The following is a 54697-nucleotide window of genomic DNA, read 5'->3' on the forward strand; positions in this document are numbered from 1 at the left end:
ACCAGAGCGCCGACAGCGCCTTTGGCAGCGACGTCATTCAGGTAGTCATGGCCATCGAAACTCGGGCCGGCCAAGGCGACAAACAGTTGCCCGGGCTTGATCGTCCGGCTGTCGATGCTGACGCCATCAAAGCTGCAATCAGCCGACAGCACACGGGCCGACAAGGCCTGGGTCAGTTCGCTGAATTTAAGCGGCTTAAGCATGAGCCACCTCCCACGCGGTCAGGGCATGATCAGCCTCGACCAGATCGGAGAAGGCGTGGCGTTCGCCGTTGATTTCCTGATAGTCCTCGTGACCTTTACCGGCCAGCACCACCACGTCGTCAGCACTTGCGCCGGCGATCAATTGGGCGATGGCTGCACCGCGACCGGCGACGAACGTCGCCTTGGACGCATCTTTAAAGCCGACACGAATGTCATCGAAAATCTGGCTTGGGTCTTCGCTGCGCGGGTTGTCGTCAGTGACGAGCACACCGTCGGCCAGGCGCTCGACGATTTCCGCCATCAGCGGGCGCTTGCCGCGATCGCGGTCACCGCCACAGCCGAACAGGCACAGCAATTTACCCTTGGCGTGGGGGCGCAGGGCCTGCAGGATTTTTTCCAGGGCGTCCGGCGTGTGGGCGTAATCGACCACCACCAGCGGCTGGGTGCCGCCGCCGAGGCGTTGCATGCGACCGGCCGGGCCTTCCAGCTTCGGCAACACCCGCAGGATTTCGTCGAGGGCGTAATCCAGGCCAAGCAAGGCACCGACGGCGGCCAATACGTTGCTCAGGTTGAAACGCCCGAGCAAGGTGCTGCGCAAATGGTGCTCGCCCTGTGGCGTAACCAGCGTGGCGCGCACGCCTTCGTCATCAAAGGTGGCTTCACGGCAATACAGGTAGGCGCTGGAGTCTTCCAGGCTGTAGCTGATCAGGCGACCGTCGCCTTGGGCGGCGGCCAGTTGGCGACCGAATTCGTCGTCCAGGTTGACCACCCGGCACTTCAGGTCATTCCAGGCAAACAGCCGGGCCTTGGTGGCGGCGTAGGCCTCCATGGTCCCGTGGTAATCCAGGTGATCGCGGGACAGGTTGGTCATCACCGCCACGTCGAACGCCAGGGCAGTCACGCGCCCCTGGTCCAGACCGTGGGACGAGACTTCCATGGCAACCGCCTTGGCACCGGCCTTTTTCAGGTCGGCCAGGGTCGCTTGCACGGCAATCGGGTTAGGCGTGGTGTGCAGCCCGCTTTGCAGCGCGCCGTAGAAACCGGTGCCCAGGGTGCCGACGATGCCGCAATGCTGACCCAGCAGGTCAAGCGCCTGGGCAACCAATTGGGTCACGCTGGTCTTGCCGTTGGTACCGGTCACGCCCACCAGGTTCAGGGTGCGGCTCGGGTCGCCATAAAAGCGCCCGGCGATGTCCGACAATTGCGCAGCCAGGCCCTTGACCGGAATCAAAGGCACGTCGGTGATCGGCAGCACGGTGGCGCCTTCCACTTCATAGGCTACTGCCGCAGCGCCGCGTTGCAGCGCGTCGGCGATATGGTCACGGCCGTCGAACTTGCCACCCGGCACTGCCAGGAACAGGTCGCCGGCACGCACATTACGGCTGTCCAGGGTCAACTCGCGAATCAGCAGATCGCGGCCGGCGTGGGCAAAAATCTTGTTCAGGCTCAGAGACATCAGCCGCGCCCTCCATTGGCTTTTACAGCAGCGGCCGGCGGGCCGGCGTTCGCTTGTTGGGTAGCCGGCAGGTTGTCCGGCGTGATGTTCATCAGGCGCAACGTCCCGGACATCACCTTGCTGAACACCGGCGCCGATACCAGGCCACCGAAGTAACCGGCTTTGCTCGGCTCATCGATCACCACGACGATGGCGTAGCGCGGATCGCTCATCGGGCCGAAGCCTGCGAACAGCGAGCGGTAGGAGTTTTCGGCGTAGCCCTTGGTACCCACGGCGGTTTTACGCGCGGTACCGGACTTGCCTGCCACGTGATACGCCGGCACCTGGGCACGGAACACGCCACGTGGTGCTTCGATCACTTGTTGCAGCATGCCTTGCATGGTCTTGGCGACGTTTTCCGGGATCACCTGGGTCGCAGGCGGCGCCTCGTCCAGGTGGATCAGGCTCAGCGGCACCATGCGGCCGTTGTTGGCCAGCACCGAGAAGGCGTGGGCCAGCTGGATGGCTGTCACCGACAGGCCATAACCATAGGAAAGCGTGGCGGTTTCGGCCTTTTTCCAGTCACGGTAGTTCGGCAGGTTGCCCACACGTTCGCCCGGGAAGTCCAGGCCGGTGGGTTGCCCCAGGCCGACTTTCTGCGCGAGGTGGTAGATGGCTTCGCCGCCGATATCGAAGGCGACTTTACTCATGCCCACGTTACTGGAGTTGATCAGGATACCTGTCAAATCCAGCACCGGACCTTCGGTGCGCGACACGTCACGAATGGTGTATTTGCCCAGCTGCAATGTGCCCGGGTAAACCTCGACCTTATCGGCCGGTTTCCAGCGCCCGGTTTCCAGGGCGGCACTCATGGAAATGGCTTTCATGGTCGAACCCGGCTCGAACACGTCGATCATGGCGCGGTTGCGCATCATCGCCGGCTGCAGGTTGCGACGGTTATTCGGGTTGTAGGTCGGCTGGTTGACCATGGCGAGAATCTCGCCGGTCTTCACGTCCATGATCACCAGGCTGCCGGCTTTCGCACCGTTCTCGATGATCGCGTTACGCAGCTCACGGTTGGCCAGGTATTGCAGGCGCAGGTCAATCGACAACGCCAAGGGCTTACCGGCCTTGGCGTTTTTGGTGACCTGGACATCCTTGATCAGTCTGCCGCGCCGATCCTTGATGACCTGTCGCTTGCCGGGAACCCCGGCCAGCCATTCGTCGTAGGCGAGTTCCACGCCTTCGCGACCGTGATCATCAATGTCGGTGAAACCCACCATATGGGCAGTGGTTTCGCCGGCCGGGTAGAAACGCCGAAATTCCTCGATGCCGTAGACACCGGGGACTTTAAGGTCGAGTACTTGCTGGCCTTGTTCGGGGGTGAGCCCGCGAACCAGGTAGATGAATTCTTTATTGGCCTGGGCTTCGAGGCGTTCGCTCAGGGCTTTCGGGTCCTGGCCCAAGGCAGCAGCGAGTTCCGGCCATTTGTCTTTGGCGGTCTGCATTTCCTTGGCGTTGGCCCACAGGGTGGTCACCGGCGTACTGACGGCCAGGGGCTCGCCGTTACGGTCGGTGATCAGGCCGCGGTGTGCAGGAATCGGGATATGCCGCAGGCTACGGGCATCGCCCTGGCCGATCAGGAAGTCACGGTCCACCACTTGCAGGTCGATAATCCGCCAGGCAATCGCGCCCACCATCAGTGCCAGCAACCCCAGCACTACGCGGAAACGCCACGGGTAGAGTGCGCCCTCGAGTTTCATCATGGCGCCACCATGCGAACTTCTGCAGCGCCCGGGATGTGCATCTTCAGTTGTTCAGTGGCCAGCACTTCGATGCGGCTGTGGGCCGTCCAGGTACTTTGCTCGAGGATCAACCGGCCCCACTCCGCCTGCGCCTTGTCGCGCACGCTCAATTCCCCGTACAGGGTATTGAGCAGTTGACGGTTGTAGTGGGCGCTGTAGGACACCGCAATCGCGGACACCAGCACGCCAACAAATAGCAGCAACATAAAGAAGCTGCCGCCCGGGAGGGGCTTGGCGAAAAGCTTGCTCACCGCAACTTCTCCGCAACGCGCATGACAGCGCTACGGGCACGTGGGTTGGCCTTGAGTTCGGCTTCGGAAGCGAACTGCGCTTTGCCATGGATTTTGATTTTCGGCACAAAAGCTTCGTAACGCACCGGCAGGTTGCGCGGCAGGTTGTCGGACTCGCCCTTGACCAGGCGACGCATGAACAATTTGACGATACGGTCTTCCAGGGAGTGGAAGCTGATCACCACCAGGCGACCGCCCACTTCCAGAGCTTCCAGGGCGGCTTCGAGGCCGGCTTCCAGGTCGCCCAATTCGTTGTTGACGTGAATACGCAGGCCCTGGAACGCACGGGTTGCCGGGTTCTTGCCCTTTTCCCATGCAGGGTTGGCGACTTTCAGCACCTCAGCCAGGTCGGCCGTGCGCTCGAACGGCTGGATTTCCCGGCGTTCGACCACGGCACGCGCCATGCGGCCAGCGAAGCGCTCTTCGCCGTATTCCTTGAACACACGGGTGATTTCTTCGTGGGGAGCGGTAGCGATGAACTGCGCGGCGCTGATGCCACGGCTTGGGTCCATGCGCATGTCCAGCGGGCCGTCGTTCATGAAACTGAAGCCACGCTCAGGGTCGTCCAGCTGTGGGGAAGACACGCCCAGGTCCAGCAGAACCCCGGCCACCTTGCCCGCCATGCCACGTTCGGCGACTTCTGCACCGAGCTCGGCAAAGCTGCGCTGCACAACGACAAAGCGGCCGTCTTCGGCCGCTAGCGCTTGCCCGGTGGCAATCGCTTGAGGGTCTTTGTCGAACCCGAGGAGCTTACCGTCCGGACCCAGCTGGCTGAGGATCAGCCGACTGTGCCCGCCCCTGCCGAAGGTGCCATCCAAATAGCAGCCATCCGCGCGTACGGCGAGAGCCTCAACGGCTTCGTCAAGCAGTACGGTGATGTGGTTAAAGCCGCTATCAATAGTCACAGGATCAAATCACGCAGTTCATCAGGCATGGCGCCCGGTTGTTGAATAGCAGCCAGGTCAGCTGCAGAAACAGCATCCCAGGCATCTTCGTCCCACAATTGGAACTTGTTCAGTTGGCCTACCAGCATCGCGCGCTTGTCCAATTTGGCGTATTCGCGCAGACGCGGTGGAACCAGGAAACGACCACTGCCATCGAGTTCGAGGTCGACGGCATTACCAATCAGCAAGCGTTGCAGGCGGCGGTTCTCTTCACGCAGTGAAGGCAGTGCACGCAACTTGGTTTCAATCAGCTCCCACTCATCGAGCGGGTACACACATAAACAGGGATCAACGGCATCGATGGTGATGATTAATTGCCCGGAACTTCGCGAAATGAGCTCGTCACGATACCGGCTCGGCATGGCGAGACGGCCTTTTGCATCGAGACTGATAGCGTTAGCTCCGCGAAACACAGATGCGTTTCTCCAAATTTTAGCGTTTTACGTTCAAAAAACCCACTTTGTGCCACTTTCCGCCACTTGCGCACACTATAGGAATGCGCCCACCACACCGTCAAGGCGCGGATTCAAGGAAAAGCCTTACAGAACGGAGATTTAGGAAGGTAAAGGGAGGAGAAACGAGAGTTTGACGGCGATTTTGACTCAACAACACCAAATAGCTCAAAGAGCTAAGGCTTAAAGTTAAAGTAATTTATTAAGAGTAAGATTTTTTCGGTATTACGAAGACGCATCTGCTGACGATTCAGCAGGGAGGGATTCTCGCGTTACTACCAGGTTCCTGCCCGAGATTCGGACAGAAGGAAAAAAGGTGGAGAGTCGATCTGTAAGCCGGGTTCTGTCTTGAACAGTCATTCGTCTACGATGGCCATCACTGGACATCTTTAGCAACCTACCCGGTCCCAGCGCGGGCCACGCCTTGGGACCCTATTTGGTCTTGCTCCAAGTGGGGTTTACCTAGCCACGAACTGTTGCCAGTCGTGCGGTGCGCTCTTACCGCACCTTTTCACCCTTACCGGTACCGAAGTACTTAGGCGGTTATTTTCTGTGGCACTTTCCGTAGGCTCACGCCTCCCAGGCATTACCTGGCACTTCGCCCTATGGAGCCCGGACTTTCCTCCCCCCTCTAATTTTCATAGAAGGCAGCGACTGTCCAATCGACTCTCCGCCGCGCAGGTTAACGGCACGGCGGCGTTAGAACAAGTATTAAAAGACACTAATGCCATCATGTTCAGACGGAGTGCAGGCTGGAACCCGGAACTATTCGCCCTTTTGTTTATCCAGCGCCACTTGATACAGGACGTTCTTGCGTACGCCGGTTATTTCCGCGGCCAATGCAGCGGCGCGCTTCAATGGCATCTCCTTGAGCAGCAGGTCAAGAATGCGCATTGCCTCGCTGCCCACGGCATCTTCGCTTTCCGGCGCCGACCAGCCGGCTACCAGCACCACGCACTCGCCGCGCTGCTGATTGCTGTCGCCCTCGACAAATTCGCGCAGTTCCTGCAGCGGCAAGCCCTTGAGGGTTTCGAAGGTCTTGGTGATTTCCCGCGCCAGCAGTGCCAGGCGATCGCCGCCGAACACCAGCTCCATATCCTGCAGGCACTCAAGGATGCGGTGCGGGGCTTCGTAGAAGATCAGCGTGCGTGGCTCTTCCTTTACCAGTTCCAGGCGCGCCCGGCGCCCGACGGCCTTGGCAGGCAGGAAGCCTTCGAAGATAAACCGGTCCGACGGCAAGCCGGCAGCAGACAATGCAGCAATCAGCGCGCACGCTCCCGGAACAGGCACTACATTGATACCAGCCGCCCGCGCCTGGCGAACCAGATGATAGCCAGGGTCGGAAATCAGCGGCGTACCCGCATCCGAGATCAACGCCACGTCATCACCCGCCAACAAACGAGTGATAAAACGACTGCCTTCTTCACGCTCGTTGTGTTCGTGACAGGCGGCCAAGGGGGTCGGAATACCGAAATGCTGCATCAACCGCTGGGAGTGCCGAGTGTCTTCAGCCGCGATCAGTTTTACGTCGCGCAACACTTTCAGCGCACGCGCACTGATGTCGTCCAGGTTGCCAATGGGCGTCGCCACGACAAAAAGCGAGCCTGCAGTGGAATTCAAAGGACCTGGAGCAGTCAAAACGCACACCTCGATGGTTGGCAAAAGCCACATTGTAGCGCGTAGACGCCTTGAATATATGCCCTCGGGGCGGGTTCGATTTCAGCCGCGTATTGGGTCCTGCAACATTTACACGACCTAAATAGACGGTTTCACGCCAGTAACATCGCGCCCCGGCCAGTGCTTGGGTACAATTCCACGCTAATTTGATCGGTATCAGGAACACTTACATGATCGCTTGCCTGCGGCTGTTCTCTGCCCTCTGCCTCGCTGCCCTGTTGGCGGCTTGCGCCAGCTCGCCCTCGTCCAGCCTTGGCGACCTCCCCCGGACTCCGGATGCCAGCATCGAGCAACTGCTCGAACAGGCGACTTCGGCCAAGACTCCGGAAAAAGCCGCGCTGTTGCGCTTGAGTGCGGCTGACCTGGCGTTTCACCAAAACAATCCGGGACGCTCGGCGCAGATTCTTGCCCAGGTGCCACTGGACGTCCTGAAACCGGCGGCGCAGGTATTTGCCAGCACCCTGTCGGCTGAACTGGCGATGGCCCGCAACCAGCCCAAGGCAGCGTTGACGGCCTTGAATCACCCGAGCCTGCAAAGCCTCAAGGAACTGCCGCCTGAACAGCAGATCCGCACGGGCACCGTGCATGCCCGCGCCTATGAGGCCGACGGCCAGACCCTGGCCGCCGCCCGCGAGCGCGTCGCCATGGCCCCGCTGCTGACGGGCGATGCCTACAACAGCAACCACGAAGCCATCTGGGCACTGATTGCCGCCTTGCCTGCCGATCAGCTGCAAGCCAGCGGCAACCCGACGCTGGACGGCTGGATCAGCCTGGCCCAGGCAGTCAAGGGCGCCGGCACTCTGGAGCAACAGCAGGCGGCCATCGACACCTGGCGCGCCCAGAACCCTGGCCACCCGGCAGCCTCGCAATTGCCGCAGCCGCTGACCAAGCTCAAGGAACTGGCCAGCCAGCCGCTGAACAAGATCGCCCTGCTGCTGCCGCAGGAAGGTCCGCTGGCCGGCGTTGCCAAGGCGCTGCGCGAAGGCTTCATGGCCGCGCACTACCAGGCTGAACAAGCCGGGCAGAAGCCGCCGGTGATCGAGTTCTACGACAGCTCGCGCCTGACCTCCATCGACGACTTCTACGCCAAGGCCCAGGCCGCCGGCGTGCAACTGGTGGTCGGCCCGCTGGAGAAACCGCTGGTCAAGCAACTCAGCGCACGCCCGCAATTGCCGATCACCACCCTGGCCCTGAACTACAGCGAAGCCGAGCAGAACCCGGCGCAACTGTTCCAGTTTGGCCTGGCCGCTGAAGACGAAGCCCGTGAAGTGTCCCGTCGTGCTCGCGCCGATGGCCTGCACCGCGCCGCCGCCATGGTGCCGAAAGGCGAATGGGGCGAGCGCGTCTACAAGGCATTCCGTCAGGATTGGGAAGCCAATGGCGGCACCGTGGTGGGCGTCGAGTACGTTGACCAGCCGGTAGCCCTGGCCCAGCAGATTGCCGACCTGTTCCAGCTGCGCAAGAGCGAAGGCCGCGCCAAGAGCCTGCAAAGCACGGTAGGTTCGGACGTTTCCGCCCAGCCATCGCGCCGCCAGGACATCGAGTTCATCTTCCTGGCCGTGACTCCGCAACTGGCCCAGCAGATCAAGCCGACCCTGAACTTCCAATACGCTGGCGACGTGCCGGTGTATGCGACGTCCCACGTGTTCAGCGCCAGTGGCGACAAGAACCAGTACCTGGACATGACCAACGTGATGTTCTGCGAAACCCCTTGGCTGCTGAACACCACCGACCCGCTGCGCAACCAGGTCGCTGCCCAATGGCCACAAGCCAACGGCAGCCTTGGCCGTCTTTATGCGATGGGTGTGGATGCCTACCGCCTGGCGCCGCGCCTGGGGCAGCTCAAGGCACTGCCGGACACTCGTGTCGACGGCCTGTCGGGCAACCTGGGCGTCAGCGCCAGCCAGCGTGTCGACCGCCAGATGCCATGGGCGAAGTTCGTCGGTGGCGAGATCCAGCGCCTGCCTGATACCCCGCGCTGATGCCCGAGCGGTCAAGCGCACAAAGCGGCAAGGACGCCGAACTTCAAGCTCTCGAGTACCTGCAACAACAAGGTCTGCGCCTTCTGGCGCAGAACTGGTTATGCAAACGCGGCGAGCTTGATCTGGTCATGCTTGACGGCGATACAGTAGTATTTGTCGAAGTCCGCTACAGAAAACACGCACAATGGGGTGGCGCGCTCGCCAGTATCGACGGGCGCAAGCGCCAGAAGTTGATACTCGCCGCGCAGTTTTTCCTGCTCAAGGAGCGTCGCTGGGCCGATCATCCCTGCCGTTTCGATGTGGTTGCCATAGAAAGCACTCCCCGGGGAACAGCCGATCTGAACTGGCTGCAAGATGCCTTTGACAGCTGATTCGCCGGACATCTACACCGCACACTTTTGCTCTTTGCTTTGCGGGCTGCACATTCCTGTGCCAAACAGCCGCGCTACTTAAGGTCACACAGATGGACATGCAATCCCGAATTCGCCAGCTTTTCCAGGCCAGTATCGATACCAAGCAACAGGCGATGGACGTACTTGCACCGCACATCGAGCAAGCCAGTCAGGTCATGGTCAACGCCTTGCTCAACGAAGGCAAAATGCTTTCGTGCGGCAACGGCGGTTCGGCCGGCGATGCCCAGCATTTCTCCTCCGAGCTGCTCAACCGCTTCGAGCGTGAGCGCCCGAGCCTGCCGGCCATCGCCCTGACCACCGACACCTCGACGATCACCTCGATCGCCAACGACTACAGCTACAACGAAATCTTCTCCAAACAGATCCGCGCCCTTGGCCAGCCGGGGGACGTCCTGCTGGCGATCTCCACCAGCGGTAACTCGGCGAATATTATTCAAGCGATCCAGGCCGCACATGATCGTGAAATGATTGTCGTAGCATTGACCGGACGCGACGGCGGCGGCATGGCCTCGCTGCTGTTGCCCGAAGACGTGGAAATCCGCGTCCCGGCCAATGTCACCGCACGTATCCAGGAAGTCCACCTGCTGGCGATCCACTGCCTGTGCGATCTGATCGACAGCCAACTGTTCGGGAGTGAAGAATGACCGTTAAACGCCTTAGCCTATTGGCAATCACGCTGTGCCTAGGCATCAGCGGCTGCAGCTCGGTAATCGAAGCGAGCCGCGACACGCCCATCCAGGACGATAAAGGCACCCGCACTTTCGGCAGCAAAATCGATGACTCACTGATCGAGACCAAGGTTTCCGTCAACGTGTCCAAGGCCGCTCCAGACCTGGGCAACGGCGCGTCGCGCATCGTGGTCGTCAGCTTCAACGGCGTGGTGCTGCTCACCGGCCAAACCCCGCGCGCCGACTTGAAGGCCCAGGCTGAACAAGCTGCCGCCACTGTGCAGCGGGTCAAGAAGGTTCACAACGAACTGCAGGTGATGGACCCGATCACCCTGCTGGCAATCAGCAACGACGCCCTGCTGACCACCAAGATCAAGACCCAGATGCTTACCGACAGCGCCATTCCCGGCTCTCGGATCAAGATCGTCACCGACAACGGTATCGTCTACATGATGGGCCTGCTGACCCAGGCAGAAGCCACCCGCGCCGCCAACCTGGTACAAAGTGTGTCCGGCGTACAGAAGATCGTGAAGCTGTTCGAATACATCGACTGATTTATCGTCAGCCACAAAAAAGGGCGCCGTGCATGGATTGCACGGCGCCCTTTTTATTGACTACAGGTTACTGGTACTGCTGGTACGGGTTGCCCTGGAACTGGTTGTTCTGCTGCGGCGCCTGTTGCTGCTGGGCGGCAGGCTGACCGTACTGCTGGCCCGGGATCGGGCCCAGGTTGACCTCCACACGACGGTTCTGGGCACGGCCATTGACGTCGGCGTTGCTGGCGATCGGGTTATCCGGGCCGGCACCGCGGGCACTCAGGTTGGTCGGGCTGACACCTTGGGAGGTCAGGTAATTGGCCACGCTCTGCGCACGACGCTGGGACAGGTCCATGTTGAGCTGACGGCTGCCGGTGCTGTCGGTGTAGCCAACGATCTGGATGGTGTTCTGGTTGAACTGCTTCAGCGAGTTCGCCAGGTTGTTCAGCGGCGTGTAGAAGCTGCTGGAGATCGCATCCGAGTTGGTGGCGAAGGTGATGTTACCCGGCATGATCAGCTTGATCTGGTCGCCCTGGCGCTGCACTTCGACACCGGTGTTGGCCATGCTGGCACGCAGTTTCTTTTCCTGCTGGTCGGCGTAGTAACCGTAGCCCGCACCACCGATACCGGCGACGGCAGCGCCGATCAGCGCACCCTTGCCGCGGTTGTTGTGGTCGATGGCTGCACCCGCCAACGCACCAGCCAGGGCGCCCAGGCCACCATACTTGGCGGTGTTGCTCACACCGGAAGAGCCACCACCCTGTGCCTGGCTGCCGTCATAAGGATTAGGTGAAGCGCAGCCCGACAACAGGGCTACGGCAGTAGCAACAACAAGCAGACGACGAGAAGTGAACATGAAGGAAGCTCCTACTTTTGCATTCGGTGATGCAGAGGACATTGGCATTGGACCTGTGCCGAGCTTGGAACACGACAAACGGTAAAAATTCCATCTCCACACAAGCCCGGCCACACTCAAACCCTAGCAGAGACTTCCTGAACGGTAATTGTCATTTTCTCTATATGTTTCGTCTGATAGTCGCCACTTGGTATCCGAAAAACTACCCACATTTTTCTTCACGCGCGGACAAACGGATTCTCACGCATTTCATCTCCCAGACGCGTGTCCGGACCGTGCCCTGTCACCACCACCGCCGCCTCATCCAGGGTGTAGAGCCGTTGCTTGATCGAGCGCACGATGGTCGCCTGGTCACCGCCCCACAAATCCGTACGGCCCACGCCCCGCCGAAACAGGGTGTCGCCGGCAATCAGCAACTTCGCATCGGCGAACCAGAAACTCATCGAGCCGGGTGTGTGTCCAGGTGTATGCAAGGCAACCCCGCAACCACAGGCCAGCTCTTCTTCATCCTCCAGCCAACGATCCGGCGACGGCACTGGCGTGTAAGGCACGCGGAACATCTGGCACTGCATTTCCAGGTTGTCCCACAGAAACTGGTCTTCCTTGTGCAGGTGCAGGGTAGCGCCGGTTTTTTCCTTCAACTGCCCGGAGGCCAGGAAGTGATCGAGATGGGCGTGGGTGTGAATAATGCTGACCACTTTCAGGCCCAGCGCATCGAGGCGCGCCAGGATCAGCTCATGGTTGCCGCCCGGGTCGACGACGATGGCTTTTTTGGTGACGGGGTCGCCGATGATCGTGCAGTTGCACTGCAACGGGCCTACCGGGAACGTTTCGCGGATCAGCGTGGGAGACTGAATATTCATGGGTATTCCTGCAAATTCAAAGGCACACTCTTTTGTACTGCATTCTGGCGCACAGTATGTTCGACCCTGCACCCGATCCGAAAGCGCTCGCGAGCGCACGGCTGTCAAACCCGGCAACTGCTAAGCTACTCTGGCGCCAGTCATACAACGCGCAACGTATAGCGCATGGAGTGGGACTTATGGCGACCCTCAGCCCATTGATCATCTGCGAACACTGCGATTGCGTGTACGAAAAAGTCGCGCTCGCCAAACATCAGAAGACCCTTTGCACCCGCTGCGCAGGCGTACTCCAGCGTTATAACGGGCTGTCGGTGGAACAACGCCTGGCCCTGACCCTGACCGCCACCGTGCTGTGGATTTTCGCCAACTTCTACCCGGTGATGAGCATCAGCCTGCAAGGCCTGAAAAGCAGCGCCACGTTATGGGATTCGGTGGTCGCACTGGCCCAGGGCCCGATCACCTTCATCGCGCTGGTGGCGGCGATTTCCATCATCATCGCGCCGGTGTTCCAGTTGCTGCTGTTGATCTGGGTGCTGGGCTTTGCGATGAAGGGCCAACGCTCGCCGGCGTTCAAGCTGTGCATGCGCTGGCTCGAAGCGCTTCGGCCCTGGAGCATGCTCGAAGTCTGCCTGCTGGGCGCCATGGTGGCGGTGTTCAAACTCGCCGGCATGCTGGATGTTTTGCCCGGCACCGGCCTGTTTGCCCTGGCCGCCCTCAGCCTGTTGCTGATCCGCATTGCCGGGCGTGATATTCGCGACCTGTGGGACATTTTATGAGCCGTCCACCGACCGCCAGCGAGCTGAACCTGTGCCTGTGCCACAGCTGCGGCCAGGCTTGCGACGTCAGCACCGCGCCCGACGAATGCGAGCGTTGCGGCGCGCCGCTGCACCGGCGCAAGGTCCATTCGCTGACCCGTACCTGGGCCTATATGCTGACGGCGCTGGCGTTTTACGTGCCCGCCAACTTACTGCCGGTGATGAACACCTCGATGCTCGGCTCGGGCGCCGACAGCACCATCATGAGCGGCGTGCTGGAGTTCTGGCAGCACGGCGCCTGGGACATCGCCCTGATCATTTTCATCGCCAGCATCGCGGTGCCGGGTATCAAGTTCGTCGCATTGACGTTGCTGCTGGTCACCGTGCAGCGCAATAACCAGTGGGCGCGCAAGGAGCGCTCGAAGCTGTTTCGCTTCGTCGAAGTGATTGGCTACTGGTCGATGCTGGATGTGATCGTGGTGGCCTTGGTGGCCGCCCTGGTGCGGTTCCAGGCCCTGGGCACCATCGAGCCGCGCCTGGGCATTCTGTTCTTTGGCCTGGTGGTGGTTTTCACCATGCTCTCGGCAATGAGTTTCGACCCGCGCCTGATCTGGGAAAACCCACACAACGAGGAGATGCCGGATGGCGTCGCAAACCACTGACAAACCGCAGCCTGCGGGCTCGCCTGCGATCAAGACGCGGCGCTTCAGCGTCTCGCTGGTGTGGATCGTGCCGATTGTCGCGGTGCTGGTGGGCATTTCGCTGGTGGTGCACAGCATCCTTCAGCAAGGGCCGAGCATTACCATTACCTTCAAGACCGGCAGCGGCCTGACCGCCAACAAGACCGACGTGAAATACCGCAACGTGGTGATCGGCCAGGTGACTGATGTGGAGTTGAGCGACGATCAGAAAAGCGTCAACGCCACGATCAAACTGTCCAAGCAGGCTGAAAGCTTCACCCGTGAAGACTCGCAGTTCTGGGTGGTGCGCCCACGTATCGGCGCCGGCGGCGTTTCCGGTATCGACACGCTGCTCTCAGGGGATTATATCGGCGCCGATATCGGCCAGTCCGATACCCGCGCCAACCGGTTCACCGGCCTGGAAAACCCGCCGCCCATTACCTATGGCGAACCGGGCAGGCGCTTCACGCTGCACACCCAGGATCTGGGTTCGCTGGATATCGGCTCCCCCGTGTACTACCGCAAGATTCCCGTTGGCCAGGTGGTGGCCTATGCTCTGGACGCTGACGGCAAGGGCGTGAACATCGACGTGTTCGTGCATGCACCCAATGACGCCTACGTCACCGAGAACACCCGGTTCTGGAACGCCAGCGGGATTGATGTGAGTGTCGGCGCCAACGGGTTTGCGCTGAAAACCGAATCCTTGTCGTCCATGCTGGTGGGCGGCATCGCCTTCCTCGCCCCGCCCTACAGCCCCAACGACAAGCCGGCCGACGAAGAACACTCCTATGAACTGTTCGCCGACCAGCAAACCGCGCTGGCCCCGCCCAATGGCAAGGCGCAATACCTGAACCTGCGGTTCGACCAGGCCTTGCGCGGGCTTACGGTGGGTGCGCCAGTGGAGTTCCTGGGTATCGAATTCGGCAAAGTGGTGTCGATCAACCTGGATTTCGACGAGAAAAAACGCAGCTTCCCGGTCAACGTCGGCATCGTGATCTACCCGCAGCGCCTCGGCGAAGCCAACACCAAAATGCTCACGGTCTTGAAGCATGACCCCAACGACGAAGCCGGCGGTGTGCGCCTGATAGGCAGCTTCATCGAACACGGCCTGCGCGCCCAGGCCCGCAGCGGCAACCTGCTCACTGGCCAGCTCTATATCGCCCTGGACTTCTTCCCCAAGGCCGACAAAGTCGTGTTTGACCCGAACCTGCGCCCCGTCAGTATTCCGACCATCCCCGGCAACCTGGAACAATTGCAGGAAAAACTCGAAGGCATCGTCAACAAGATCAACCAGCTGCCGATCGAGCGAATTGCCGGCAACCTCGACGGCAGCCTGGTGGAACTGCGCAAGGGTCTCGGCCAGTTCAACGCCAAGACACTGCCGGGGGTGCAAAACACGCTGGCCGACGTGAGTAAAACCCTGCAATCCGCCAGTTCGACCCTGGCCGAGGATTCGCCGCAACGGGAACAGTTGACCCAGACCCTGGACGAACTGAGCCGCATGTCGCGCTCCCTGCGAGAGCTGTCGGACTACCTGGCACGCCATCCCGAATCGCTGATTCGCGGTCGCCCCGACAACGCCGCGCCCTCCGACCTGCAAGGGCCACCGCGCAAATGACCACAGGAGCAACCACCATGGCTTTGCCGCTGAAGATCACGCTGCTCACCGGGTTGCTGCTGCTGACGGCGTGCCGCAGTGAGCCCATTCAATTTCATACCCTGACGCCGGTGCAGCGCAGCAATGCGTCATTGGCCGCGGGGGGCGAGATCCGGATTGAAAGCATCACGGTCCCGCCACAGGTCGACCGGCCACAGATTGTCATCCGCCAGGGTGACAGCGGCGTGGCCATTCTCGAGACGCAATGGTGGGCTGCCAGCCTGGTGGATGAGTTGCGCAGCGCGCTGGTGGATCAACTCGCCAGCAGCCGGAAAAACCTGGCGGTGCGCATTGAGGTCCAGCGCTTTGACTCGATCCCCGGGCAGTACGCCCTGCTCGACGTCAAATGGCGGCTTCGCCAGACGGGCACGGACGAACGCACGCCGCTGACGTGTCGCACGGTGGTGCAGTCGCCATCCGGCCCGACCATTGACGACCTGGTGATCGCGCAGCAAAACAACGTCAAGCGGTTTGCCGCGCTGCTCAGCCAGGCCGCCGACAAGTCATCGAGTGAGTGCCCCGCCGTGCGGTAAACATTGATCCAGGGGATCGAGCCATGCGCACATTCTGGAAGTGGTATCAGCAACTGCTGGAGAATGACTTCAGCACCCAGGTCTTCGACAATGTGAAGAACCTGCTGGTATGCGCGCTGTTGTTTGCTGCGGGCACCAACGCACTGGCCGGGAAACATGAGCTGTTCCTCGGCATCCTGGCGTCAAGCGTGGCCGGGTGGGGCTTGATCGTGGTCTCAAGCTTGCTGATGGTGCTGAATGTGAGCGATGGCATCCGCCGGCTCGCCAAGCTGCGTTATCACCTGGTCCTTCAGCTGCTGCTTATCCTGATCTATGTGCTGGTGGCAGCCCGCGTGGTGGAAATCGTCTGGGGCTTTCGATCCCATTGATCCAGGTTTCTACCCCAGCAATCCCATCTCCTGCGCCCGCGCCACCGCCTGTGTGCGCCGCTCCACCCCGAGCTTGCTGTTGATATGGCTGGCGTGGGTTTTCACGGTGTGCAGGGAGATAAACAGCTGATTGCTGATCTCCTGGTTTGAACAACCCTGTGCGATCAGGTGCAGCACCGCCAGTTCACGGGTGCTCAGGGTCTCCAGTGTGTGTGGGGTTTCAACTACTGCAACATCCGGCAAGAGTGCCAGCAGACCCTGGTTCATCAGTCCATGGGGATCCCGAGACAGCTGCTCCCGCGTCCACTCGGGATAGCGTTCCAACAGGCGCTGGAAAGGTTGCATCGCGCCACCGGCAGCCGCTTCAAGCGCGCGGGCAAACACCGGGCGGGCCTGGGCTTCCTGGCCACCGTCCAGCAGTAACAGTGCCTGCTGGGTCAGCGCCATCAGGCTGATCATCTGCCGGCCGCTGTTATGGGCCTGGCGTGCCAGTTCATCGAGCCGTTGCAGTGAAGCCGCCGGCTGATGACGGATGGCGTCGAGTGCCGCCTGTTGCAACTCGATATGTTGCGGCAGGTGCGGGTGGAACTCCGGTGCGGCAGCGGCCTGTTCACCGTTGTAGGTTTGCCCCAGCCGCGTCAGCCAGGCATCGGCCAGGTCGGTGCGGCCCTGAGCCAGCCAAAGCTCGCATTTGACCAGGGTGATCATCGCCAGATAGAAAATCGGCGGCACGTCCCAGATATGCATCAAGCGCTCGGCCTCGGCCAATTCGGCAAAGGCCACGGAGAAGTCGCCACGGCGACCTTCGAAGCTGGCGATCACACAGTGGCCGATCAACACGCTGATATCCCGACAGGCTCGCGCCTCCGTCAATCCGGCACGCAGCCGAGCGAGCCCGGCTTCAGGCTGGCAGCGCATCAGCAGCAAATAGCCTTCGTACAACGCCAGGCGCGCGCGCACTGCGTACAGCCGTTGCGGCGCCAGGCCTTGCAAACGTTGCAGGCCCTGGCGCACTTCATCCAGTGACCGCAGGATCTCGCCACGGGCCTGCAGTACACGCGCTCGGTCGTAATGGGCCAGCGCTTCAAACAATGGATTGCCGACCCGCTGCGCCAACTCCAGGGATTCGCGGTTCAGGCCGCGGGCGCGCCACAGGTCGGCGTCGACAATGGCCAGGTTGGACAGGGTCGACAGGCACATCAACCGCTGGCCATAGCGTTTGTGCGGCAGGCTTTCCAGAGCCTCGCTGCAATACGACTGGGTCAGCTCACGATCACCACGGCCCCGGGCAATAATCCCGCTGAGGGCCAGCCATTGCGCCAGCATCGACTTTTGCGCGGTGGCCGACGGGGCCGGTAAAAAACGGCTGAGGTGGCTGGCCAGTTCCTGCGCCGCATCCAGCTGGCAGGCCAGGCCCAACGCCCAGCTGTAGAGCACGATCAGGCGTGGCGTACTCATCAGCAAACTGTCGGGCAAGTCCATTTTCCAGCGCAGCAGCATGCCGACATTCTGCTCCGCCAGCAGTTGCTCTTCGGACAGGTTCTGCACCAGGTTTGCCGCCACATCCAGGTGACCCGCACGCAGCGCCTGCTCCACTGCCTCGTCGATCAAGCCCTGGGCATTGAACCAGCGGCAGGCCCGCAGGTGCAGGCTGGCTGCCGGCAACACGGCATTGCTCGCGCGCCGGGTGCGCAGCAGGTCGGAAAACAGATGGTGATAACGGTACCAATGGCCCTGCTCGTCCAGCGGCACCAGGAATACCTGGTGGGCTTGCAGGTAGCGCAGGATTTCCGTGCTGTCGTGGGCCTCGCGCACGGCGTCGCACAGCTCGCTGCAAAAGCGCTCCTGGGACGCGGTGTCGTAGAGGAACGCCTGGACTTCCGAGGGCAGGCAGTCGATGACTTCTTCGAGCAGGTAATCGCGGATCAGCCCTTCCCCGCCGTGCAAACCCTGGGGCAGCGTACCTTCGCTGCCGGCCTCGGAAGCCGCCAGCAGCCAGAAACGCAGGCCGGCCACCCAGCCTTCGCTGCGCCGGATCAGGTTATCCAGGGCTTCACCACGCAATGAACTGCTGTGGCGATCCAGCAGCGCCAGGGATTCGCCGTGAGTCAGGCGCAGGTCCTGCTCGTGCAGTTCCAGCAAATGCCGGGACAGGCGCAGGCGGGCCAGGTGCCAGTCGGGACGCTGGCGGCTGGTGACCAGCACCAGCAGGCCGTCGGGCAGGTGATTGAGGAAAAATTGCAGGCAGCGGTCGAGTACCGGGCCCTGGGCCAGATGGTAGTCATCCAGCACCAGCAACAGCGGCGCCTGGGTCGACAGGTGCACCGTCAGTTCATCCAGCAGGCCGTCGAGCCATTCTTCAAAGGCGAAGGGTTGGTGACGCTGGCGCATTTTCAGCAGGCCCAGGGATTGGGCGCCCAACTGCGGGAAGTATTGCTGCAAACCGTCGAGCAGGCGTTCAAGAAAACGTCCCGGGTCGTTGTCCCGGGGACTTAGCCCCAACCACAGGCTTTGCCAGTGGGCCGGCAGGCTCTGGCAGAACTCCACCGCCAGCGAACTCTTGCCGAACCCGGCCGGGGCGCTGACCAGCAACAGACGCCCGGCCAACCCTTCACTCAGCCGTTCGCACAGGCGCGGTCGCAACACGTAGCCGTCAGGCAGTGGGGGTCGATAGAAGCGACCTTCCAGGGTCGGAATTACCGCGCTGGCAGGCCCTTGAATTCGGGACAGATCAGTCATCGCCGGGCTCTTGTAGAAGGCTGTTGTCGGCATTGCAGATGTCCGCAGACTAGCGGTAAAAGCGGCAGCTTTGTAGATCTTTGCAACATTTGTCTGAAAAAGACTACAACAAAAAATATCCGGACTTCTTCTGTAACGACCGACACTCTGTGGCGAGGGAGCTTGCTCCCGCTGGAGTGCGCAGCGCTCCCGTTTTTGGGGCTGCTACGCATCCCTGCGGGAGCAAGCTCCCTCGCCACCGTGGTCGCGCAAAAAAAAGCCCCGAACCAGTCGGGGCTTCTTCGAGGATGCGGCCTCGTTTACAGCAAGTTAGCGAACACCATCCTGGCGCAGAGCCGCCGGGGTGAAGTCGCTGGTGGTGGCGGTGAAACCGAAGTCATAGGCCTGTTTCTCTTCGTTCTTCATGCCCAGTGCCAGGTAGCGGCCGGACTGCAGGTCGTAGAGGGTTTCGAGGGCGTACCACGGCACTTGCTTGTCGTAGTAGTTCTCGGCATGGGCTTCCGCCACGCGCCACAGCTGGCCACGACCGTCGTAGTGGTCGATGACCGCGGCTTGCCAAGTGTCTTCGTCGATGAAGAAGTCACGCTTGGCGTAGATATGGCGCTGGCCTTCCTTCAGGGTTGCAACCACATGCCACACGCGGCGCAGCTCGTAGCGCGCCAGGTCCTGGTTGATGTGGCCGGCCTTGATGATGTCGACATACTTGAGCTTCGGATCGTCAAGCTTGTAGCTGTTTTCGGCGATGTAGAGCTCTTTCTTGCCTTCCAGTTTCCAGTCGTAGCGGTCCGGTGCACCGTTGAACATGTCGAGGTTGTCGGAGGTACGCAGGCCGTCCGCGGCGGTACCCGGGCCGTCATACGACACTTGCGGTGCCCGGCGCACACGACGCTGGCCGGCGTTGTAGACCCACGCCGAACGCGGCTCTTTCACCTGGTCGAGGGTTTCGTGCACCAGCAGCACACCACCGGCCAGACGTGCCGGCGCAGTCACTTGCTGCTTGAAGTAGAACAGGATGTTGCCCGGGTTTTTCGGGTCGTAGTCCTTCATCTTGTCGCGGAACACGAACTGATCACGGAAATACACCAGGCTGAACGAGCCGTTGGTTTGCGGCGTGGCCTGGGTCACCAGGCGGGTCACGCTGCCGCCGCGATAGCGGGTGATGTGGTTCCAGATCACTTCAACGCCGCTTTTCGGAATCGGGAACGGTACGGCGGTTTCAAAGTTTTCCAGGCCGTTGCCGCCGGACACCAGGTTGGTGCTGGTGGCGTTTTTCTTGATGGCGGCGAACACATCAGCCGGCACCGTGGCGCCGCGATGGGTCGGGTAGACCGGCATCTTGAAGGTGTCGGGGTAGCGCTTGAACATCGCGTACTGCCCCGGCGCCAGCTTGTCCTTGTACTGCTCGACGTTCTGCGCGGTGATGGTGAATTGCGGCTGTTCGCTGGCGTACGGGTTGGCGAGGAAGCCACGGGCATCCACGGCACCGGCGTTGGTGGGCAGCGGCGACCATTTAGGGATGGTGCCGGCCGCGTTACCGGCCATTTCGGCGCCCATCGGGGTCAGGGTCGTGCCGAGCTTGGCGGCTTCATCCGCCGAGACCGCCGCCATGACGCTACCCGCCATGATCGACAGCCCCAGCACACCCACCTGCAACAGATTTTTAGTTATTTTCATGTTCTGGTTCTTCCTTAAAACATACTGCTTAAAGAGAGTGTGCTTAGAAGTTCACGCCGACGCTCAAGGCGACAAAGTCGCGGTCGTCCACGGTGCTGTAGTCGCCACCAAAGAAGTTGGTGTAGGCCAGGCTCGCGGTGTAAGTGTTCTGGTACTCGGCGTCCAGCCCGAGGCTGATCGCCTTGCGGCCTTCCTCGAAGTTACCGCCAGGGCCAGGCGAGTAACCCTTAACGTCATGGGACCAGGCCACGTTGGGTTTGAGGTTGACGCCGGCAAACACATCCGGGTATTCCCAGATCGCACGGCCACGGTAGCCCCACGAAGTTGCAGTAGTGAAGCCGTCGTTGTTGCAACTGGTGTTCAGGCCGTTGGCATTGGGAAGGCCAGCACCTTGGGCGGTAGAGTTGTTCAATGCCGCACACGCGCCGTTAGGCAGGGTACCCGGGCCAAACACCGGATCACGGCCATAGCGAACCTTGGACTTGCTCTCCAACCCGCCGACATAGGTCATACCGACTTCGCCCACCAGCGTCAGGCGGCTGGCGCCCATGACCTGGTCAAAGAAGTGGGTGAACGTGGTTTGGAGTTGAGTGATTTCCTTACGGCGATAACCATGCAAATCCTGGCCTGGTACACCGCTTAACAACGAAGCATCCTTGAGCACCGGGAAGCCCAGAGGGCGAACGCCGGCAAACAGGATGTCGGTGGAGTTCAATTGCACAGGCGCGTTGGGCCGGTAGCTCAACTCGCCGCTCCATGCCGTGCCGGTAGGCAACGTGGTGGAGAAACTCAAGCCAAAGAGGTGGATGTCTTCCGGATACTCAACGAAGTATTGCGAGTTGCCCGCCACCACCAGTGCAGCTGCCTGACCCAAAGGCCTGGCTCTGTCGTAGACCGACTGAGGCGCGCCAGTTGCACTGAAAATCGGCGCACGGCTGTGGTAGTTCATGTAGTAGGCGCCGAACTCGGTGTCCAGCGGCTCAAAGTTATAGTGCATTGCGACGCCGTATTGGCCGCCGTCACGTGCGTTACGGTTCGGACCGCGGCGCACCAGGACGCCCTCGTCATTAACGTCGACGCCCAAGGCGGCCAAGCTCGGCAAAGCGGCCGGATTGATCGTGGAACGCTTGTTCAACACCCGCAAATTATCGTTACAGCCGGTGGTAATGATGTCGGGCTGCGAGAAAAACGTGCCGCAGTTATCGGTCACGGTCTTGTCCCAACCGATCTGATAGAAGCCTTCAGCCGACAGGTTGTCGGTCAGCGTTTGCGACAGGTAGAACATGTTGACCGGAATCAGGCCCTCCTTGATCTCGGCTCCCGGACGACGGAATGCAGCCACGTCGATCGGGTTGATGGCGTTGATACCGCCACCAATGAACGTGCTCTCACCCCAGCTCACTACCTGCTTGCCCAACCGTACGGAACCCGGTTCATCACCAATCGAGTAGTTGTGGTAGACGAAGGCGTCGAGAATCTGCCCGCCGGAAGATCGGGCGCCTGTTGGGCGGTTGTTGTCGCTGATGTTCTTGAAATCGAGGTCGTCGTCTTTAAGCTTGAAGTCATACCAGTACTTGCCCCGGACAAACACGCCGGTGTCGCCGTATTTCAACTCAAGGTCATGAATGCCTTTGAAGATCTTCGAGAAGGAATCACCCTTGTCGAAGTTCAGATGACCGTCATCCGAGGTTTGCGACAACCCCCTGCCACCGTTGTTGGCACCGATCAGGTCTTTATTGCGACCCGCCGTCGACCAACTGGCCCCGACCGACAGGGACGAGTCGAAGCTGCCTTCGATTTCACCGATGTTGAAACTGACGCCGAATGCGGGCCCGGCGAGCGTAGAGGCGAGGCTGACGGCCAAAGGCAGTTTTGCCCGGCGCCAGAACTGGTGTGCTGAGATCATCGACGCTACTCCATGTGCATTATTGTTATGGCAGTGAGTCGTTTCTAAGGGCTTGTAACGGCCGGAATACAACGATTCCAATGCCGGGCGAACAGATGAACCCGCCAGGTTCACAGCACCGCACCTTGAAAAACTCTGGGATGGACTATAGCCAGCAGGGGGTAGCGCTTGATCCCTCTAAAGTGTGATTTGCATCACCAACCCGTCTGCCACAACCCTTTCGCCATGCCGGCGATAGCCAGCGCGGCAAGGATGGCTGAAAATTGGCAAATCACAAGTGAAGGCTTGGACTAGAGCGCTGCCGTGCCCGCGAGGGCACGGCAAGCAGCGTCAGAGGGTAGAGAGGAAGGTGCTGTTGTTGGCCTGCCATTCGATGATGTCGATACGGATACGTTTTTTGTCGAGCTTGCCGACACTGGTCTTGGGAATTTCCGTAACAACGGCGATCTGGCTTGGAATCGCCCACTTGCTCAGGTGGCCCAATTCCACGAATGGCTTGAGATGTTCCTTGAGCTCCTTGGCCCCTATCACATGGCCATCACGCACCACCAGCAACGCAAACGGGCGCTCGCCCCACTGCGGGTCGGCAATCCCCACCACCGCTACTTCGCGTACCGCCGGGTGACGGCTGACCAGGTCTTCCAGCGCCAGGGAGGAGATCCACTCGCCGCCGGTCTTGATCACGTCCTTGATGCGGTCGCGAATATCGATCACGCCGAAGGCATCGAGGGTGGCCACATCGCCGGTGTGCATCCAGCCGCCGGCCCACAACTCGGCGCCCTTCTGCGGCTCGTTGAAATAGCCTTCGCTGAGCCATGGCGCGCGCAGCACCAGCTCGCCCTGGGATTCACCGTCGGCGGGCAGGAAGTTGCCCTCGCCATCGATGATCGCCGCTTCCACCAATGGCCCGGGTACGCCGGCCTTGATGCGGTAGGTGGTGCGTTCGTCTTCGGTGCCGGCCATCAGTTCTTCATTGAGGTGGGCACAGGACACCAGCGGCCCGGTCTCGGACATGCCGTACGCCGCCGTCAGCTGAATCCCGCGGGCCTTGGAGGCTTCATACAGCGAACGATTGAGGGCGCTGCCACCGATGACGATTTTCCATCCGCCGAAATCCACGCCCTGGCCGGCCTTGGCGTTGAGCACCATTTGCAGGATGGTCGGCACACAATGGGAGAAGGTGACCTTCTCCTTGCGCCACAGCTCCACCAGGTATTCGGGGTCGTAACGGCCTGGATAAACCTGCTTCAGGCCGAGCATGGTCGCCACATACGGCAAGCCCCAGGCGTGCACGTGGAACATCGGAGTGATCGGCATGTAGACGTCGTTGGTGCCCAACAGCCGCACGCTGTCGACGCTGCCCATGATGGTCGCCACGCCCATGGTGTGCAGCACCAGTTGGCGGTGGGTGAAGTACACGCCCTTGGGATTGCCCGTGGTGCCGGTGGTGTAGAAGGTGGTGGCGACGGAGTTTTCGTCGAAATCCTCGAAGTCGTAGCGGGGGCTCGCCGCCGCCAGCAATGTTTCGTACTCACCCACCAGGTTCGGCAGCTCGGCGGTTTTGTCCGCGCCGTCGGTGAGCAGCAGGGTTTTGTCGACGGTGGTGAGGTGGCCGGCGATGGCCTGGTAGAGCCCCACGAACTCGCTGTTGACCAGCACAAAGCGGTCCTCGGCGTGGTTCATGGTGTACAGAATCTGTTCCGGGGACAGGCGCACGTTGATGGTGTGGATTACCGCACCAATCATCGGAATGGCAAACATGCATTCCAGGTAGCGGTGGCTGTCCCAGTCCATCACGGCCACGGTATCACCGGCCTTGACCCCGGCCTCGGTCAGCACATTGGCCAGGCGGGCGACGCGCTCGATCAGCGTCGGATAGGTGTAGCGCAACTGGTCGCGGTAGACGATTTCCCGGGTCTTCTCGTAGCGTGTCCCGGACATCAACAGGCGTTTGATCAACAGCGGGTATTGGTAGGCGCCTTCGGCGGGCGGGATAACACGAGTCTGCAACATACGAATCCCTTATCTGACTGCACGGTCTTGGCTGAAACATCTGCACTTTAGAGCGCTTATGTTTCAGCCAAATCAGCCAAAGGAATGATTTGCAGAACCCAATGAATGCTAGCTTTGAGCCAGCATCCGGCTTATTTCATGCTGGTAAAGGCCAGCTTCACACCGATGGCAATCAGCACCGCGCCCATGGTGCGGTCGAACCAGTGGCCCATGCGTGCAAAACCGGCGCGTACGCGTTGCTGGCTGAACAGCATGGCCACCAGGCAAAACCAGATCGCGGTCGCCACGGCCAGGTACACGCCGTAACCGGCCTGGACCGCCAACGGCGTGTGGGGATTGATCACCACGGTGAACAGCGACAGGAAGAACAGCGTGGCCTTGGGGTTCAAGCCATTGGTGACAAAACCCGAGGTAAACGCACCACGGGCAGTGCGCTCGCCCGCTTCCAGGTGCAGGTCTTCTTCACTGGCAGGCTTGGCCGGCTGGGCGCGCAGGGCCTTGAAGCCGATGTACAGCAGGTAGGCCGCCGCCGCCCATTTCAGCGCATTGAACAGCACGATGGACTGGGACACGATCAAGCCGATGCCCAGCAGCGAATACCCCACGTGCAGGAAAATCGCCGAACCGACGCCCAACGCCGTCCAGGTGCCGGCCCGTCGGCCATGGGTCACGCTTTCACGTACCACCACGGCGAAATCCGGGCCAGGGCTGGCCACCGCCAACAGGTGAATCAGTGCCACGGTCAAGAACTCGGTGAGGTACATGCACACTCCAGGAAGTAACTGATTATTTCATCTGATAGGCTCGGCAGATTACGCCTTCGAATCCCGCCGCAAAAGGTACAGTTGATGACGAACAATCGCCGCGCCGTCTTCCTTGATCACCCTTCCCTGGACCTCGGGGACCTGGACCTCAGCGGGTTGCAGGCACTCTTCAGCGAACTGAGCCTGCACCAGCAGACCACACCCGAAAACATTATCGAACGCCTGCAAGGCGCGCAGGTGGCCATCAGCAACAAGATCGCGCTGAATGCCGAGACCCTGGCGGCCTGCCCCGAGCTGAAGCTGATCCTGGTGACCGCCACCGGCACCAACAACGTCGACCTCGCTGCCGCCCGCGCCCACGGCGTTACCGTGAGCAATTGCCAGGGTTACGGCACGCCATCGGTGGCGCAGCATACGATCATGCTGCTGCTGAACCTGGCGACGCGCCTGAACGACTATCAACGGGATGTGCAGGCGGGGCACTGGCAACAAGCCAAGCAGTTCTGCCTGCTGGACTACCCGATCGTCGAACTGGAAGGCAAAACCCTCGGGCTCCTGGGCCATGGTGAATTGGGCGGTGCCGTTGCGCGCCTGGCTGAAGCCTTTGGCATGCGCGTGATCCTGGGCGCCATTCCAGGCCGTCCGGCCCGTGCCGATCGCGTACCGCTGGACGAGTTGCTGGCGCAGGTTGACGCACTGACCCTGCACTGCCCGCTCAACGAACACACCCGCGACTTTATCGGTGCCCGTGAACTCGCCTTGCTCAAGCCCGGCGCGTTTATCGTCAACACCGCCCGTGGTGGCTTGATCAACGAACAGGCCTTGGCCGATGCCCTGCGCAGCGGTCATCTGGGCGGCGCGGCGACCGATGTGTTGAGTGTCGAACCCCCAGTCAACGGCAACCCGCTGCTGGCCGGCGACATCCCGCGCTTGATCGTAACCCCGCACAACGCCTGGGGCAGTCGCGAAGCGCGGCAGCGGATCGTTGGCCAATTGATCGAAAACGCCGAGGGCTTTTTCAGCGGCGCCCCGCTGCGCGTCGTCAGTTGATAAACTGCGCCCCTTTTCAAGGAGCAGACCATGGATCCGCGCAGTGAAGTACTGCTTCGCCAGGCCGAACTTTTTCAAGGCGACGTGCTGCTGGTGGGCTTGCCCGCCGACGACCTGCTGGGCCGCCTGCCCAATGCCCATGGCTGGAGCTGGCACGCCGGCGACCAGGCCGCACTGGACGCACGTTTTGCCGAGCGCAGCCAGTTCGGTGTGAACGTGCCCGAGCGTTCGTTCGAGACCGCGGTGGTGTTCCTGCCCAAGTCCAAGGACCTCACCGACTACCTGCTCAATGCCGTGGCGGCGCGTTTGCCCGGCAAGGAGTTGTACCTGGTGGGGGAGAAGAAAGGCGGCATCGAAAGCGCGGCCAAGCAACTGAATCCGTTCGGCAAGCCGCGCAAGCTCGACAACGCGCGGCACTGCCAGTTGTGGCTGGTGACGGTGGCCAACGCCCCCGAGCCGGTAGAACTGGAGAGCCTGGCGCAGGTGTTCGAGGTGCCGCTGGCTGAGGGCCCGCTCAAGGTGGTGAGCCTGCCGGGCGTGTTCAGCCACGGTCGGCTGGATCGCGGTACCGCATTGCTGCTGGAGCATCTGGACAAGTTGCCGAGCGGTCACTTGCTGGATTTCGGTTGTGGCGCGGGTGTGCTCGGGGCAGCGGTCAAGCGTCGCTACCCGCATAACACGGTGACAATGCTCGACGTGGATGCCTTTGCCGCTGCCAGCAGTCGCCTGACACTGGCGGCCAATGGCCTGGAAGCCGAGGTGTTGACCGGTGATGGCATCGACGCTGCTCCGATGAATCTGAACGCGATTCTGAGCAACCCGCCGTTCCACGTCGGGGTGCACACCGATTATTTCGCCACCGAGAACCTGCTGCGAAAAGCGGCCAAACATCTGGCAAAAGGCGGCGAACTTCGCTTGGTCGCCAACAGCTTCCTGAAGTATCAGCCGCTGATTGAAGAGCATCTTGGCGTGTGCGCAATCAAGGCAGAAGGTCAGGGTTTTCGCATTTACCGTGCCAAGCGCGGCTGAGATCTTTTTCCAAAAGAAGGCTTGCCGAATGGATTTTGCCTAGGCAGAATCCGCTCCGTCCTAGGGGAGTAGTCTCCCACGAGCGCCACGCTCGTCCGGCATACGTCAACATACTTGGTCAACAGGCCATGGCGTATGCGACCCAGGAGTCCGCACAGACGGACCGGGGTTTGACAAGACCTATGACACGAACACCTTACCCGGGGCGGGAAGGCTGTACGTGTCATAGCCGTGTCGACCCGCCCCTGGAACTTACCTGATGCTGGATTCTCTGCTCGTCCCTACCGCAATCGTTGCCTTGGCCGAAATTGGCGACAAGACGCAACTGCTCGCACTCATTCTCGCTGCACGCTTTCGCAAACCCTGGCCGATCATCGCCGGCATCGTTGCCGCGACCCTGGCCAACCATGCGGCCGCCGGTGCCGTGGGGGCCTGGTTCGGGAGTTTCTTCTCGGATGCGGTGCTGCACTGGATCCTCGCGGCGAGCTTCTGCGCCACGGCGCTGTGGACCCTGGTGCCCGACAAGCTCGACGATGACGAAGCCAGCACTTCCCGCAAGTTCGGGCCCTTCCTGACCACGCTGATCGCATTCTTCCTCGCGGAAATCGGCGACAAGACCCAGATCGCTACCGTGATGCTCGCGGCGCAATACCCGGAACTGTGGCTGGTAATTATCGGCACCACCCTGGGCATGTTGATTGCCAACGTGCCGGTGGTGCTGGCGGGTAATTTTGCCGCGGACAAATTGCCGCTGACGCTGATTCGTCGACTGGCGGCTACGGCATTCTTCATCCTGGCCATTGTTGCGGTGTACAAGGCCATGCAGAGCAGCGGCTGGATCTAAACGCAACCCCCTATGAGGGCTGGGCTTTGGTGGGAGCTGGCTTGCCTGCGATAGCATCACCTCGGTGCAACTGACGCACCGAGGTGCCTGCATCGCGGGCAAGCCCGACGCCCACACAAGCCGGGCCCCCACATTCAGATTTGCATTTCAGCCTTATAAATCAGGATTTTTTCGCCTGCTGATACAACGGCATCACCTTCGGAATCGCCGCCTGCAACGAGGCGATCCGGCTGTCGGAGGCAGGGTGGGTGCTCATGAATTCAGGTGGCGAGCCTTCCGAAGCCTTGGCCATTTTGTTCCACAGGGTAATCGCCGCGTTCGGGTTGTAACCGGCACGCGCCGACAACTCCAGGCCGATCAGGTCCGCTTCGTTTTCATTGCTGCGGCTGTTGGGCAAGGTCATGCCGTAGTTGGCCACGGTATCGGCCAGCGCCAAGCTGTCCTGACCGAGGCCGAACAACGCACCGGCCCCCTGCTTCGCCATTTCGATACCGTAGGCCTTGGACATGGCTTCGCGGCCGTGCTCACGCAAGGCGTGGGCAATTTCATGGCCCATCACGGCGGCGAGTTCGTCGTCGGTCAACTTGAGATTGTCGATCAACGCGCTGTAGACAAAGATCTTGCCGCCAGGCCCGCAGTTGGCGTTCATCTCGTCACTTTTGATCAGGTTCACTTCCCACTTCCACTGCGCCGCATCCGGGCGGAAGGTGGGCGCCTGGGCGATCAGGCGGTTGGCAATCGCCTGCACGCGCTTGGCGTTGGCGCTGGTCTTGTCCACCAGGCCCTTGCCGCTGGCTTCACCCAGGGTCTGCTGGTAGGACTGCGCATACATCTGGTCGACTTCCTGGCTCGACAACATGCTGAACATGTACTGCTTGCGCTCAACGCCCACGGCGCCGCCGCTGGTGGTGTTGACCGACTGACAACCGGCGAGCAACAAAGCCGCGCCCAACGCACATACCGCCACTGTCTTTTTCATCAACCTGCTCCCTGAAAACATGGCGCGTATCGTAGTCGGCCAATTGTATCGACGCCAGATACAACAGACGTATAGCCACCTGATTTCAGATACATCCCACACTGCCGCAAAAAATTCACAAACGCTGGCAACCATTCCATTTACGACATTCGCCCATCCGGCACAGCCATTTTGAGGTAATGGCCCTCATGTCTCCCCCGCCCGCGGCCGATATACACAAGCAGCCAATCTCCCCCTGCGTTCGGAGCCGTCATGAAGTTCAAGTCGATTCAATTTTCTGTCGCGGCACTGGCCGGGGCCATTGTCCTGAGCGTGGTGGCGGTGTTGGTGCTGTATGCCTTGTTCGCCGGGGCGCGCACCCAGGAGATGGTGCAGGAACGCACCCAGGGTCAATTCGAACAAATCATCGAGCAGCGCCTGACCGCCCTGGCGCAAACCCAGGCGACGCTGATCCAGCGCGAACTCGAAGCGCCGCTGGTGACGGCCAAGGGCCTGGCCACCGCCAACGCCCTGATGGGCATGAAAGACGCCAACGGCAACCCGCAACTGGCGGTCTCCCGCGAACAGCTGATCAACCTGATCCACGAAACCGTGGTGCGTAACCCGAAGATTCTTGGCGCCTATATAGGCTGGGAAGCCAACGCCATCGACCACAACGATGCTGCCTACGTGAACAGCCAGGTGGTCGGCATCGAAACCAACGGCCGCTTCCTGCCGTGGTGGTTCCGTAATGCCGACGGCAGCCTGGGCCTGGACAAACTGGCTGACGTGGCCGACCAGACCATCCTGTCCACCGGCGTGCGCGCCAGTGAGTACTACCTGTGCTCCAAGGAAAGCAAAAAGCCCTGCGCCATCGACCCGGCCCCCTACAAGGTGGGCAACGCAATGGTGATGCTCGCTTCGTTTATCGAACCGATCATGATCGACGGCACCTTCCAGGGCATCGTCGGTGCCGACCTGTCGGTGAACTTCATCCAGGAAATGCTCACCAAGGCTGATCAGAATTTGTACAACGGCGCCGGTGAACTGGCGCTGATCTCCAGCAACGGCCGCCTGGTGGCCTACACCAAGGACGCCAGCAAGCTGGGAGAAAAAGCCAGCGATCTGCTCGACAGCAACGAGTTGGCCAACCTCGGCCAGTTGAAGATCGGCGAAGTGCGCTACGACGTGGACAAGCAACACGGGCATATCGAGCTGTTCCTGCCGTTCAACATCGGCCAGACCGACGCCCGCTGGACCCTGCTCCTGCAACTGCCCCTGAGTGCGGTAATGGCCGACCTGCAGGCGATGCAGCACGACCTCGACGCCCAGCGCAAAACCGATATTTTCGGCATGGCCGTGGCCGGTCTGCTGATCGCCGGCATTGGCTTGCTGGTGATCTGGCTGGTGGGCCACGGGATTGCCCGGCCGCTCAAGCAAATGGTGGCGATGCTCAATGACATCGCCCAGGGCGAAGGCGACCTGACCCGGCGCCTGACCAGTGATCGCGCCGACGAACTGGGGGCGATTGCCAGCGGCTTCAATACATTCCTGGCCAAGTTGCAGGGGATGATTACCCAGGTGGTGAGTTCGGTGCAGAAGGTCAGCGACTCGTCGGAGCACACCGCCGACATTGCGATTCGTACCAACCAGGGCGTGCACAAGCAAATGGTCGAGATCGACCAGGTGGCTACCGCCGTGCACGAGATGACCGCGACCGCACAGGACGTGGCGCGCAACGCCACCCAGGCCGCACAGGCCGCCAGCCACGCTGATCAAGCGGCGAGCCAGGGCATGCAGATTGTGCGCGACACCTCCACCTCCATCGGCGCCCTCGCCGAGGAAATCGGCAAGGCGGTCGGTGTGGTGCAGGCGCTGGCCAAGGACAGCGAGAACATCAATGCCATCCTCACGGCGATTCGCGGGATTGCCGAGCAGACCAACCTGCTGGCGCTCAACGCGGCAATCGAAGCCGCACGGGCCGGTGAGCAAGGGCGCGGGTTTGCGGTGGTGGCCGACGAGGTGCGCAACCTGGCGCAGAAGACCCAGAAGGCTACCGAAGAAATCCAGGCCATGATCCAGCAACTGCAGCAGGGCACCCGCGACGTGGTGCGAGTGATGGAAGACAGCCAGAACCGCACCGATGAAAGCGTGCAGCACGCGGCCAAGGCGGCTCAGGCGCTGGAGACCATTACCCGGGCAGTGTCGGTGATCAACGACATGAACACCCAGATCGCCAGCGCCGCCGAGGAACAGAGCGCGGTGGCCGAGGACATTAACCGTAACGTGATCAATATCGGACAGGTGGCCAATGAAGTGGCCGGCGGAGCGGATGAGTCGAGCGCGGCCAGCGCAGACCTGACCAAGCTGGCGGAGCAGCAGCGGCGGTTGATCAATCAGTTCAAGGTTTGAGTCAAGCGGCGCCCTTTCGGGCGCCTTCGCGAGCAAGCCCGCTCCCACATTCGATCGCATTCCTTCAGTTGAAATGCAATCAAATGTGGGAGCGGGCTTGCTCGCGAAGAGGCCGGCCGATTCAACACAACGCTCAACCCGGCGTCAGGCACTCCGGTCCATTCAGCTTCGGATCGTTGACCATATTGGCCAGCACCCGCTCGCGCAACGCGGTGGGTTCACTGGCCAACAAGGCCTGCAAGGTGTGCAGCGGCGTCTCGGGGTTCAGCCAGGCTGCCTGCCCCGCCGCATCCAGAATCAACGGTCGGCGCTGACTCTGCGCCGCCTGGGTCACCACCGCCGTACTCAACCAAACCTGCTCCTGCACCGGATACGCCTCCCAGATCGCCGCAAAGAACAGCGTGCTGCCCTCCCCCGGCGTCAGCCAGTACGGGCGCTTGCGCTGGGTGCCGCGCCATTCGTAGAAACCATTGGCCGGAAGCAGGCAGCGGCGCTGGCGAAACGCTTCGCGAAACATCGGCTGTTCGGCAAGGGTTTCCGCCCGGGCATGGGCCGGTGTACGAGAGAGATCGGTCAGCCAGGGCGGCGTCAGGCCCCAGCGCGCCCGCGCCAGGGTGTGCTGGCCGTCACTCAGGCGCTGGATCAGCACCGAGTCATTGGGAGAGATGTTCCACTGGGCCTGCTGGTCGGCCGGGAAGCCCGGCAAGGCAGCAAACGCGGGGTTCCAGCGAAACAGGGCATAACGTCCACACATGGGGCAACACGACTCTTGGAGAAACTGGCCGACAGCCTAACAGACCAGCACGTCGGGAAAGCTGTCGGGTTCATCACCGGGCAGTGGTTGCGCACCGTTGTAGGCGGTGATCAGCTCGCGGGCGTAGGCGGCCTGGTCGTTCTCCACCGCCAGCGCCAGCAGGCCATAGATCGGCAGTTCGCCGGTACCCCCGAGCAAATCGCGCCCCACCAGGTGCGCGGTGATGCCCTCGCTTTCGAGCATGCCTTGCAGCAGCTCGCCTTCCATCAGGTTTTCCGGCTCGTAGATTCGCTGCATGGGCGTACCTTTATTCGTTCTCGCTGCGCACGTTGAGCATCCATTCGTCGTCATGAACCTGCAGCTCGAAAACAATGGGCCGGCAGCACACCGGGCAGTCCTCAATATATTCCTGATCGCCCGCCGACAGGTCCAGTAGCGCCGTGACTACCTCTCCACAATAAGGACATTCGTACGACTCCTCTTCCATCGCGGTCTCCAAGGTGACTTGTGCGTATAATCGCCGGTCTATTTACAGGGCTATTTTTCGTCCCGGCCAATTGCCCGGACCACGCCCTGATATTTATTGTTCCAAACCTTTACTTACCCTAGCCGTTTCTAACAAGAGAGCATGATGGGCGAATTCGATACCATCCGACCTTACAACGACAGCGAAGTCCCGGCAGTGCTGGCCCGACTGTTCAGTGACAAGGCCTTTCTGGACATCCTGACCCACTTTCGCTTCCCGCGCTTTGCCGGCGCTTTCGGCTGGCTGCTCAAGCCGATGATCGCTCATAAACTGCGCCGTGAGTTCGCCGGCGTCACCACCGTGGCCACGCTGCAGGACAAAGTCGAGTTTTACGTCGACCACACCATCGAGCGGGCAACCGACGGCGTGACCTATACCGGCGTGGAGCAGTTCAAGTCCGGCAGCGCCTACCTGTTCCTGGCCAACCACCGCGACATTGTGATGGACCCGGCCTTCGTCAACTACGCCGTGTACCACGCCGGCCTGCCGACGCCGCGCATCGCCATCGGCGACAACCTGCTGCAGAAGCCGTTTGTCAGCGACCTGATGCGCCTGAACAAGAGTTTCATCGTGCACCGCTCGATCACCGGGCGCAAAGAGAAGATGGCGGCCTATCAGTTGCTGTCGGCCTACATCAACCATTCGATTCGCAACGACTGCCAGTCGATCTGGATCGCCCAGGCCGAAGGCCGCGCCAAGGACGGGGATGATCGCACCGAGTCGGCGATCCTCAAGATGTTCCACATGAGCCGCAAGGACGAGCCGTTCGCCGAGGTCATCCAGTCACTGAACCTGACGCCCGTGTCCATCAGCTACGAATACGACCCGTGCGACGCAGCCAAGGCCCGCGAGCTGTACATCCGCGCCACCACCGGCACCTACAGCAAGGCGCCGGGGGAAGATGACGTGAGCATCGCCCTGGGCATCACCGGCTACAAGGGCCGGGTACACGTCAACTTCGCGCCGCCGGTCACCGAGGCGTTCGAAGACACCAAGCTGTTGGCGATCGAAATGGACCGGCAGATCCTGGGTGGGTATCGGTTGTTCCCGGTGCATTACCTGGCGTACGCCCAATGGAGCGATGCCGATCCGCAATTGCAGGTACCGACCGCAGCCGAGGTATTCCCGGCGGACGAGTTGGCCAAGGCAAAGGCAGAGTGGGAGCGGCGCTTGAATGCGTGCCCGGCCGAGCATCGGCCGTATCTGGTGTTGCAATACGCGACGCCGGTGAGGAATCAGTACCGGGTCAAGGCCGGGATTGCCCTGTAACCCGGTACCAGCAACAGCGCAAACCCAATGTGGGAGCGGGCTTGCTCGCGAAGGCGGTGGATCAGCCAATCATGTATTGACTGACACCGCGCTTTCGCGAGCAAGCCCGCTCCCACAGTTGTTTTTAGGGTGTTCCTACAATCGGGTACTAAGAAAGGACACCAGCAACGCCAGCCCCAGACAGGCAAACCCCAACCGGTAGAACAGGCGATAGGTACGCTGCGTCAACACGTCCAGATACAGCATTGGCTGATCAATGGCACGCAGTTCGCTTTGCGCGGCAAGGCGGGCCATCGCGCGCTGTTCATGCAGGCGCGTGACAAACAGCAGCCATGCCGCCGGGCAGGCCAGTAACAGGGCAAGGGAATTGAGCAGTAGTGCGGTCAGCGACATCGCAAACCTCGATGTATCAGTGTCTTGGTATCAATCCAGATACAAACCTGAATGATATGCGCCGCCTGCGCGTCATTACTCCTTCCCCATTGACGGCTAATGTATCCAGTAATTTACAGCGTCACCTGAACGTCACCTTAACAAGCCACTCTGTTGCCCTTCGAAAGCCCGGGAGCTTGTCATGTTGCACGCGCAGAACCAGGATCGGCTGTATCTGATTGCCCCAAGCGATGAGCAAGAGGCCCTGGTGGGCGGCCTCGCGTTCAATGTGCAGGACCGCCACTGGCTGGTGTATTGCGCCCTCGGCGGGCATCAACATGCCGACCTGCCGGAGCTGGACTTGCTCACTGGCGTGAGTGTGCTGGACTTTTATGTCGAAACGGCTGCATGAAAACGGCAGGCGTAAAAAAACCGGGCTCATCGCTGAGCCCGGTCATCGTTCCCACGCGCCGCAAAGGAATGCCGACTGGGGCGCTCCGCGCCCGCCTGACGGTTACTGCGAGCTGAGCAGCGAACCGATGCTCGGGTCCTTGAACAGGCGCGTCAGGGCATCGCTCAACACGTCGCTGACCAGCTTGGTGTTGGTTTCCTGGTTCGGCGCCATGCCGAAGCGCTGGTCCAGGGATGCGCCGTAACGGCCGCTGTAGCGACGGGTACCGGCAGTCACGTCGGACTTGAAGGTCGCGCCGATGGTGGCTTCAGTCACGTACAGGCCTTCCTTGGGCGACTGATACTTCAGCTCGGCCAGGGTGATGGTCAGTTGTGGCGCACCTGGCGAGTTGGAAGGGGTGAAGCCCAACAGGCGCACGGCCGCTTCGGCCTGGGCTTGCAGCTTGGGCAGCACGTCCGCACCGGTCACCGTAATGGCGCTGGTTTCCGGGTACAGGCCGCCACGGGTGCCGAGGGTCGGCGACGGACGACCGTCAACCACACGCACCGACACCGGCTGGCCATGGCCGACAGGCGCCAGCTGGGTGGTGATTTTCGGTTGCGGGCTGAGTTGTTGCGGGCTGTGGGCGCAGCCAACCAGGGTCAAACTGGTCACAGTGATCAAACCGAACAACAGGCGTTGCAACATACTCATTTCTCCAGGACTAGATGCAAACAGGGCGCCAGTATAACGGTGAGCGCTCGCCACTCACCAGAATTCCTGAACGGCGCCTGAACTGTCGGCGAAATTACAATTTTCACACAGAACCGTCACCTCAATGTCATGCCAGACTGCCAACCTTCGCAGCATGTAACGAACCGGGTACACAGCCATGCGCCTTCTCAAATCTTTGTTCTTTTCCCACGCCAGCCATCGCCACTTTGCCCTGCTCGACGCCCAAGGCTGCTGCCAGGCTTTCAAGCAGTGCAGCCTGCCGCCCGTCGGTGAAGGCTGGGTCGAAGTCGAAGAGACCCGCCTGAGCTGGATGCACCGCCCGCTGCCCGCCAGCGCGCGCGTCAGCCCCCGGGTTTCGCAGCCACAGGCACGGCACGCGTTGGCCTCCTGACCAGACTGCTAATAAAAGTCATTAAACACGTCCATTTGCGCGCATTTCTTCGCTACAATCTCCCCCCGATTATAAGGACGTCTCCTGATCGGGCCTCGCAGCATCGCTAATGCACTTGTATTAGCTCCCCCGCACCGCCCACAGAGAGCCGCCCACACAGATCGTGTGAAGCTGGCGAGCTTGCTGTTTTCTCTGCAAACCATCGTCTTTACCCGAATCTGCCAGAGCTGCCATGCGCTCGGCCACTTGAGTTGTTTGCCCGTTTTGCCGCTTGCCGGCAGTGATTTCGGGCCAGGTGCCAGGCTGGGGCAGCCCTTTTTTGAGGTTCACGTCTTCAAAAGAGCGTGAAAAAAACGGGTTTTCACAACTTCACAAGAGTGTGGCGAGCAAATGAATAGTTTTGCGTTTGTACAAGCACCATCAGCGTCTGGAACAGCCCCACCACACAGGACCGAGCACTCCTCAAGAACCGGAGCTTGAAGCCTGTCCGCTACGGATTTGGTTGCACGATCGGACGAGCTTGACCATAAGTCGAATTGCCACAGGCGCCCTTAAATGCGTTCATACGCAGATCAGGCCCGGTCGGCAGCGTCCGCTTGCGATAAATTGCGAAGAATCGGACATGGCGATCCTGGCCATGGGTAACCTGGGGCATCACGTGAACCGCCCCGTCACTCCTGGCAGCCATGCCGTCAATTTGGTGCTGCAGATTTTGGAGACGCGTTAAATGGCGCATAACGAAGCAGTCGACGTAGTACTGGTAGGTGCGGGCATCATGAGTGCCACCCTCGCCGTACTGCTCAAAGAGCTCGACCCCGGCCTCAAGCTGGAAGTCGTTGAGCTGATGGATTCGGGTGCCGCGGAAAGTTCCAACCCGTGGAACAACGCCGGTACCGGCCACGCCGGGCTGTGTGAGCTGAACTACACACCGCAGGCCGCCGACGGCTCCATCGACATCAAGAAAGCCGTGCACATCAACACCCAATTCGAGGTGTCGAAGCAGTTCTGGGCCTACCTGACCAAGAAAGGCACCTTTGGCTCGTCCAAATCCTTTATCAGCCCCGTGCCGCACCTGAGCTTCGTACAGGGCGAGAAAGGCGTGTCGTTCCTCAAGAAGCGTTTTGAAACCCTCAGCCAGCACCACGCGTTCTCGGACATGCACTACACCGAAGACCGCAGCGAGATGGCCGAGTGGATGCCGCTGATGATGCCCGGCCGCCCGCTGGACGAAAAAATCGCCGCCACCCGCGTGATGAACGGCACCGACGTCAACTTCGGCGCCCTGACCAACCAGTTGCTCTCGCACCTGACCAGCGCCCCGGATGCCCAGGTCAAGTACAGCAAGCGCGTCACCGGCCTCAAGCGCAACGGCGCCGGCTGGACCGTGAGCATCAAGGACGTCAACAGCGGCAATTCCCGTGATGTGGACGCCAAGTTCGTGTTCCTCGGCGCCGGTGGCGCGGCCCTGCCGCTGTTGCAAGCCTCGGGCATCGAGGAAAGCAAGGGCTTCGGCGGCTTCCCGGTCAGCGGCCAGTGGCTGCGTTGCGACAACCCGGAAGTGGTCAAGCACCACCAGGCCAAGGTCTACAGCCAGGCGGCCGTGGGTTCGCCACCGATGTCGGTGCCGCACCTCGACACCCGTGTGGTCGACGGCAAGAAATCCCTGCTGTTCGGGCCATACGCCGGTTTCACCACCAAGTTCCTCAAGCACGGCTCGTTCCTTGACCTGCCCATGTCGATTCGTGCCGGCAACATCGGCCCGATGCTGGCCGTGGCCCGGGACAACATGGACCTGACCAAGTACCTGGTCAGCGAGGTGCGCCAGTCCATGGAGCAGCGCCTGGAATCCCTGCGTCGCTTCTACCCTGAGGCAAAAGCCGAAGACTGGCGCCTGGAAGTGGCCGGCCAACGGGTGCAGATCATCAAGAAAGACCCGAAGAAAGGCGGCGTGCTGCAATTCGGTACCGAACTGGTTGCGGCCAAGGACGGTTCGCTGGCCGCCCTGCTCGGCGCGTCTCCAGGTGCTTCGGTGACCGTGTCGATCATGCTGGAACTGATCGAACGCTGCTTCCCGACGAAAGCGGCCGGTGAGTGGGCCGCCAAGCTGCACGAGATCTTCCCGGCTCGGGAAAAGGTCCTGGAGACCGATGCCGAGCTGTATCGCAAGATCAACACGCAGAACAACATCAGCCTGGAACTGGTTGAGCAGAGCAGCGAGACCGAAAGCTACGCTTGAGCGTCGTGACGCAGAGTGTCAGTGGATGCATTCCCACGCAGAGCGTGGGAACGAAAAACGCCCCAATGGGGCGTTTTTTTTTCGTCCGCAACAATCAGCCGCGGGCTTGTTCGATCAGCTCGATGTACTCGGCGGAGTTGCGCTGGTCCTTGATCACTTCAACGAAGGTCAGGCCATGCTCGTCCTTGCCATCGAGGTCCAGGCCGACTTCCTTGAAGAAAACCAGGAAGCGTTCGAAGTCGTCGATACGCAGGCCGCGGTAGGCCTTGATCAGTTTGTGCAGGGACGGCGAAGTGGCGTCTACCGGCTCGAAATCCAGGAACAGCTTGATTTGCTCGTCGCCGATTTCATCACCAATCACCTGTTTCTTATCTTTACGCATTACCGACTCCAGCCTGCAGACATTTACACGGGAAAAGCAGTTTACCTGCGGCACAGCGGCTTCGAAAGCTACGCGAACCAATGTGGGAGCTGGCTTGCCTGCGATAGCGGTGCATCAGTAACAGATGGGCCAACGGACCCACCGCTATCGCAGGCAAGCCAGCTCCCACATTGACTGTATTTACACCGCCGAATGCGCGTCGGCTGGATTATTTGGCGCGCACCGCCCCGGTGTGCAAATCGGCCCAGATATGGCCGTTGGCGTAAGTGAGGAATTGCACATAGACCGTGTCATTGCGCAACAAGTCGACGATCACCCGATACTGGGTCACCGGATACGACAAGGTCAGGGTTTTGCTTTTGTCGTCGAACACCGGCTTTTTCAGGCTTTTGCTTTCGGCATCGAAATTGAGAATCACCTGGGCGATGGTCGCGCCTTTGTTCAGGGACTTGCCCTTGAGGCGGATCATCAACGGCGAGGTCACCGGGATCGGCTGCTGGGTGGATTGGCGTTGGTTACCCACCACCACCGAATACTCGGTGACTTGCAGCAATTGCTGCTGGTCCGGGGTTTCGGCGCGCAGGGTCAGGTCGTCGGGCGGCAGGAATTGGCTGTGCAGCGGCGCCGGAGCAGCCGCCAGGGGCAAACTGAGGGTCAGCGCCAGGGCGGCGCAGGTGCGAATCAACAGGCTCATGAACAGCTCCAGACGCAGGGGCCAAGCACGATAGCATGACAACCCTGCGCCTGAATCCCGCTTACATCCCTTTGACGGCGTAGATCCCATTGGCGTTGCGCCAGTAGCCTTTGTAGTCCATGCCGTAACCGAAGATGTAACGGTCAATGCACGGCAGGCCCACGTAATCGGCTTTCAGGTCCGGACGGGCCTTGCGGTCGTGGTCCTTGTCGATCAGCACGGCAGTGTGCACCTTGCGCGCGCCGGCGTGTTTGCAGAAGTCGATGATCGCGCCCAGGGTGTGACCTTCGTCGAGGATGTCGTCGATGATCAGCACGTCGCGGTCGATGAACGAGACTTCCGGCTTGGCTTTCCAGAACAGGTCGCCGCCACTGGTTTCATTGCGATAGCGAGTGGCGTGCAGGTAGGACGCTTCCAGCGGGAATTGCAGGTGGGTGAGCAATTTACCGGCGAAAATCAGGCCACCGTTCATCACGCAAAAGACCACCGGGTTGGTGTCGGCCATTTCACGGGAGATGTGCGCGCCGACCTTGGCGATGGCCTCTTCGACTTGCGCTTCGGTGTACAGGCAGTCAGCCTCGCGCATGATTTGACGGATATGCTCGAGATCAGCGGACATGGCGCTCTCCAAGGGGGTGCTGTGGCAAGAAAAGCGGGCAAAGGTACGCATGTGAGGCGCAACGTTCAAGCCTTAATGGACTAACGTACTAGATGTCTATAGGACAACACCCTCGGATAGATTAATCTAGGCCGGTTTTTTTGCCCGCCGCCGGAGCCTTTCCCCATGCCCATCCGTGAGATCCGCCATCCGCTGATCCGACATAAACTCGGCCTTATGCGCCGCGCCGACATTAGCACGAAGAACTTCCGTGAGCTTGCTCAGGAAGTCGGAGCGCTGCTCACCTACGAGGCGACCAAAGACCTGCCCCTGGAAAACTACGAGATCGCCGGTTGGTGTGGTCCCGTCCAGGTCGAGAAAATCGCCGGCAAGAAGATTACCGTGGTGCCGATCCTGCGTGCCGGTATCGGCATGCTCGAAGGCGTGCTCAGCCTGATCCCGGGTGCCAAGGTCAGCGCCGTAGGCGTGGCCCGCAACGAAGAGACGCTGCAGGCCCACACCTACCTGGAAAAACTGGTACCGGAAATCGACGAGCGCCTGGCGATGATCATCGACCCGATGCTCGCCACCGGCAGCTCCATGGTTGCCACCATCGACCTGCTGAAAAAAGCCGGTTGCAAGGACATCCGCGCCATGGTGCTGGTGGCCGCTCCCGAAGGCATCGCCGCCGTCGAGAAAGCCCACCCGGACGTGTTGATCTACACCGCATCCATCGATGAACGCCTGAATGAAAATGGCTACATCATCCCGGGCCTGGGCGATGCCGGCGACAAGATCTTCGGTACCAAGCAGAAGGACGCGTGACCATGCAGGATGAGTTCAACGACCCGCTTTGGCGCCAGATCCTGTCTGGCGCACAGATGCTCTTCGTAGCATTTGGCGCGCTGGTGTTGATGCCGCTGATCACCGGTCTCGATCCAAACGTCGCCCTGTTTACCGCAGGCTTGGGCACCTTGTTGTTCCAGGTGGTTACCGGGCGCCAGGTACCGGTGTTCCTGGCGTCGAGCTTTGCGTTTATCACCCCGATCATTCTCGCCAAGGGCCAGTTCGGCCTCGCGGCGACCATGGGTGGCGTGATGGCGGCCGGCTTCGTTTACACCTTCCTGGGCCTGGCCGTGAAGATCAAGGGCACCGGTTTCATCGACCGGCTGCTGCCGCCGGTGGTGATCGGGCCGGTGATCATTTCCATTGGCCTGGCCATGGCGCCGATTGCGGCCAATATGGCGATGGGCAAGGCCGGTGACGGCAGCGAGTTGATCCACTACCAGACCGCCATGCTGATCTCGATGCCGGCGCTGCTGACCACGTTGATCGTGGCGGTGTTCGGCAAAGGCATTTTCCGCCTGGTGCCGATCATCTCCGGCGTGCTGGTGGGTTTCGCTATGTCGTTCTACTTCGGCGTAGTCGACACCGCGAAGATCGCCGCCGCACCGTGGTTCGCCCTGCCCCACTTCACCGCGCCGGAATTCAACTGGCAGGCGATCCTGTTTATCGTCCCGGTGGCCCTGGCCCCGGCGATCGAACACATCGGTGGTGTGATTGCGGTGGGCAGCGTGACCGGTCGCGACTACCTGAAGAAGCCTGGCCTGCACCGCACCCTGCTGGGTGACGGGATCGCCACCACCGCTGCCGGCCTGTTCGGCGGCCCGCCCAACACGACCTACGCGGAAGTGACGGGCGCGGTGATGCTGACCAAGAACTACAACCCGAAGATCATGACCTGGGCGGCGGTGTTTGCCATCAGCCTGGCGTTTATCGGCAAGTTCGGCGCGCTGCTGCAAAGCATTCCAGTCCCGGTAATGGGCGGGATTCTGTGCCTGCTGTTCGGCTCGATTGCCGCAGTGGGGATGAACACCCTGATCCGCCACAAGATCGACCTTGGCGAAGCGCGCAACCTGGTGATTGTGTCGGTGACCCTGGTGTTCGGGATTGGCGGTGTGCTGGTAGGCACCGGCACTGGCCCGGATGACTTTGGCCTGAAGGGCATCGCCCTGTGTGCGGTGGTAGCGATTGCGTTGAATCTGCTGCTGCCGGGCAATGACGGCTGGAAGAACAAGAAGCCGGATGAGCCGCTGATCTAACTGCCAACGCAAAACCAATGTGGGAGCGGGCTTGCTCGCGAATGCAGTGTGTCATTCAGCACATCAGGACTGAACCACCGCATTCGCGAGCAAGCCCGCTCCCACATTTTTTTGAGTTTCAGTGTGGCTTACAGCTCGCCCAACGCATCGATAAGCGCCTGGTTCTGCTCAGGCGTGCCAATACTGATCCGTAGGAACTGGGCAATCCGCTCCTGCTTGAAGTGCCGCACAATCACCCCCTGCTCCCGCACCTTGGCCGCCAGCCCGGCAGCGTCGTGCCCTGGATGCCGGGCAAAGATGAAGTTGGCCGCCGACGGCAGTACTTCAAACCCCTTGGCCTGCAGTTGCGCCACCAGCTTTTCACGGCTATCGATCACCAACTTGCAGGTGTTCCGGAAGTATTCGCGGTCTTCAAAAGCGGCGGCCGCGCCGACAATCGCCAGACGGTCCAGCGGGTAGGAGTTGAAGCTGTTCTTGACCCGCTCCAGCGCCTCGATCAGGTCCGGGTGGCCCACGGCCAGGCCCACCCGCAAACCGGCCAGGGAGCGCGACTTGGAGAGGGTCTGGGTCACCAGCAGGTTCGGGTAACGGTCCACCAGGCTGATGGCGGTCTCGCCGCCGAAGTCGATATAGGCTTCATCGACCACCACCACCGAGTCCGGGCTGGCCTTGAGGATTTGCTCCACGGCGTCCAGCGCCATCACGCAACCGGTCGGCGCGTTCGGGTTCGGGAAGATGATCCCGCCGTTGGGCCTGGCGTAGTCCGACACGCGGATCTGGAACTGTTCATCCAGCGGCACTGCGTCGAAGGCAATGCGGTACAGGCCGCAGTACACCGGGTAGAAGCTGTAGCTGATGTCCGGGAACAGCAGCGGCAGGTCGTGCTGGAACAAACCGTGGAAGATGTGCGCCAGGACTTCATCGGAGCCGTTGCCGAGGAACACCTTGCCCGCGTCGATCCCGTAGTACTTGGCCACCGCCTGCTTGAGCAGGTCGCTGTTGGGGTCCGGGTACAAACGCAGATTGTCGTTCAGCTCGGCCTGCATGGCAGCCAGCGCCTTGGGCGATGGGCCGTAGGGGTTTTCATTGGTGTTGAGTTTTACCAGCTTGGTCAGCTTCGGTTGCTCACCGGGCACGTAAGGCACGAGATCCTTGACGAGCGGGCTCCAGAATTTGCTCATGTTTCAGTTCCCCTGCTTATCGTCAACGATGCGGTATTCGGCGCTGCGGGCGTGGGCGGTCAGCGACTCGCCACGGGCCAGCACGGAAGCGGTCTTGCCCAACTCCGACGCGCCCTCTGGCGAGCAGAAGATGATCGACGAGCGCTTCTGGAAGTCATATACGCCCAGCGGCGAGGAGAACCGCGCAGTGCCCGACGTGGGCAGCACGTGATTGGGACCTGCGCAGTAGTCGCCCAGGGCTTCGCTGGTGTGGCGGCCCATGAAGATCGCGCCGGCGTGGCGAATCAGCGGCAGCCAGGCTTGTGGGTCGGCGACGGACAACTCCAGGTGTTCCGGGGCGATACGGTTGGCCACTTCGATGGCCTGCTCCATGTCGCGGACCAGGATCAGGGCGCCACGGCCATTGATCGACTTCTCGATGATCTCGGCGCGCTCCATGGTCGGCAGCAGCTTGGCGATGCTGGCGGCGACCTTGTCCAGGAATTCGGCATCCGGGCTGACGAGGATCGCCTGGGCGTCTTCGTCGTGCTCGGCCTGGGAGAACAGGTCCATGGCGATCCAGTCCGGGTCGGTCTGGCCGTCACACACCACGAGGATTTCCGAAGGGCCGGCGATCATGTCGATGCCGACCTGGCCAAATACATGGCGCTTGGCCGTGGCCACGTAGATGTTGCCCGGGCCAACCACCTTGTCGACCTTCGGCACGCTTTCGGTGCCGTAGGCCAGGGCCGCTACCGCTTGGGCGCCACCGATGGTGAACACGCGATCAACGCCCGCGATGCAGGCCGCTGCCAGCACCAGTTCGTTGATTTCGCCGCGCGGCGTAGGTACCACCATGACCACCTCGGTCACGCCGGCCACCTTGGCCGGAATCGCGTTCATCAGTACCGAGGACGGGTACGACGCTTTGCCGCCCGGCACGTACAGGCCGGCACGGTCCAGCGGCGTGACCTTCTGGCCCAGTACGGTGCCGTCGGCCTCGGTGTAGCTCCAGGAATCCTGTTTCTGTTTCTCGTGGTAGCTGCGCACCCGCGCGGCCGCCACTTCCAGGGCTTCGCGCTGGGGCGCGGTGATGCGGGTCAAGGCCAGTTCCAGGCGTTCGCGGGGCAGGATCAGGTCGGCCATGGAGGCGACATCCAGGCCATCGAACTGCCGGGTAAAATCAACCAGCGCCGCGTCACCGCGCTCGCGCACGGCCTTGATGATGTCGAGCACCCGCTGGTTGACCGAATCGTCGGACACGCTTTCCCAGCTCAGCAGATGATCCAGATGATGGGCGAAATCCGGGTCGGCAGCGTTGAGTCGGGCAATTGCAGTGGACGTGGTCATAGCGAGGGCCTCATAGGAATGGCAAAAATGCTCAGGCGCCGAAAGTTAGCAGTCGATCCGCTTGGGCACCTGAGAATTCTGGCTATGAGGCGGATAGACGGGCGCGGCTTGGGGCCGCGCGGGTGAGTCAACCGCGGTGTCGAGACTCCACTGCCTTGCGCAGGGTGTCGATCAACGCCTGGATACGGGCGTGCTGCATTTTCATCGAAGCTTTGTTGACGATCAGCCGGGAGCTGATGTCGGCGATAAAGTCCTGGGGCTCCAGGCCGTTGGCGCGCAGGGTGTTGCCGGTGTCGACCACGTCGATGATCTTGTCGGCCAGGCCGATCAGCGGTGCCAGCTCCATCGAGCCGTAGAGCTTGATGATGTCGACCTGGCGGCCTTGCTCGGCGTAGTAACGCTTGGCAACGTTGACGAACTTGGTCGCCACCCGCAGGCGGCCTTTAGGCTCGACGTCACCGACACGGCCGGCGGTCATCAGCTTGCACAGGGCAATACGCAGGTCCAGCGGCTCGTACAGGCCCTGGCCGCCGTATTCCATCAGCACGTCTTTGCCCGCGACGCCGAGGTCGGCCGCGCCATGTTCAACGTAAGTTGGCACATCGGTGGCACGCACGATCAGCAGGCGAACGTCGTCCTGGGTCGTGGGGATGATCAGCTTGCGGCTCTTGTCCGGATTCTCGGTCGGCACGATGCCCGCTTCAGCCAGAAGCGGCAAAGTGTCGTCAAGGATGCGGCCCTTGGACAGTGCGATGGTCAACATGGGAAACGTCAGTCCTTCATCAGGCTATTGCTGTCCGGTCGCAATCGGCGCCAGACACAGATCGAGGCCATTACAGCCTCGACTTGAAACAAATCAGCTAACAGCATACATCGTCGTGTGGCGAGGGAGCTTGCTCCCGCTGGGGCGCGAAGCGGCCCTGATCTTTGTTTAAAAAGACTGGGACTGCTGCGCAGTCCAGCGGGAGCAAGCTCCCTCGCCACAATGACGGTGTCAACAGCCCCGGGAACTAGCCCGGTACGCGGCGGATTTTCGCGCCGAGCATCTGCAGCTTCTCTTCGATGCACTCGTAACCACGGTCTATGTGGTAGATGCGGTCGATGAGGGTGTCGCCGTCAGCGCACAGCGCCGAGATCACCAGGCTGGCGGAGGCACGCAGGTCGGTAGCCATCACTGGCGCGCCCTTGAGCTTCTCGATGCCGGTCACGATGGCGGTGTTGCCTTCGACCTGGATCTTGGCGCCCATGCGGTGCAGCTCGTACACGTGCATGAAGCGGTTTTCGAAGATGGTCTCGATCACGGCACCGGTGCCTTCGGCAATCGCGTTCAGGGAAATGAACTGCGCCTGCATGTCGGTCGGGAACGCCGGGTACGGAGCGGTACGCACGTTAACGGCTTTTGGCCGCTTGCCATGCATGTTCAGCTCGATCCAGTCTTCACCGGTGGTGATCTCGGCGCCGGCTTCCTTGAGTTTTTCCAGGACGGCTTCGAGGATGGTCGGATCAGTGTCCTTGACCTTGACACGGCCACCGGTGACGGCAGCAGCGACCAGGTAGGTACCGGTCTCGATGCGGTCCGGCATCACCTTGTAGGTAGCCGAATGCAGGCGTTTCACGCCATCAATGGTGATGGTGTCGGTGCCGGCGCCGGTGATGTTGGCACCCATGGCGATCAGGAAGTTGGCCAGGTCGACCACTTCCGGCTCGCGCGCGGCGTTTTGCAGCACGCTGCGGCCATTGGCCAGGGCAGCGGCCATCATGATGTTCTCGGTACCGGTCACACTGACGGTATCAAAGAAGAAGTTTGCGCCACGCAGGCCGCCTTCCGGCGCCTTGGCCTTGATGTAGCCGCCTTCGACGTCAATGGTTGCACCCATGGCTTCGAGGCCACGGATGTGCAGGTCCACCGGACGCGAACCGATGGCGCAACCGCCAGGCAGTGCGACTTCGGCTTCGCCGAACCGGGCAACCATCGGGCCCAGTACCAGGATCGAGGCGCGCATGGTTTTCACCAGCTCGTACGGTGCGATCAGGGTCTTGATGGTGCGCGGGTCGATTTCGACGCTGAGTTTCTCGTCGATCACCGGCTCGATGCCCATGCGACCGAACAACTCGATCATGGTGGTGATGTCATGCAGGTGCGGCAGGTTGGCCACGGTAACCGGGCCATCGCACAGCAAGGTCGCTGCCAGGATCGGCAGGGCGGAGTTCTTCGCCCCGGAAATACGGATCTCGCCGTCAAGACGAGCACCGCCGGTAATAATCAATTTATCCATAAGAATCTCGACGCCTTGGGGGCTCAGGTGCGCTCGGCCCAGGCCGCGCGGCTGAAAAATTTCATAGTGACCGCATGGATGCTGCCATCGGTGATCCACGGGTTCAAATGGGCATAGATCTGCTGCTGACGCTTGACCGGGCTCAATGCCGCCAGTTCATCGCTAATCACGTTCAGCTGGAAATTGCAGCCTTCGCCCTCAACTTCAACATTAGTTTCGGGCAGCTTTCCTTCAAGGAAGCTTTTAACTTCTAGGGCCTGCATGATCAACCTCTATGGGCGCCCAGTGCGCGCGGGTCGCACATCATACAAAAAAGCCCCGCGCCTGCGAACCCCGCATAGCAGGACTCTGACGGGGGGCTTCTTTAATAATGTGTATTAAGGATGCGCCAACAGCTCGGTCAGACCGGAAACCTCAGCGATTTCACGCATGTCTTCGGGCAATGCACGAATGCTCACCGGCTTTTTGACGGCCTGCGCATCGCGCATGAAACACAGCAGCAACGACAAGCCGACGCTGCTGGACTTCACCACCGCCGAGCAATCCAGCACCAGCGCAGGAGCGGTACTGGCATTGATCAGCGCCTGGCCCTGCTTGCGCAGGGCGGGTCCAGTGCTGTAATCCAGCACGCCGCTGAGCAACAGCTCACCGGACTCGCCAAGGCGAATGGCCGACTCGGTCATTGGGCAGGCTTCCCGGCAGCTTTGTCGGTTTCTTCCTTGGCCTTGGCCACTTCACCGGCCCAACCGTTGATGGTTTTGTCCAGGTCGTTGCCATTGCGCTGCATGGCATCCGCGAACTGGTCACGGAACAGCTTGCCAATGTTGATGCCGTTGATGATCACGTTACGCAGTTTCCACTCGCCGTTGACCTTCTCGAGCGTGTACTGCACAGGGTAGACCGCACCGTTGTTGCCCTTGACGCTCATGTTGACGCTGGTGCGGTCACCTGACTCATCCCCGGCAGGGGCGACGGTAATCCCCTGGTTGTTGTACTCCAGCAGGGCGTTGCCGTAGAACTGGAACAAGCCCTTCTTGAAGTTTTCCTGGAATGTCTGCATCTGCGCAGGCGTAGCCTTGCGCGAATACTTGACGGTCATGATGCTTTTGGAAATACCTTCAGCATCAACAACAGGCCCGACAATCGTGTTCAGCGCGTTATAGAACTGACTCGGGTCCTGCTTGTACTTTTCCTTGTTGGCACTCAGGTCAGCCAACATCTTGTTGGTGGTGTCCTGCACCAGGTCATGCGCAGAACCGCCGGCAGCGGCGTTAGCCATCAACGGCAGTGCCGCGAGCAGTACCAACAGGCCACGTCGCAAAGTAGAGATCATGAACACATTCCTCATTTGGCGTCTTTATTGACGGTATTGAGCAGGAATTTACCGATCAAGTCCTCCAGCACCAACGACGACTGTGTGTCATGAATGGTCGAACCATCCTTGAGCAGGGCAGATTCCCCGCCGACGCTGATGCCGATGTACTTCTCGCCCAGCAGGCCAGCGGTGAGGATAGACGCAGTGGAGTCAGTCGGCAGGTTATCTACCTTCTTGTCCACCTGCATGGTCACACGGCCGGTGAAGCTGTCGCGGTCCAGATCGATTGCCGTGACCTTGCCGATGGTTACACCCGCCATGGTCACTTTAGCTCTGACAGTCAAACCGGCGATATTGTCGAAGTAGGCGTAAAGTTTATAAGTATCGGCGGTGGGGCTGGCCGATAGGCCGCTGACTCGCAGGGCGAGCAACAGTAAAGCCAGGATGCCAGCCAGCAAGAAAAGGCCGACACCGATTTCCACAGTGCGGTTTTGCATCAGAAATCTCCAAACATCAAGGCGGTCAAAATGAAGTCAAGGCCCAGTACCGCCAGCGAGGCGTACACAACGGTCTTGGTGGTGGCGCGACTGATCCCTTCTGAGGTGGGCTCACAGTCATAGCCTTGGAATACGGCGATCCAGGTCACTACAAAGGCGAAGACGATGCTTTTAATGATGCCGTTGAGCACGTCGCCGCTGAAGGTCACGCTGTTTTGCATGTTGCCCCAGTAGGAGCCGTCGTAGACCCCCAGCCAGTCAACCGCGACCCAGGAACCGCCCCAGATTCCCACCACGCTGAACACCATCGCCAGCAGTGGCAGGGAAATGAAGCCGGCCCACAGACGCGGGGCAACAATGTACTTGAGCGGATCGACACCGATCATTTCCAGGCTGGACAGCTGTTCGGTGGCCTTCATGTTGCCGATTTCGGCCGTCAGTGCCGAACCGGCACGCCCGGCAAACAGGAGAGCGGTCACCACCGGGCCCAACTCACGCAACAGCGTCAGGGCAACCATCTGCCCAACAGCCTGCTCGGACCCGTAGCTGGAGAGGATATTGAAGCCTTGCAGCGCCAGCACCATGCCGATGAACACCCCGGAGACCACGATGATCACCAGAGACATCACACCCACGGAGTGCAGTTGCTTGATCAGCAGGCCGAAACCGCCGCCAATACCGCCGCGGCCGAGCAAGGCATGAAACAGGAAAATCGTCGAACGCCCCAGCACACCGATGATATCGATGCCGGAGCGACCGAAAAGGCGAACCTTTTCGAGTAATGATGTCTTGCGCATCAGCGCTTCCCCAGAAGATCTGAGCGGTAGTCCGCTGCCGGAAAGTGAAAAGGCACCGGGCCATCGGGATCGCCGGTCATGAATTGGCGAATGCGCGGGTTGTCTGCGTTCATCAGTTCTTCAGGCGTGCCCTGCCCCAGCACCTGGCCATCGCCCACTACATATAGGTAGTCGGCAATGCTCGCGGTCTCGGCCAGGTCGTGGGAAACCACGATACTGGTGATACCCAACGCATCATTGAGCAGGCGGATCAGGCGTACCAGCACCCCCATGGCGATCGGGTCCTGGCCAACGAAAGGCTCGTCGTACATGAGAATCTGCGGGTCGAGGGCGATGGCACGCGCCAGGGCGACACGACGCTTCATGCCTCCGGACAACTCGTCGGGCATCAAATCGATAGCACCGCGCAGCCCGACGGCCTGCAATTTCAGCAACACAATGTCACGAATCATTTCATCGGACAGCTGTGTATGCACCCGCAGCGGGAACGCCACGTTTTCGAAAACATCGAGATCGGTAAACAACGCGCCGCTCTGGAACAGGACGCCCATGTGTTTGCGGGCATCGAACAGGTCACTGCGCGAAAGGGTCGGCAGGTTCTGGCCATTGACCCAGACTTCACCGGCGGAGGGGCGCAATTGCATGCCCATCAGGCGCAGCAGCGTAGTCTTGCCGCAGCCGGAAGGCCCCATGATGCCCGTGACTTTGCCGCGGGGAATGCGAATATCCACATTATTGAAGATGCTGCGCGTACCGCGCTTGAAGGAAAGGCCCTTCAGCTCGACCGCGTAGGCGTTATCGGCACTCATCTAAACTCCTTGGGATGCAGCCTTTCACTCAGACACTTTGTTTTCGACAAATGCTTGCGCCGAATAGACAAAAAGGCCGTGCGGACCGAACTGGCCGCGAACTATATCACTGCTGGTACAGCGCCCCCAAGGCCGGAACAGAGCTTGTTCAGAAACAGGACAGCTAAAAAATCCTGGCTGAGGTTCAATCTCAACCACAGGTGGATTGAATAAAGCCTGACGAACTTGTGTGAGGGAATTGATCATTACCGTTATAATCGCCGACTTTTCGTCAGGCTATACGATTTCAGACATGAGCCAATCCAGCGACCTTATTCAATCCGCACAACGCACCATCCGCCTCGAGCTTGAAGCCGTAGAAGGCTTGCTGGCCCATATCGACGCGGATTTCGTACGCGCCTGCGAGATGATTCTGGCCAGCAAGGGCCGCGTAGTGGTGGTCGGCATGGGCAAATCCGGGCATGTCGGCAACAAGATCGCCGCCACCCTGGCGAGCACCGGGACCACCGCGTTCTTCGTGCATCCGGCCGAAGCCAGCCACGGCGACATGGGCATGATCACCCGGGACGACATCATCCTGGCACTGTCCAACTCCGGCACCACCAACGAAATCGTGACCCTGCTGCCGCTGATCAAGCGCCTGGGTATCCAACTGATCAGCGTGACCGGCAACCCGGACTCGACGCTGGCAAAAGCCGCCGAAGTGAATTTGAACGTGCACGTTGCCCACGAGGCCTGCCCGCTGAACCTGGCACCGACCTCCTCCACCACCGCTGCCCTGGTCATGGGCGATGCGCTGGCCGTGGCATTGCTGGAAGCCCGCGGGTTTACCGCCGAAGACTTCGCGTTTTCCCACCCGGGCGGCGCCCTTGGCCGTCGCCTGCTGCTGAAAGTGGAAAACGTCATGCACGCCGGCGACGAGCTGCCACAAGTGCCACGCGGCACCTTGCTGAAAGATGCCTTGATGGAAATGACCCTCAAGCGCCTGGGCATGACCGTAATCCTGGAGTCCGACGGGCGGCTGGCCGGAGTCTTCACCGACGGCGACCTGCGCCGCACCCTGGACCGCAACCTCGACATCCAGACCGCCACCATCGACGAAGTCATGACGCCTCACGGCAAGACCGCACGCCCTGACATGCTCGCGGCCGAAGCACTGAAGATCATGGAAGACCACAAGATCCTGGCGCTGGTGGTGGTCGACAGCGACGACCGTCCGGTTGGCGCCCTGAACATGCACGACTTGCTGCGTGCGGGAGTGATGTAAATGACCACCGACCTGTTGCAACGGGGCAAGCACATCAAGCTGGCGATTTTCGACGTCGACGGCGTGCTGACGGATGGCCGCCTGTACTTTCTGGAAGACGGCAGCGAATTCAAGACGTTCAACACCCTCGACGGCCAGGGCATCAAGATGCTGATGGCGGCGGGCGTGCAAACCGGCATCATCAGCGGTCGCAAGACCCCGGTTGTGGAACGCCGCGCACAAAACCTGGGTATTCCTCACCTGTATCAGGGCCGCGAGGATAAACTGGTGGTTCTGGACGAGCTTCTTGGCCAACTCAACCTAAGCTATGAGCAGGTTGCGTACCTGGGTGACGATTTACCCGACCTGCCGGTGATTCGCCGGGTCGGCCTGGGCATGGCCGTGGCCAATGCGGCGGCGTTCGTTCGCGAACACGCCCATGGTGTAACCACCGCCCGCGGCGGCGAAGGCGCCGCCCGCGAGTTCTGCGAGTTGATTCTGCGCGCCCAAGGCAGCCTTGAAGCGGCCCACGCCGCCTACCTATAGAGCGTTTTATGCTGAGTAAAAAGATTCGCAATTTCCTGATACTTGCAGTCATCGCCGCGGTTTTCCTCGCGGTCGGCTACTGGAATATCAGCCCGGAGCGCTTCCTCGACAAGCCGGTTGCACAGGTTGACGAGAGTGCTATCGACTATTACGCCATCAACGCCCACAGCATCCAGTACCTGCCCGATGGCAAGGTCCAGTATGAAATGACCTCCGACAAGGTCGAACACTTGAAGGCATCCGAGGTCACTTTGCTGACCAAGCCGGACATGAACCTGTACCGCGGCGCCGAATTTCCGTGGCACGTCACCAGCGAGCGTGGCGAGGTCAACCCGGACGGCACCCAAGTGGAACTGATTGACTCGGTGCGGGTAGCCCGCACTGACGCCAAGAACCGCGACACCATTATTACCAGCAGTCGCATGACCGTATTCCCACAGAAGCAATATGCGCAGACCGAGCAAGACGTTAGAATTGACGGCGCTGGCGGTGTATCGACTGGCAAGGGAATGAAAGCGTATTTGAAAGAAAGCAGGATACACCTGCTATCGAACGTAAGAGGACAGTATGAGGCTCGTTAAAACCCTCCCTATTTTGCTCGGCCTGGGCGCAGCACTGGGAAGCGTGAGCGCCTGGGCTCTGCCGAACGATAGCCAGCAACCGATCCACATTCAGGCTGACGATGCGCAGCTGGATGACAAGCAAGGTATCGCGACCTACACGGGCAGCGTGATCATCACCCAGGGCTCGATGAAAGTGACGGGTAACACCGTGACACTGACTCGTACCCCGGCAGGCGATATCGACGTGGTCACTTCGGTGGGCAACCTGGCGTATTTCGAACAACTGCAGAAAGTGGGCGACCCTACGCCGGTCAAAGGCTATGGCAAGACGATCCAGTACCACGCCCAGCAAAACCGCATCGTGCTGATCGACCAGGCCCGGGTCATCAATGACGGCAACACCACCGACGGCGAAAAAATCGTCTACGACACGGTGAAGCAGATCGCCCAGGCCGGCCGTGCTACCGGCTCGAAAATCAGCACGCCGAAGCCGCGTATCGACATGGTTATCCAGCCGAAGCAGAAACCGGGCGCAGCCCAGCCGGCGCCGAAACCCGACGCGAAGAAGGCGAATTAATGGCAACCCTGAAAGCCCAGCATCTGGCCAAGGCTTATAAAAGCCGTCAGGTCGTGCGTGACGTCAGCCTGTCGATCGACAGCGGCCAGATCGTCGGCTTGCTCGGCCCCAACGGTGCCGGCAAGACCACCTGCTTCTACATGATCGTCGGCCTGGTGCAGGCCGATCAAGGCCGCGTCCTGATCGACGACCTGGACGTGAGCCACCAGCCTATGCACGGCCGTGCGCAGGCGGGTATCGGCTATCTTCCCCAGGAAGCATCGATCTTCCGCAAACTGTCGGTTTCCGACAACATCATGGCCATCCTCGAGACCCGCAAGGAACTCGACCGCGCCGGGCGCAAGAAAGAGCTGGAAAGCCTGCTGCAGGAATTCCACATCAACCACATTCGCGACAACCTCGGCATGAGCCTTTCCGGCGGCGAGCGTCGTCGTGTGGAAATCGCCCGTGCGCTGGCCACGGCGCCCAAGTTCATCCTGCTGGACGAACCTTTCGCCGGTGTCGACCCGATCTCGGTCGGCGACATCAAGCAGATCATCCATCATCTCAAGGCCAAGGGCATCGGTGTATTGATCACCGACCACAACGTCCGTGAGACACTCGATATCTGCGAAACCGCCTACATCGTCAACGATGGACAGCTGATTGCCGAAGGTGACTCTGCCACTATCCTGGCCAACGAACTGGTCAAGGAAGTGTATCTGGGTCACGAGTTCCGCCTGTAAACACGGTGGTATCAGGCCATTCGCCATGGAGCGCGGTAGTCAATAAAAACCTCAGTATTTTTATTGTTACCGCGCTCTAGGCAAAGCCCCCGATATCAGGCATATAATTTGCTTATGTTTGGCGCTCACGCGCCCTGTCGTGGATGGCGCATTGCGCCGGCGAATAAGGTGTTAAGCCCCTGCCATGAAACCATCGCTAGTCCTGAGAATGGGCCAGCAGCTGACGATGACACCGCAGCTGCAACAGGCCATCCGCCTGCTCCAATTGTCGACCCTGGACCTGCAACAGGAAATCCAGGAGGCCCTGGAGTCCAATCCGATGCTCGAACGCCAGGAAGAAGGCGACGACTTCGATAATGCAGACCCGCTGGCCGACAACATCGAGCAAAAGCCCAACCCCGACGTACAGGAACCCTCCTATCAGGAAACCGCCCCCACGGTGGATAACCTTGAGGAAGGCGAATGGAACGAACGCATTCCCAACGAACTTCCCGTGGATACCGCCTGGGAAGACGTCTACCAGACCAGCGCCAGCAGCCTGCCCAGCAACGATGACGACGAGTGGGACTTCACCACCCGCACATCAGCCGGCGAGAGCCTGCAAAGCCATTTGCTCTGGCAGCTGAACCTGGCACCGATGTCCGATACCGATCGCCTGATCGCCGTGACCCTGATCGATTGCATCAACAACCAGGGCTACCTGGACGAGACCCTTGAGGAGATCCTCGAGGCGTTCGACCCGGAACTGGACATCGAACTGGACGAAATCGAAGCCGTCCTGCACCGCATCCAGCAATTCGAGCCGGCCGGCATCGGCGCCCGCAACCTCAGCGAGTGCCTGCTGCTGCAACTGCGCCAATTGCCGGCCAAGACGCCTTGG

The 54697-nt window shown here is 60.8% G+C and carries 58 protein-coding genes, 1 other RNA gene, 1 pseudogene and 1 riboswitch (2 of these 61 cut by a window edge); of the genes and pseudogenes, 26 read left to right on the forward strand and 34 right to left on the reverse strand.

Annotated features, from left to right (window positions below):
- From murF to rsmI, 8 genes are all read right to left on the reverse strand, one after another.
- Positions 1-203: the beginning of a UDP-N-acetylmuramoyl-tripeptide--D-alanyl-D-alanine ligase gene (murF, locus tag HX801_RS06950; RefSeq protein WP_177021828.1), read on the reverse strand. 1168 nt of this gene lie to the left of the window's left edge; the window shows 203 of its 1371 coding nt (coding positions 1-203); the start codon lies at positions 201-203; its stop codon lies off the left edge, out of view.
- Entirely contained in the window at positions 196-1659 is a 1464-nt protein-coding gene (locus HX801_RS06955; protein ID WP_003216207.1) for a UDP-N-acetylmuramoyl-L-alanyl-D-glutamate--2,6-diaminopimelate ligase, read from the reverse strand. The genes murF and HX801_RS06955 overlap by 8 nt, the downstream gene beginning before the upstream one ends.
- Complete coding sequence (locus HX801_RS06960) at positions 1659-3401, reverse strand: penicillin-binding protein 2 (protein ID WP_166742205.1); 1743 nt, start codon at positions 3399-3401, stop codon at positions 1659-1661. The genes HX801_RS06955 and HX801_RS06960 overlap by 1 nt, the downstream gene beginning before the upstream one ends.
- Positions 3401-3694 carry a cell division protein FtsL gene (gene ftsL, locus HX801_RS06965; protein ID WP_003216203.1) on the reverse strand — a complete coding sequence of 98 codons (294 nt, stop codon included), beginning with the start codon at positions 3692-3694 and terminating at the stop codon, positions 3401-3403. Before ftsL ends, HX801_RS06960 begins: the two co-directional genes overlap by 1 nt.
- Positions 3691-4638 carry a 16S rRNA (cytosine(1402)-N(4))-methyltransferase RsmH gene (rsmH, locus tag HX801_RS06970; RefSeq protein ID WP_003216201.1) on the reverse strand — a complete coding sequence of 316 codons (948 nt, stop codon included), beginning with the start codon at positions 4636-4638 and terminating at the stop codon, positions 3691-3693. Before rsmH ends, ftsL begins: the two co-directional genes overlap by 4 nt.
- Positions 4635-5090: a division/cell wall cluster transcriptional repressor MraZ gene (gene mraZ, locus HX801_RS06975; protein ID WP_003171868.1), complete on the reverse strand. Its 456-nt coding sequence runs from the start codon at positions 5088-5090 to the stop codon at positions 4635-4637. The genes rsmH and mraZ overlap by 4 nt, the downstream gene beginning before the upstream one ends.
- A gap of 355 nt (positions 5091-5445) precedes the next feature.
- Positions 5446-5799: RNase P RNA component class A (gene rnpB / locus HX801_RS06980), an RNA gene on the reverse strand.
- 95 nt (positions 5800-5894) lie between these two features.
- Positions 5895-6800 carry a 16S rRNA (cytidine(1402)-2'-O)-methyltransferase gene (gene rsmI / locus HX801_RS06985; protein ID WP_161635740.1) on the reverse strand — a complete coding sequence of 302 codons (906 nt, stop codon included), beginning with the start codon at positions 6798-6800 and terminating at the stop codon, positions 5895-5897.
- A 176-nt stretch (positions 6801-6976) separates the two neighbouring features.
- On the opposite strand from rsmI, the gene HX801_RS06990 reads away from it, so the two are divergent.
- The 4 genes from HX801_RS06990 to HX801_RS07005 all read left to right on the forward strand — a co-directional run bounded on the left by HX801_RS06990 (position 6977) and on the right by HX801_RS07005 (position 10423).
- Positions 6977-8788: a penicillin-binding protein activator gene (locus HX801_RS06990; protein ID WP_177021829.1), complete on the forward strand. Its 1812-nt coding sequence runs from the start codon at positions 6977-6979 to the stop codon at positions 8786-8788.
- Positions 8788-9159, forward strand: a complete 372-nt coding sequence (locus HX801_RS06995; RefSeq protein WP_076014393.1) for a YraN family protein — start codon at positions 8788-8790, stop codon at positions 9157-9159. The genes HX801_RS06990 and HX801_RS06995 overlap by 1 nt, the downstream gene beginning before the upstream one ends.
- 92 nt (positions 9160-9251) lie before the next feature.
- Positions 9252-9845, forward strand: coding sequence for a phosphoheptose isomerase (locus HX801_RS07000; protein WP_003216190.1), 594 nt, complete (start codon positions 9252-9254; stop codon positions 9843-9845).
- On the forward strand, positions 9842-10423 hold the full coding sequence (locus HX801_RS07005) for a BON domain-containing protein (protein WP_003216188.1): 582 nt from the start codon (positions 9842-9844) through the stop codon (positions 10421-10423). The genes HX801_RS07000 and HX801_RS07005 overlap by 4 nt, the downstream gene beginning before the upstream one ends.
- 67 nt (positions 10424-10490) lie before the next feature.
- On the opposite strand, the gene HX801_RS07010 is transcribed toward HX801_RS07005, so the two are convergent.
- Both HX801_RS07010 and HX801_RS07015 read right to left on the reverse strand, forming a co-directional pair.
- Entirely contained in the window at positions 10491-11261 is a 771-nt protein-coding gene (locus tag HX801_RS07010; protein WP_032899265.1) for an OmpA family protein, read from the reverse strand.
- Between the two features lie 218 nt (positions 11262-11479).
- A complete protein-coding gene (locus HX801_RS07015; RefSeq protein ID WP_177021830.1) occupies positions 11480-12124 on the reverse strand; it encodes an MBL fold metallo-hydrolase in 645 nt (214 codons plus the stop codon).
- A 179-nt stretch (positions 12125-12303) separates the two neighbouring features.
- On the opposite strand from HX801_RS07015, the gene HX801_RS07020 reads away from it, so the two are divergent.
- The 5 genes from HX801_RS07020 to HX801_RS07040 are packed head-to-tail and all read left to right on the forward strand — an operon-like array spanning position 12304 to position 16117.
- Positions 12304-12900 (forward strand): paraquat-inducible protein A, encoded by a 597-nt coding sequence (locus HX801_RS07020; RefSeq protein WP_008434242.1) that lies wholly within the window; start codon positions 12304-12306, stop codon positions 12898-12900.
- Positions 12897-13541, forward strand: coding sequence for a paraquat-inducible protein A (locus HX801_RS07025; protein WP_003216181.1), 645 nt, complete (start codon positions 12897-12899; stop codon positions 13539-13541). The genes HX801_RS07020 and HX801_RS07025 overlap by 4 nt, the downstream gene beginning before the upstream one ends.
- Positions 13522-15177, forward strand: coding sequence for an intermembrane transport protein PqiB (locus tag HX801_RS07030; protein ID WP_177021831.1), 1656 nt, complete (start codon positions 13522-13524; stop codon positions 15175-15177). The genes HX801_RS07025 and HX801_RS07030 overlap by 20 nt, the downstream gene beginning before the upstream one ends.
- A 17-nt stretch (positions 15178-15194) precedes the next feature.
- Positions 15195-15749: a membrane integrity-associated transporter subunit PqiC gene (locus HX801_RS07035; protein WP_008434246.1), complete on the forward strand. Its 555-nt coding sequence runs from the start codon at positions 15195-15197 to the stop codon at positions 15747-15749.
- 23 nt (positions 15750-15772) lie between these two features.
- Positions 15773-16117 (forward strand): hypothetical protein, encoded by a 345-nt coding sequence (locus HX801_RS07040; RefSeq protein WP_003216175.1) that lies wholly within the window; start codon positions 15773-15775, stop codon positions 16115-16117.
- Between the two features lie 9 nt (positions 16118-16126).
- Here the strand turns inward: HX801_RS07040 and HX801_RS07045 are convergent, their stop codons facing one another.
- The 5 genes from HX801_RS07045 to HX801_RS07065 all read right to left on the reverse strand — a co-directional run bounded on the left by HX801_RS07045 (position 16127) and on the right by HX801_RS07065 (position 25213).
- Positions 16127-18856 (reverse strand): LuxR C-terminal-related transcriptional regulator, encoded by a 2730-nt coding sequence (locus HX801_RS07045; protein ID WP_102369891.1) that lies wholly within the window; start codon positions 18854-18856, stop codon positions 16127-16129.
- Positions 18857-19165: 309 nt separating this feature from the next.
- Positions 19166-20530 carry a DUF1329 domain-containing protein gene (locus tag HX801_RS07050; protein ID WP_008434250.1) on the reverse strand — a complete coding sequence of 455 codons (1365 nt, stop codon included), beginning with the start codon at positions 20528-20530 and terminating at the stop codon, positions 19166-19168.
- A 43-nt stretch (positions 20531-20573) separates the two neighbouring features.
- Positions 20574-22436 (reverse strand): DUF1302 domain-containing protein, encoded by a 1863-nt coding sequence (locus HX801_RS07055; protein WP_063027189.1) that lies wholly within the window; start codon positions 22434-22436, stop codon positions 20574-20576.
- A gap of 330 nt (positions 22437-22766) precedes the next feature.
- Complete coding sequence (locus HX801_RS07060) at positions 22767-24449, reverse strand: fatty acid--CoA ligase (RefSeq protein WP_134327311.1); 1683 nt, start codon at positions 24447-24449, stop codon at positions 22767-22769.
- Positions 24450-24580: 131 nt separating this feature from the next.
- Complete coding sequence (locus HX801_RS07065; RefSeq protein ID WP_003216169.1) at positions 24581-25213, reverse strand: LysE family translocator; 633 nt, start codon at positions 25211-25213, stop codon at positions 24581-24583.
- An 84-nt stretch (positions 25214-25297) separates the two neighbouring features.
- On the opposite strand from HX801_RS07065, the gene HX801_RS07070 reads away from it, so the two are divergent.
- The 3 genes from HX801_RS07070 to HX801_RS07080 all read left to right on the forward strand — a co-directional run bounded on the left by HX801_RS07070 (position 25298) and on the right by HX801_RS07080 (position 28136).
- Entirely contained in the window at positions 25298-26263 is a 966-nt protein-coding gene (locus tag HX801_RS07070) for a 2-hydroxyacid dehydrogenase (protein WP_008434256.1), read from the forward strand.
- 30 nt (positions 26264-26293) lie between these two features.
- Positions 26294-27292 carry a class I SAM-dependent methyltransferase gene (locus HX801_RS07075; RefSeq protein WP_008434258.1) on the forward strand — a complete coding sequence of 333 codons (999 nt, stop codon included), beginning with the start codon at positions 26294-26296 and terminating at the stop codon, positions 27290-27292.
- Between the two features lie 51 nt (positions 27293-27343).
- Positions 27344-27463, forward strand: a riboswitch (yybP-ykoY riboswitch).
- Positions 27464-27551: 88 nt separating this feature from the next.
- The gene (locus HX801_RS07080) at positions 27552-28136 is read left to right on the forward strand and encodes a TMEM165/GDT1 family protein (protein WP_003216166.1); all 585 of its coding nucleotides are present in this window, start codon (positions 27552-27554) and stop codon (positions 28134-28136) included.
- Positions 28137-28296: 160 nt separating this feature from the next.
- Here the strand turns inward: HX801_RS07080 and HX801_RS07085 are convergent, their stop codons facing one another.
- Entirely contained in the window at positions 28297-29115 is an 819-nt protein-coding gene (locus HX801_RS07085) for a M48 family metallopeptidase (protein ID WP_003216165.1), read from the reverse strand.
- A 1332-nt stretch (positions 29116-30447) separates the two neighbouring features.
- Between HX801_RS07085 and HX801_RS32220 the strand changes: the two are divergent.
- Positions 30448-30648: pseudogene (locus HX801_RS32220) on the forward strand (HAMP domain-containing protein); the annotation flags it as partial.
- A 114-nt stretch (positions 30649-30762) separates the two neighbouring features.
- On the forward strand, positions 30763-31506 hold the full coding sequence (locus HX801_RS32225; protein ID WP_371135980.1) for a methyl-accepting chemotaxis protein: 744 nt from the start codon (positions 30763-30765) through the stop codon (positions 31504-31506).
- Positions 31507-31639: 133 nt separating this feature from the next.
- Here the strand turns inward: HX801_RS32225 and HX801_RS07095 are convergent, their stop codons facing one another.
- From HX801_RS07095 to HX801_RS07105, 3 genes are read right to left on the reverse strand one after another with little or no spacing between them, the layout of a single operon-like run.
- Positions 31640-32260, reverse strand: a complete 621-nt coding sequence (locus tag HX801_RS07095; RefSeq protein ID WP_003216163.1) for an SOS response-associated peptidase — start codon at positions 32258-32260, stop codon at positions 31640-31642.
- A 36-nt stretch (positions 32261-32296) separates the two neighbouring features.
- Positions 32297-32557 (reverse strand): putative signal transducing protein, encoded by a 261-nt coding sequence (locus HX801_RS07100; RefSeq protein ID WP_017477710.1) that lies wholly within the window; start codon positions 32555-32557, stop codon positions 32297-32299.
- Positions 32558-32567: 10 nt separating this feature from the next.
- A complete protein-coding gene (locus HX801_RS07105) occupies positions 32568-32747 on the reverse strand; it encodes a CPXCG motif-containing cysteine-rich protein (protein WP_102369897.1) in 180 nt (59 codons plus the stop codon).
- A 144-nt stretch (positions 32748-32891) separates the two neighbouring features.
- Here HX801_RS07105 and HX801_RS07110 point away from each other — a divergent pair, with 144 nt between their 5' ends.
- The gene (locus tag HX801_RS07110; RefSeq protein WP_003216160.1) at positions 32892-34055 is read left to right on the forward strand and encodes a 1-acyl-sn-glycerol-3-phosphate acyltransferase; all 1164 of its coding nucleotides are present in this window, start codon (positions 32892-32894) and stop codon (positions 34053-34055) included.
- A gap of 135 nt (positions 34056-34190) precedes the next feature.
- Here the strand turns inward: HX801_RS07110 and HX801_RS07115 are convergent, their stop codons facing one another.
- On the reverse strand, positions 34191-34448 hold the full coding sequence (locus HX801_RS07115; RefSeq protein ID WP_003216159.1) for a hypothetical protein: 258 nt from the start codon (positions 34446-34448) through the stop codon (positions 34191-34193).
- A gap of 181 nt (positions 34449-34629) precedes the next feature.
- Here HX801_RS07115 and HX801_RS07120 point away from each other — a divergent pair, with 181 nt between their 5' ends.
- The gene (locus HX801_RS07120; RefSeq protein WP_008434269.1) at positions 34630-34839 is read left to right on the forward strand and encodes a hypothetical protein; all 210 of its coding nucleotides are present in this window, start codon (positions 34630-34632) and stop codon (positions 34837-34839) included.
- Positions 34840-34941: 102 nt separating this feature from the next.
- On the opposite strand, the gene HX801_RS07125 is transcribed toward HX801_RS07120, so the two are convergent.
- Entirely contained in the window at positions 34942-35526 is a 585-nt protein-coding gene (locus tag HX801_RS07125) for a YajG family lipoprotein (RefSeq protein WP_003216157.1), read from the reverse strand.
- 184 nt (positions 35527-35710) lie between these two features.
- Here HX801_RS07125 and HX801_RS07130 point away from each other — a divergent pair, with 184 nt between their 5' ends.
- The gene (locus HX801_RS07130) at positions 35711-35944 is read left to right on the forward strand and encodes a hypothetical protein (RefSeq protein ID WP_003216156.1); all 234 of its coding nucleotides are present in this window, start codon (positions 35711-35713) and stop codon (positions 35942-35944) included.
- 727 nt (positions 35945-36671) lie between these two features.
- Positions 36672-38180, forward strand: coding sequence for a malate dehydrogenase (quinone) (gene mqo / locus HX801_RS07135; protein WP_003216154.1), 1509 nt, complete (start codon positions 36672-36674; stop codon positions 38178-38180).
- A 94-nt stretch (positions 38181-38274) separates the two neighbouring features.
- On the opposite strand, the gene HX801_RS07140 is transcribed toward mqo, so the two are convergent.
- The 3 genes from HX801_RS07140 to HX801_RS07150 form a co-directional block, all read right to left on the reverse strand.
- Positions 38275-38562, reverse strand: a complete 288-nt coding sequence (locus HX801_RS07140) for a PA4642 family protein (RefSeq protein WP_177021833.1) — start codon at positions 38560-38562, stop codon at positions 38275-38277.
- A 208-nt stretch (positions 38563-38770) separates the two neighbouring features.
- The gene (locus HX801_RS07145; RefSeq protein ID WP_008434279.1) at positions 38771-39256 is read right to left on the reverse strand and encodes a hypothetical protein; all 486 of its coding nucleotides are present in this window, start codon (positions 39254-39256) and stop codon (positions 38771-38773) included.
- 61 nt (positions 39257-39317) lie between these two features.
- Positions 39318-39875, reverse strand: coding sequence for a hypoxanthine-guanine phosphoribosyltransferase (locus tag HX801_RS07150; RefSeq protein WP_003216150.1), 558 nt, complete (start codon positions 39873-39875; stop codon positions 39318-39320).
- A 165-nt stretch (positions 39876-40040) separates the two neighbouring features.
- Between HX801_RS07150 and upp the strand changes: the two genes are divergently transcribed.
- Both upp and HX801_RS07160 read left to right on the forward strand, forming a co-directional pair.
- Positions 40041-40679 carry a uracil phosphoribosyltransferase gene (upp, locus tag HX801_RS07155; protein WP_177021834.1) on the forward strand — a complete coding sequence of 213 codons (639 nt, stop codon included), beginning with the start codon at positions 40041-40043 and terminating at the stop codon, positions 40677-40679.
- 2 nt (positions 40680-40681) lie between these two features.
- Entirely contained in the window at positions 40682-41956 is a 1275-nt protein-coding gene (locus HX801_RS07160; RefSeq protein WP_003216147.1) for a uracil-xanthine permease family protein, read from the forward strand.
- 128 nt (positions 41957-42084) lie between these two features.
- On the opposite strand, the gene hisC is transcribed toward HX801_RS07160, so the two are convergent.
- From hisC to HX801_RS07210, 10 genes are all read right to left on the reverse strand, one after another.
- Positions 42085-43137, reverse strand: coding sequence for a histidinol-phosphate transaminase (gene hisC, locus HX801_RS07165; RefSeq protein WP_003216145.1), 1053 nt, complete (start codon positions 43135-43137; stop codon positions 42085-42087).
- A gap of 3 nt (positions 43138-43140) precedes the next feature.
- Positions 43141-44466, reverse strand: coding sequence for a histidinol dehydrogenase (hisD, locus tag HX801_RS07170; RefSeq protein ID WP_008434283.1), 1326 nt, complete (start codon positions 44464-44466; stop codon positions 43141-43143).
- A 127-nt stretch (positions 44467-44593) separates the two neighbouring features.
- Positions 44594-45229, reverse strand: a complete 636-nt coding sequence (gene hisG / locus HX801_RS07175; protein ID WP_003188599.1) for an ATP phosphoribosyltransferase — start codon at positions 45227-45229, stop codon at positions 44594-44596.
- A 247-nt stretch (positions 45230-45476) separates the two neighbouring features.
- Positions 45477-46742 carry a UDP-N-acetylglucosamine 1-carboxyvinyltransferase gene (murA, locus tag HX801_RS07180; protein WP_003216140.1) on the reverse strand — a complete coding sequence of 422 codons (1266 nt, stop codon included), beginning with the start codon at positions 46740-46742 and terminating at the stop codon, positions 45477-45479.
- Positions 46743-46765: 23 nt separating this feature from the next.
- Complete coding sequence (locus HX801_RS07185) at positions 46766-47005, reverse strand: BolA family protein (RefSeq protein ID WP_008434291.1); 240 nt, start codon at positions 47003-47005, stop codon at positions 46766-46768.
- Between the two features lie 114 nt (positions 47006-47119).
- Entirely contained in the window at positions 47120-47425 is a 306-nt protein-coding gene (locus HX801_RS07190; protein WP_003216137.1) for a lipid asymmetry maintenance protein MlaB, read from the reverse strand.
- On the reverse strand, positions 47422-48075 hold the full coding sequence (locus HX801_RS07195; RefSeq protein WP_003216135.1) for a phospholipid-binding protein MlaC: 654 nt from the start codon (positions 48073-48075) through the stop codon (positions 47422-47424). The genes HX801_RS07190 and HX801_RS07195 overlap by 4 nt, the downstream gene beginning before the upstream one ends.
- Positions 48076-48086: 11 nt before the next feature.
- On the reverse strand, positions 48087-48554 hold the full coding sequence (mlaD, locus tag HX801_RS07200; protein WP_003216133.1) for an outer membrane lipid asymmetry maintenance protein MlaD: 468 nt from the start codon (positions 48552-48554) through the stop codon (positions 48087-48089).
- Positions 48554-49351, reverse strand: coding sequence for a lipid asymmetry maintenance ABC transporter permease subunit MlaE (gene mlaE, locus HX801_RS07205; protein ID WP_003216131.1), 798 nt, complete (start codon positions 49349-49351; stop codon positions 48554-48556). Before mlaE ends, mlaD begins: the two co-directional genes overlap by 1 nt.
- Positions 49351-50160 carry an ATP-binding cassette domain-containing protein gene (locus tag HX801_RS07210; RefSeq protein WP_003216128.1) on the reverse strand — a complete coding sequence of 270 codons (810 nt, stop codon included), beginning with the start codon at positions 50158-50160 and terminating at the stop codon, positions 49351-49353. The genes mlaE and HX801_RS07210 overlap by 1 nt, the downstream gene beginning before the upstream one ends.
- A gap of 292 nt (positions 50161-50452) precedes the next feature.
- Here HX801_RS07210 and HX801_RS07215 point away from each other — a divergent pair, with 292 nt between their 5' ends.
- The 6 genes from HX801_RS07215 to HX801_RS07240 form a co-directional block, all read left to right on the forward strand.
- Complete coding sequence (locus HX801_RS07215; RefSeq protein WP_003216126.1) at positions 50453-51427, forward strand: KpsF/GutQ family sugar-phosphate isomerase; 975 nt, start codon at positions 50453-50455, stop codon at positions 51425-51427.
- On the forward strand, positions 51428-51952 hold the full coding sequence (locus tag HX801_RS07220; RefSeq protein ID WP_087692862.1) for an HAD family hydrolase: 525 nt from the start codon (positions 51428-51430) through the stop codon (positions 51950-51952). It begins immediately after the preceding gene.
- An 8-nt stretch (positions 51953-51960) separates the two neighbouring features.
- The gene (gene lptC / locus HX801_RS07225; protein ID WP_003216122.1) at positions 51961-52533 is read left to right on the forward strand and encodes an LPS export ABC transporter periplasmic protein LptC; all 573 of its coding nucleotides are present in this window, start codon (positions 51961-51963) and stop codon (positions 52531-52533) included.
- Positions 52520-53092 (forward strand): lipopolysaccharide transport periplasmic protein LptA, encoded by a 573-nt coding sequence (gene lptA / locus HX801_RS07230; protein ID WP_023659193.1) that lies wholly within the window; start codon positions 52520-52522, stop codon positions 53090-53092. Before lptC ends, lptA begins: the two co-directional genes overlap by 14 nt.
- Positions 53092-53817 (forward strand): LPS export ABC transporter ATP-binding protein, encoded by a 726-nt coding sequence (gene lptB / locus HX801_RS07235; RefSeq protein ID WP_003216119.1) that lies wholly within the window; start codon positions 53092-53094, stop codon positions 53815-53817. The genes lptA and lptB overlap by 1 nt, the downstream gene beginning before the upstream one ends.
- Before the next feature lie 184 nt (positions 53818-54001).
- Positions 54002-54697: the beginning of an RNA polymerase factor sigma-54 gene (locus HX801_RS07240; RefSeq protein ID WP_003216117.1), read on the forward strand. Its footprint extends 798 nt past the window's final position; only the first 696 of its 1494 coding nucleotides appear in the window; its start codon is at positions 54002-54004; the stop codon falls past the right edge of the window.

Origin of the sequence: Pseudomonas sp. G1002 (assembly GCF_013385455.1) — a bacterium.
In the GTDB taxonomy this organism is placed as follows: Bacteria; Pseudomonadota; Gammaproteobacteria; order Pseudomonadales; family Pseudomonadaceae; genus Aquipseudomonas.

Excerpts from the sequence above, each read along its gene's own strand:
- HX801_RS06955 (WP_003216207.1), bottom strand. The coding sequence starts at position 1,659 with ATGTCTCTGAGCCTGAACAAGATTTTTGCCCACGCCGGCCGCGATCTG.
- HX801_RS06960 (WP_166742205.1), bottom strand. The coding sequence starts at position 3,401 with ATGAAACTCGAGGGCGCACTCTACCCGTGGCGTTTCCGCGTAGTGCTG.
- rsmI (WP_161635740.1), bottom strand. The coding sequence starts at position 6,800 with ATGTGGCTTTTGCCAACCATCGAGGTGTGCGTTTTGACTGCTCCAGGT.
- HX801_RS06990 (WP_177021829.1), top strand. The coding sequence starts at position 6,977 with ATGATCGCTTGCCTGCGGCTGTTCTCTGCCCTCTGCCTCGCTGCCCTG.
- HX801_RS06995 (WP_076014393.1), top strand. The coding sequence starts at position 8,788 with ATGCCCGAGCGGTCAAGCGCACAAAGCGGCAAGGACGCCGAACTTCAA.
- HX801_RS07000 (WP_003216190.1), top strand. The coding sequence starts at position 9,252 with ATGGACATGCAATCCCGAATTCGCCAGCTTTTCCAGGCCAGTATCGAT.
- HX801_RS07005 (WP_003216188.1), top strand. The coding sequence starts at position 9,842 with ATGACCGTTAAACGCCTTAGCCTATTGGCAATCACGCTGTGCCTAGGC.
- HX801_RS07010 (WP_032899265.1), bottom strand. The coding sequence starts at position 11,261 with ATGTTCACTTCTCGTCGTCTGCTTGTTGTTGCTACTGCCGTAGCCCTG.
- HX801_RS07015 (WP_177021830.1), bottom strand. The coding sequence starts at position 12,124 with ATGAATATTCAGTCTCCCACGCTGATCCGCGAAACGTTCCCGGTAGGC.
- HX801_RS07020 (WP_008434242.1), top strand. The coding sequence starts at position 12,304 with ATGGCGACCCTCAGCCCATTGATCATCTGCGAACACTGCGATTGCGTG.
- HX801_RS07025 (WP_003216181.1), top strand. The coding sequence starts at position 12,897 with ATGAGCCGTCCACCGACCGCCAGCGAGCTGAACCTGTGCCTGTGCCAC.
- HX801_RS07030 (WP_177021831.1), top strand. The coding sequence starts at position 13,522 with ATGGCGTCGCAAACCACTGACAAACCGCAGCCTGCGGGCTCGCCTGCG.
- HX801_RS07035 (WP_008434246.1), top strand. The coding sequence starts at position 15,195 with ATGGCTTTGCCGCTGAAGATCACGCTGCTCACCGGGTTGCTGCTGCTG.
- HX801_RS07040 (WP_003216175.1), top strand. The coding sequence starts at position 15,773 with ATGCGCACATTCTGGAAGTGGTATCAGCAACTGCTGGAGAATGACTTC.
- HX801_RS07045 (WP_102369891.1), bottom strand. The coding sequence starts at position 18,856 with ATGACTGATCTGTCCCGAATTCAAGGGCCTGCCAGCGCGGTAATTCCG.
- HX801_RS07050 (WP_008434250.1), bottom strand. The coding sequence starts at position 20,530 with ATGAAAATAACTAAAAATCTGTTGCAGGTGGGTGTGCTGGGGCTGTCG.
- HX801_RS07055 (WP_063027189.1), bottom strand. The coding sequence starts at position 22,436 with ATGATCTCAGCACACCAGTTCTGGCGCCGGGCAAAACTGCCTTTGGCC.
- HX801_RS07060 (WP_134327311.1), bottom strand. The coding sequence starts at position 24,449 with ATGTTGCAGACTCGTGTTATCCCGCCCGCCGAAGGCGCCTACCAATAC.
- HX801_RS07065 (WP_003216169.1), bottom strand. The coding sequence starts at position 25,213 with ATGTACCTCACCGAGTTCTTGACCGTGGCACTGATTCACCTGTTGGCG.
- HX801_RS07070 (WP_008434256.1), top strand. The coding sequence starts at position 25,298 with ATGACGAACAATCGCCGCGCCGTCTTCCTTGATCACCCTTCCCTGGAC.
- HX801_RS07075 (WP_008434258.1), top strand. The coding sequence starts at position 26,294 with ATGGATCCGCGCAGTGAAGTACTGCTTCGCCAGGCCGAACTTTTTCAA.
- HX801_RS07080 (WP_003216166.1), top strand. The coding sequence starts at position 27,552 with ATGCTGGATTCTCTGCTCGTCCCTACCGCAATCGTTGCCTTGGCCGAA.
- HX801_RS07085 (WP_003216165.1), bottom strand. The coding sequence starts at position 29,115 with ATGAAAAAGACAGTGGCGGTATGTGCGTTGGGCGCGGCTTTGTTGCTC.
- HX801_RS32225 (WP_371135980.1), top strand. The coding sequence starts at position 30,763 with ATGGTCGAGATCGACCAGGTGGCTACCGCCGTGCACGAGATGACCGCG.
- HX801_RS07095 (WP_003216163.1), bottom strand. The coding sequence starts at position 32,260 with ATGTGTGGACGTTATGCCCTGTTTCGCTGGAACCCCGCGTTTGCTGCC.
- HX801_RS07100 (WP_017477710.1), bottom strand. The coding sequence starts at position 32,557 with ATGCAGCGAATCTACGAGCCGGAAAACCTGATGGAAGGCGAGCTGCTG.
- HX801_RS07105 (WP_102369897.1), bottom strand. The coding sequence starts at position 32,747 with ATGGAAGAGGAGTCGTACGAATGTCCTTATTGTGGAGAGGTAGTCACG.
- HX801_RS07110 (WP_003216160.1), top strand. The coding sequence starts at position 32,892 with ATGGGCGAATTCGATACCATCCGACCTTACAACGACAGCGAAGTCCCG.
- HX801_RS07115 (WP_003216159.1), bottom strand. The coding sequence starts at position 34,448 with ATGTCGCTGACCGCACTACTGCTCAATTCCCTTGCCCTGTTACTGGCC.
- HX801_RS07120 (WP_008434269.1), top strand. The coding sequence starts at position 34,630 with ATGTTGCACGCGCAGAACCAGGATCGGCTGTATCTGATTGCCCCAAGC.
- HX801_RS07125 (WP_003216157.1), bottom strand. The coding sequence starts at position 35,526 with ATGTTGCAACGCCTGTTGTTCGGTTTGATCACTGTGACCAGTTTGACC.
- HX801_RS07130 (WP_003216156.1), top strand. The coding sequence starts at position 35,711 with ATGCGCCTTCTCAAATCTTTGTTCTTTTCCCACGCCAGCCATCGCCAC.
- mqo (WP_003216154.1), top strand. The coding sequence starts at position 36,672 with ATGGCGCATAACGAAGCAGTCGACGTAGTACTGGTAGGTGCGGGCATC.
- HX801_RS07140 (WP_177021833.1), bottom strand. The coding sequence starts at position 38,562 with ATGCGTAAAGATAAGAAACAGGTGATTGGTGATGAAATCGGCGACGAG.
- HX801_RS07145 (WP_008434279.1), bottom strand. The coding sequence starts at position 39,256 with ATGAGCCTGTTGATTCGCACCTGCGCCGCCCTGGCGCTGACCCTCAGT.
- HX801_RS07150 (WP_003216150.1), bottom strand. The coding sequence starts at position 39,875 with ATGTCCGCTGATCTCGAGCATATCCGTCAAATCATGCGCGAGGCTGAC.
- upp (WP_177021834.1), top strand. The coding sequence starts at position 40,041 with ATGCCCATCCGTGAGATCCGCCATCCGCTGATCCGACATAAACTCGGC.
- HX801_RS07160 (WP_003216147.1), top strand. The coding sequence starts at position 40,682 with ATGCAGGATGAGTTCAACGACCCGCTTTGGCGCCAGATCCTGTCTGGC.
- hisC (WP_003216145.1), bottom strand. The coding sequence starts at position 43,137 with ATGAGCAAATTCTGGAGCCCGCTCGTCAAGGATCTCGTGCCTTACGTG.
- hisD (WP_008434283.1), bottom strand. The coding sequence starts at position 44,466 with ATGACCACGTCCACTGCAATTGCCCGACTCAACGCTGCCGACCCGGAT.
- hisG (WP_003188599.1), bottom strand. The coding sequence starts at position 45,229 with ATGTTGACCATCGCACTGTCCAAGGGCCGCATCCTTGACGACACTTTG.
- murA (WP_003216140.1), bottom strand. The coding sequence starts at position 46,742 with ATGGATAAATTGATTATTACCGGCGGTGCTCGTCTTGACGGCGAGATC.
- HX801_RS07185 (WP_008434291.1), bottom strand. The coding sequence starts at position 47,005 with ATGCAGGCCCTAGAAGTTAAAAGCTTCCTTGAAGGAAAGCTGCCCGAA.
- HX801_RS07190 (WP_003216137.1), bottom strand. The coding sequence starts at position 47,425 with ATGACCGAGTCGGCCATTCGCCTTGGCGAGTCCGGTGAGCTGTTGCTC.
- HX801_RS07195 (WP_003216135.1), bottom strand. The coding sequence starts at position 48,075 with ATGATCTCTACTTTGCGACGTGGCCTGTTGGTACTGCTCGCGGCACTG.
- mlaD (WP_003216133.1), bottom strand. The coding sequence starts at position 48,554 with ATGCAAAACCGCACTGTGGAAATCGGTGTCGGCCTTTTCTTGCTGGCT.
- mlaE (WP_003216131.1), bottom strand. The coding sequence starts at position 49,351 with ATGCGCAAGACATCATTACTCGAAAAGGTTCGCCTTTTCGGTCGCTCC.
- HX801_RS07210 (WP_003216128.1), bottom strand. The coding sequence starts at position 50,160 with ATGAGTGCCGATAACGCCTACGCGGTCGAGCTGAAGGGCCTTTCCTTC.
- HX801_RS07215 (WP_003216126.1), top strand. The coding sequence starts at position 50,453 with ATGAGCCAATCCAGCGACCTTATTCAATCCGCACAACGCACCATCCGC.
- HX801_RS07220 (WP_087692862.1), top strand. The coding sequence starts at position 51,428 with ATGACCACCGACCTGTTGCAACGGGGCAAGCACATCAAGCTGGCGATT.
- lptC (WP_003216122.1), top strand. The coding sequence starts at position 51,961 with ATGCTGAGTAAAAAGATTCGCAATTTCCTGATACTTGCAGTCATCGCC.
- lptA (WP_023659193.1), top strand. The coding sequence starts at position 52,520 with ATGAGGCTCGTTAAAACCCTCCCTATTTTGCTCGGCCTGGGCGCAGCA.
- lptB (WP_003216119.1), top strand. The coding sequence starts at position 53,092 with ATGGCAACCCTGAAAGCCCAGCATCTGGCCAAGGCTTATAAAAGCCGT.